This window comes from Bartonella sp. AA86SXKL (assembly GCF_042196885.1).
In genome coordinates this window covers 1-57,671 of record NZ_JBHIRE010000006.1, presented here as the reverse complement: position 1 = coordinate 57,671, position 57,671 = coordinate 1, and the positions used below count along the sequence as shown (strand labels likewise).

Here is a 57,671-nt window from a genome sequence, read left to right as displayed (position 1 = left end):
CCCCAATGTTACAACAATTCTTACATTTGAAAATATTCATTATAAACATTTTTCCTTTTTTATAGAGTTTTCACCCACATGCCAGCCCCACTTGTGACCGAAAAGCAAGTGATTATCATTGATTCAACATAGGGAAAAATTTGAAATGAGAAAATCCTACGATAGACCTTCCATTCAAGGCGCAAAACAACAAATGATCTTTATAAATCAATGTGATGTCGATCTCTATTTTTTTTAAGGAGAATCACATGTCACAATATAAGCCTATAGACAAACCATTGCCTTAAATATTCTCATAAAAAACACCGGAAAACACCGATATGCTTAAATCCTTACATAGATCAACCGCCTTAAACGATGATATTTTACGGTCTAATAGGATTCTCTCTATAGTCAATAAAGATTAAGTGCGATACAAAATGATTCTATTACTGAGCTAACTTATATCAATACCCAAGCTCTTAACGAAGTCATCATAAAAGACACTGATACAAGTAGCCCTTTATAGCCTCTCAAGAAAACAAGAAAATCATCTCCCACAATAGAATCATTTCTCTACAGCACAACTTTATCCCACACATGTTCTCAAGAAAAAGTGAAAAACGCATCTTACCCAATGCATTCATTAATGAAACAAAAGAAGTTCACCACTAGAAAAGAAAGAAAACGCTAAAGTTTTAACCACTAAAACAGAACGTCCACGATACATTCCCTGTTCCACATCGATAGAAGACGATGCAAGAGAACCTCAACATTCATCTTAAAGCGAAAATGCACGCCCCAAGCGTGCATTGATCGATGCAATAAAAGAAGTTCACCTCTGGAAAAGAAAGAAAACGCTAAAGTTTTAACCACTAAAACGGAACGCCCACGATACATTCCCTTTTCTATATCAATAGAGGGCGACGCAAGGGAACCCCAACATTGATCTTAAAGCGAAAATGCACGCCCCAAGCGTGCATTGATCGACGAAATAAAAGAAGTTCACCACTGGAAAAGAAAGAAAACGCTCAGTCTTTAACCACTAAAACGGAACGCCCACGATACATTCCCGTTTTCAAATCAATGTGATGAGGACGACGTAATTCACCAGAATTTTTATCTTCGATATAAGTCGGCGCCTTCAGAGCATCAGCCGAACGGCGCATGCCCCTCTTCGCTGGAGAGGTTTTTCGTTTAGGTACAGCCATAAAAAGACACTCCAAATCCATTAAAACAGAAAAAGCAATGTCAAAAATGACAATGCTTCATTTAAAACACCATAAAATTTGAGGATATTATACACTGATAAAAAAGAAGAGGCAATGTCAAAATGATCCTCCTCTTACCAAAAATGACCTTCCTGTTATCAAAAATGGTGTCACAATAATCAAATGAATATCAAAAACACTGCAAAATTTAAGAATTTTATACACCAATGAAAGCTTTTTTATAAGCCCTTCATTCAATTTTTATTTGGTTTAAAAAGGGATTTGCGCATACAGTAGAGATACGGATAAAAAGAGAAGTTGATTTTTAATAAAAAACGACGCCAATTTATGAAAACAAGAAAAAGCGACAACCTTTCTCTTTAAACTTCATAATTTCATTTTTGTAAAAACAAAGGAAGCAAGAATGCACGAATTTACCACCCTTCTTGCAAAACATAGAGACACCGTTGAAAAACGGCTTGATACCCTGTTAAGTGATCAAATCCAAAATGGTGAAATTTCACGCCCTAAAAACTTAATCAAAGCCATGCGCTATGGTGTGCTGAACGGTGGAAAACGCTTGCGTCCTTTTCTTGTAATTCAAAGTGCTGCACTTTTTGACGTCCCTGTAGAACATTCTCTTGATGTTGCATGTGCCTTAGAATGTATCCATTGTTATTCGCTCATTCATGATGATCTTCCCGCTATGGATAACGATATACTCCGGCGTGGGAAACCCACTGTCCATGTAGCATTTGATGAAGCAACAGCAATTCTAGCAGGCAATGCCCTCTTAACATTTGCCTTTGAAATCATTGCCCATAAAGCTAGTAATCTATCTACAGATATTAGAATCAAGCTGATCACGTCTCTTGCACAATCGGCAGGACTTGGCGGTATGTTAGGTGGACAAATGCTGGACCTTGAAGCTGAAAAAAGACCGCAAGAAAGTACTGACATCATCACTCTACAACACATGAAAACAGCAGCCCTGATAAGCTTTGCTTGCCAAGCAGGTGCCATCATTGGCAATGCATCTAAAGAATTAACCGAAAAGCTTACTGATTTTGGTACCTATCTTGGTTTAGCCTTTCAATTAACCGATGACCTTCTTGATGTCACCGCCAACACGCAAACCCTAGGAAAAACGGCTGGGAAAGATGAAACGGCACAAAAAGCCACTTTTGTTCATCTTTACGGCATTAAAGAAACCCAAAAAAAGCGAGATATACTCATCAGTAAAGCAGAAGCATTCTTACATCCTTTTGGCGCTAAAGCACTCCCCCTCCAACAAGCAGCACACTTTAGTGCAATACGCCAAAATTAAACTTCATCCACCCTATTGTACATAGTGTACACCGTCATATTTATTGAATGCATAATAGACTTTTCCAAGAAACGTTACTATTAATCTCCATTATAGTCCTTATCATGAAATGGGTACGACAAATCTTGAGAGGAATTTCATTAAAACAAGCCGCGTGAATTTATAACACAAATGCATTCTGGGTATCCTATTTTGCATGAAAAATGCCTTCCATTAAAGACTAAAAGAAACAAAATGTGAAAATGCGTAATCACCATGTTTTAAAAGATATTACAGTGGATGCTTTAAAGCCGAATAAAAAACAACCGGAAAGAGGAAAACTCGTTTTCTCCTTTATGTCTTTAATCTTCTAACGATAAGGCAAAAATAAACAGAATAAGTATACAACAAGGCATTTTATAAACCCGCAAAAAACAATAAAAATGCCGATTGGCTTTGTAGCCTTATCAAAGTCATCTGTTGTTTATTGCCAACCCTAGGAGTACAATGCCTTCAATAGAGAGTCGTAATTTTTATGCCTTTCCACGCTATCTTGTTGTAAAAGATCAAATATGGTTACATTCTGTAAATTCAGTCGTGTATTGCTTGCTCTCTAAAAACACTTTTACAAAAATGCTCGTTGTTTAGTTTAAGCATTATTTTTTTGAAGCTCGTATTTAAAATATCAGAAAAAAATGAACATAATGGCTATTTTGATTTTTATGCCACCCTCAAAGAACAAAGTCTTTTAATACAATCTGCTCTGTAAACAGTCTAGTGTCCTACCGAGTAGGTTTCTCTCACTTTCCACACATGCGATTCACTTAAACTAAAGACGCGATAAGCAAGACTTAAGAATATTCACCATGTACTTCTTAAAATACTTAATGTATCAAACAGGATACCTTCACCACCCCTCAAATGACAGTATGTTACGGCATAACAGGATAAATAAAACCACTAATTTCAATAGAACGAAAGACCAAAGCAGTATTATTACCGATCTCTCTTCTCTTAAACTGGAAAGATATAATACATTGATTTATAATGATAATTTGCGGTTGTTCAACTTGAATAAGAACCCTGAATACCGTAAGATTCTCTCATTTCAAATCTGTGTATATTGAATCAATCAAAATCACTTGCTTGCACCTCAAAAACAGAGAGAGCCGCGTAGGGCAAAACATCAAAGAAAAGACTAAAAAAATGCCTCTTATGAACCGTCTTAAAAGCCAAGGGCTGTCGCAACATTAGGGGCTAGCAAAGTGAATGATTGTGTCGGCATGCTCCTTCAAAAGCAGAAACATTTTTATTTACAAAAGTGTGTAATAACTTCAATTTAATAATAATCATGATCACTGTACAACTTTAATTCATCACGCTCTTTATCTCGTTTATTCAATTCATCACACAAAAAGAGAATTGATAAGATTAAACAGAGAATGATCTTTGCAACAGAAAGATAAAAAAGTCCTTATTATTATATATAATAGCGCAATCTAATTTGTGATAAGTCGTTTTTTCAATCCAAGTGCAAATTTCCTCCTTTAAGTGCAATTTTCTTATTAAGATGAAAAGCATCATTGTAAGTGAACCTATGCCTGTTGCCAACGCTGGAAAATATGGCCACCTTTTGAAGCCATAATAAAAAAACAAGCAACATGGCCAAGAAAATGCCGCAATTATCAAGAGTATTATAGCCATTTAATACCCTTCGAGAGAATTTTTCTCATTACCCATTCAATATCATTTGTAAATTCCTCTTGGTTTCATCATATCATATATCGTGTGGAGTTCTCTGCAAAAACGCGCTATTTGTTTAGTATTGTCATCATGACCAGCTCTCATACTAGACACAAGGTCAATAATTTGTGTTGTTGGGCTAATACCATTTCCACTTGAAGAATTAAGAAATTTTTTCGCATAATCAATCATGGGGTCGGTAGAATTCATAGACATATTATAAGCCCAGATAAAATCGCTTTCTCTCCAATTATAGTCATAACGCAAACTGCTTATGACATTGGGTAGCATTGCCCATGACATCTCCTCATTATAATCACTGCGTAATAAATTAACAAAGCGTCCACATAAAACAATAAGTATGTGTCGATGCCATATAATATCAAATTTGGGCGCTATATTTTGATAACCACGGCTATAGACGAAATTTCTTGCTTGTTCCTGCTTTTGAAAATGTTCAAAAGCCTCGTATTTTTCACTTATATATTCTTCGTAAAGTTTATTGTACTGCTCTAAACTATCTACACGCGTACATCCCAACAATACCAATACAGAAAAAAGAGTTATAAATGTTACAACAAACGTTATGGATAACGATTTCATCGCTTTACCTTTATAATAACCATAATTTGTACGGCTTAACAGATTCCTATCAAATATATCAATATGTGCTGGTTTCTTGTGGCTTATTTGTAGCAAATTGTACTCAACAATATTTCTGTACTTGGTTTTATTCCCTCTCAAAGAGGGGGGATGTCATTCAAAGTTTCCATAGATAAGTTTATTATCTGGATCAGAAATTTTCTAACATCAGAAAATACAGAGCTAACGCCACAATCAAAGAGAAAATACTCAAAAATGAGAATGTACAACGTAAAAAATTATCTCAACAAGATAATTGATATTTTAAAGAAAACAGCAATAAAACGCGTTAAATATATCAACAATAAAATCAGTCATGAGGAAAGCCTATTTGAACAGGCTATAAATTGTCCGACTGCTTAAATTAGCTCTAATGAGATAAAGTGTTACCAGTAAGGAACCAATGAAAATGAGAAAACTGCTCCATCACCATTCCTTAATAAGTATATAATCCGGCACAATCATGTTCTTTATCAGCGTCCAATCTTGTCAGCAACCCTTTGTGTAATATTCATGAGCAGCATTTTTATTTCTTTTGTAATGATTGTTATGCCATTTTAATGATTATTATGCCAAGCCCACTTATAACGTACAAGCAGATGACTTTGATTGCTTCAACATACATAGATTTTAAATAAGAATAACTGACACTATTCAGCTTTCTCATTCAACATGCAAAAACAACGATGCGCCTTAATAAATCAAAGCTTTGCCCCACTATGAAACCCTATAAAACACGTATCGTAATAAGTTAATATTTTCACTGAACTTTTTTGAGAGTTCCTTCTAAAAAAAGTACTGCCAACAAGTAAATCAATAAATAAATAGCAAAAATATAAACGAGTGAGAAAAAGCCAAATATATTGACCATATACGCACTCATGTAAAAAAATACCAATAAGCTAAATCTCCCAACGGTTGACAAGAAAGATTCATATGTAGCCCTGAAATGATCACTAATACTATCATGCAAAACAACTTCTACACGAAGATATGTATACTTAATGAGATAAAAAATCATACAAACTAAAATGACAGCCATTTCTTTTCTTGGTTCAAAGAAAGCAACGGTAAAAATTAGTGAAGCCGAAAGAAACAGTAGTAAAATAAAATTCACTCTTTCACTTAGTTTTGTAAAGAGAAAACTAGCCAAGAGCTGAGAGAACAATATCAGTGAAAATGTCACACCAAGATCAAAATAAGTGACATTAATATCATAATCTTTAAATATCCACTGCCAATACTGCGAGAATATATTGAAAAAGATCAATGAAAAATAAAAGCATAAAGAGATATAAGGAACTTTAATAAAAATAGACAATATCTCCTTAGCTTCACAAATGAGAGAATTCGCTTTATTTGGTTTTTTCTCCCCCTTCAAGTCATCAAGAAAAAACAAACCAAATAGTGTCGTCATAAACATTAAAAACGCCGCGATATACCATATATATTGGCTAGAATAATCAGCAAAATATGCGCCGATTAAACTGAATATAAACATGCCGATATAATTATATTGAGAGCTGGAACCAAGCACTTTTTTAGTAGATGTCAATTTTGCTTTTGCATATTGAACAAGTAAAGCATTATAGGCTCCAGCAATTAATGTCAGCGATAAGGCATTAAAAGTTTCTGCCAAAAGAAAACCATAAAAGCTTGTAGAAAATCCCATGAGAAAGAGCCATGTGGCAGCAAAAGCCGCTGCCAAAACGATCGATATTTTATAACTTTTTCGATCAGCAAAATATCCCAGAGGAATATCGGTAACCATCATAATAAAAGCCTGAAACGACTTAATGACACCTATATCAATAAGCGTTAAGCCTTTTTCAAGCATATAAAAGACAATAAAGGCGCCAGTTAAAATCCTTATACCGTTAAATAAAAAGCCAAACGCTAATATACTTGTCATGCACTCCCCCAATAACGCCAAAAAAGGCACCCGTATACATCATTTTATATCAATATAAAAGCTTACATTTTACGACAAATAGGACTATAATCGCTATAAGGATTTCCAATCCTATCAATTTGATACCCCAAAAAATGCTGGGAAAATGCCTGAAAAATCAATAAACAATGTTCTTTCTATAATTTGATATTTGAAGAATCCGTTAAATATTTTACTGTCTCAAGAGCAGCAAAAAAACCAGCAACAACATTTACGGATCTATTAAAGTATTCATATCGTTTTGCTTAATAGTCTTAACACACTCAAACTCATTAATATCTTTCATAAGCTTCTGATTCTAAAACAGGCATATCATCTGGTTTTACCTAAAATAATAAGCAACCAACAACAGTATTGACCATAGCTAAAGCAGCAGCATACAACAGCGCCATCTTCACATTGAAGACAGCTTGTTAAAAAAAAACGACACACCATTTTTACTTCAACCTTATGCGATTTTTACCTCAACCTTGCCCAAAGCGTGTATGAATATAATCACTCAAAAGTGCTTCAAATTCTTCAGCAATGTGATCACCCCGCAAAGTTTTTACCTTTTGTCCCTCAATAAAAACAGGTGCCGCAGGACTTTCCCCCACTCCAGGCAAAGATATTCCAATATCCGCATGCTTTGATTCCCCCGGTCCATTGACGATACATCCCATCACAGCAACCTTCAAACTTTCAACGCCAGGGTATTTTTTACGCCAAACAGGCATATTTTTGTATAAATCTGCTTCAATTTTTTGCGCCAATTGTTGAAAGACCGTTGAGGTTGTGCGCCCACAACCAGGACAAGCCGCAACAACAGGCAAAAATTGCCGAAAACCCATCACTTGCAAAAGTTCTTGCCCCACCTTTACTTCTCGTGTCCGATCACCACCAGGTTTTGGTGTTAAGGAAATTCGTATCGTATCGCCAATCCCTTGCTGTAATAAAATACCCAAAGCCACCGAAGAAGCAACAATGCCCTTTGTTCCCATCCCAGCTTCCGTTAACCCCAAATGAAGAGCATAATCACAACGCGCCGCCAAGGTGGTATAAACAGCAATAAGATCTTGGACATCACTCACTTTAGCAGAAAGAATAATTTTATCACGCCCCAACCCTAACTCTTCTGCTAAAGTAGCCGAAAGCAAAGCCGACTGCACAACTGTTTCCCGCATCACTTCAGCAACCGATAAAGGATTTTCTTGCTGTGCATTTTCATTCATAAGCCGTGTTAACAACGCATTATCAAGAGAGCCCCAATTCACGCCAATGCGAATAGGTTTATGATACCGACAAGCAATCTCAATAATTTCTGCAAATTGACGATCTTTTTTTGCACCAAAACCAACATTTCCAGGATTGATGCGATATTTTGCAAGCGCTTCAGCACACGCAGGATGCTCAAATAAAAGCTTATGACCAATATAATGAAAATCCCCAACCAATGGTACAAAAAATCCTAACCTCTCCAATCGCTCCCGTATTTTTGGTACAGCCGCCGCCGCTTCATCGCGATCAACAGTAATTCGAACCAATTGTGAGCCAGCTTGCCAAAGAGCAGCTACTTGAGAAACAGTTGCATCAACATCAGCGGTATCTGTATTGGTCATCGACTGTACAACTATCGGGCTCTGCCCCCCAATGATCACATCACCAACAGCAACACCAACAGATCGACGACGCTCAAGTGGTTTAGATAAAAAATAGGTCGTACTCATCAAGTCCTCAAATTTTTAAAACCTGCGCTATCAATCATTATTTACATTGATTTCCTCCGCGCTTCAAAGGACGAAAATTACACCGCCCACCAATCTTAACAGATTGCTCTCAAAAGGTTCGACCTACTAACACTGATGCAATACAACTCATAGGTGTATTCATTCTATAGACGTACCGGATAAGTTCTACTACTTCTGTTCAAGTTTATACTTCTACACTTGGTTGCTTCAAAAAGAAACTGAAACAAAACAGAGACAATACTGTATTTTTAAGTTGCATGCCGATACCTGACATCAATGTCATCACAAAACAGTGTTTTACAACACAACAAATAACACCCATCAAAGCGCTATTTTTAAAAATGCATGAAAGACATCACCAAATTAATCCAACATATTGATTTATAATAATCTATTTTTTACAAATTTGAATGGAAAACCCAAATATCATAAGATTTCATCATTTTAAATCTTCTTAATTGAATCAATCAATACCACTCCCTACAGCCACAAGAGAATAGGTAGATAAAAACTCCTTATAAACTATTTCAAGTGCCAAAAGCTATCCCAACACTTTAAACAAACAAAAAAATGAAGACATCGCCCACCATTTTTATGAATGAATCTTACACCATTTTGTAAAAATTTTTACCTTACATCCTTAACAAACACCATCACGAAATGAACTCGAGTACATTAAGAAATGCCTCATTAAACCCAAACTCTTAACTCTCATCTCACCCACGCACGGCATTATCAATGCAACCTTTCAATTTTCAAGCCGTTATAGCAAAACCCCAAACACAATTCCAACTGTCACACAACAATTTAACACATGAAGGAGTCAATAAATGTGTCTATTTTCACCCCATAGAAAAAATGCTAAAATTAAAAAACGTATAGCACAATTAAAAAGAGAGCTGGTCCCCGTAAATCATTGGAGTTTTCAAAATGATAGCTTTGAAAACATTTCTGAGCTGTTTAATACATGGAAACAAAAAGGCCGTCACGCACTTTATCACCTCAACGAACATGCTACAGAATTAAAGAAAAAAGCGAAAGAAAATCCTAAAAAAACCCTCGCATTAGCAGCAGGAGTCGTTTTAGTAAGCTTCTTGCTGATCCGTAAAAATTAATAACACAACCAATAACCTTCCCTTTTAATGCCCGACTCAAAGCGGGCATTTTTTATGGTTTACAAAATATAAACTTTACGTCTTCCTCCTAACTTTATGCCTTCTCCCAAAAGGATAAGTTTCCCACCTATCCGAGCAGTCTATAATCCAGTTTTTTATCTGGCATCCCCCTACCCCCATCTTCCAAACATGCGGTGACACCACACCTCAAAGGACAGTGTTGTGCAAAACCACAGGCAAAGCTTCCAATACTCCATCCCCCTACTGAGTTAGTTCAAAAGAAATGGAAATGAGTAAAGATGCATGCGCTTTAATATTCTAAGGAACATTATTTTACATCATGACATAAAAGTATAAGAAGCCTAAGAGCTTTAAAACATGTAGTATAGCAAACCAAACGAAATCTTCCAACGTAAACAACCACTTGCTATAAGTAAATGACGCAAAAATTAAACTGAAAAAACCCAAAATTTCATCCTCCAGAATCGACTCGCTGCGAAGTATCTACATAGGTAACCACGGACATGCCAGGAATGAGTTTTTCAATCCCTTCCTGCCCAGGATCTAAAGCAATCCGTACTGAAATACGTTGCGCAATTTTGATAAAATTACCAATTGTCGTATCCGTTTTTAACAATGAAAATTCTGAGCCTGTAGCAGGTGCAAAACGAACCACACGCCCTGTTAACTTTTTGTTGTTCAATGCATCAACAGAAAAAACAACCGGTTGTCCCACACGCATCTGAGAAAGTTGCGTTTCCTTATAATTAGCAATAATCCAAATATCATCAGAAATAACAGAGACCAATTGTGTCCCCGGCATAACATATTGCCCTACCCTAGCGCCAACCAATCCAACATAGCCTGTTCTAGGAGATAAAATCTTTGTATGATCGAGATTAAGTTTTGCCAACTCAACACTCACCTTCGCTCCCGAAACTTCTGACTGTAAACTTTGCCGTTCAAGATTTAATTGTTTTTGCAATTGTCGTTTTGTTTCTAGGGCTGCCAAGAGTTGTGAAAGAGGGCGAGAAACAGAAACTGCCGCATCACCAAAGCCTAACTTTTTACTATCAGAAACAACATTAGAGAATGCTCGTGAACGCGCTAATTCCGCTTCTGCAGCATTAACTTCTCCCTGTAAAATCTGAGCTTGCAATTCAATACTTGCCAGTTTTGCATTTTTTGAATCGAGAACAGCCTGTGCCCGTGCAAGCTGCTGACGAAAAAGAGAATCATCAAGCTCAAAGAGCAGCATTCCTTTTTCAACACGTTGATAATCTTGCACATAAATCCGTGCAATCACCCCAGAGATCTGTGAACTCACCAGAGTAACATTACCCTTAATGGAAGCATTATCCGTTATTTGAATGTTATTTACAAAAGGAGGAAGTCTCCAAGCCCACAAAATTAGCAAAACACCCGTAATGCCCGATAGGAATGCAACAATCGTAGCTTTTGACCGTAATGCTTTTATCATTTTTTGCACCCCTCTTCTATAACATCACTCTACTTTTCTAACGCACGCAAAGAGCATGACTTAACAACCATTGTAACAAGAAAAACAACGAATACAGCCATTGAAATATAAAAATAAAGCCGAAAAACGTCATCATAAGCAAAAATATTTGCTGTTAACTTAAATTTCTCTATCAACAGAGAAGTCGCCTGCTCACTTCCAAAGCCATGGGGAACAGAAGCACCATAAGAAGGCGAAAATAAAGTATTTATCTCACCAGAAATAAGCGGATCCGTCACAACAATATTTTGTGTTAAAGACTCAAAGTTCTTATGAGCAAAATAAAACTGTAGAGTGCCAAAAAAAGCCGATCCCATCAATCCCCCTGTCACTTGCGTTAGCAAAAAAACAGCAATAAAACTCAAAACATAACGCGGCCCTCGCTCACCAGCAATCACAAACCCTTTGAAAAGAGCAGGAGGCAAAAAAAGTGCATAACTAAAACTCACCAATCCTTGGCTCAACATCATATCTTGCGGACGCGTTAAATGATTGACACGACTATCTAAATAAGCGCCAAGTGCCAAACAACCCAAAGATAACAAATAAAAATAATCTTCACGCCCCGCCCGTAAAAAAAAGACACAAACAGCCCCCCCTAACAGAATCCCTAATGTCACCGCAAGATACATGGGCGCCATTTCACGATTGAGCAAACCAAAAAGATTAAAAAAACCGACGGGCAAATTGGATCGCTCCAACAAAAAAACATGAAAAATCAATAAAATAAAAACAGATTGTATCATTTCTTTACTGAAAATCCAACGGAGATCAATCAACGGTTTTTCTCTATTAAGCTCAATAATAATAGCAACAGCCAAAGAGAAAATAGCAAGTGCGAGCCCCCAACCAATCCATGGCGCTTCATACCACCAATACAATACACCAACAGACATGATCACAGCATTTAATCCAAGACCAAGAGCAATCAAACCATAGCTTATCCAATCTAATTTTTGAATAACCTTACTACGCACAACAGGAGTAAGAGGTAAAGTATAGATACAGACCAAGCTGATAAGAACCAACCCCATTTCCAGAGCGGAAAGGCTGGAAAAACCACCATTTTCCAGCAAATCAGGAGAAATCAAACGTGATAAAGGTGCTGCTAAAGCTGCATTCATATAATTCAAACTCAGAGCAACAGTAAACTTCTTTGCTGGAGCAAAAGCCTCCATCATATAAAGCAGCGCAAGCGAAGCCAAAGGCGCAGCAGCAATCCCAGCAAAAAAGCGAATAATTAGCGCAGAACGCAAATCCGTAACAAAGAGCTGCAACACACAAACCAAAACAAAGCCAAGGATTGACAGTTCAGCAAAAGCGCGCAGCCCAAATTGATAGCGGATTTTGATCAACATAATCGCTACACTCACATTTGGCGCCATATAAGCCGCTACCAGCCATGTCGTCTCGGCCAAAGTTGCATGAAAATCACCCGTAAGATGGACAATGTTAGACTGAACAATATTAGCCCCTAAACCATAAGCCCATTGCAAAATAAGAGAAGCAAAAATATAAACAAAGCACTTTGGCAAAGGTCCCGCAAAGACACGACCAGGATGAGGAAAAGGTTTTGCACTCCTTTTAGCAGACACAACCGTACTCTTTTTTCCGCTCATGTCATCTTTTCCTGTATACTCTGCTACGCTTCTATCAACACAACACCATCAGCTGACAACTGCTGAAAAAAAGCCTCTATTTTATGATTGTCCTCATCACTTGTCCCTCCTTCTAACGTCGCTTGAATCTGCAAAATCTGCTGTTCTAATACATCAAAAGAAAGATTCTCTACAGCCACAACGTGCTCTACCAATAAAGAGCAACCTGAAAAGGTAATATTTGCAACGCCCCCGCATACAACAAATAATTTTTCACCCAAAGAGGTGCGAACACGAACACTGCCCAACACAATACTTGCCACCAATGGCGCATGATGCGCCATAACTGTCAAATAACCTGAGGCTGAAGGAAGAACAACAGACACTACCTGCTCTGAAAACACAATTTTTTCAGGCGATACAAGCTCAAATAAAAAATGCTCTTCTCTATTGTTTTCCACAAAAGTCTCCACAATACCCGATATAAGGACTCTCCGTTTTCTCCAACGACTCGTCCTTTTTAACGAAAAATACCCATGACAGTTTTCTCTTGAATAAGAAGCTTCTTACTAAGAAGCCTCTGCCATGAGACGCTTTCCTTTTTCAAGTGCTTCATCAATCGAACCAACCATATAAAAAGCAGCTTCTGGCAAATCATCGTAATCGCCAGCACAAAGCCCCTTAAAGCCTTTGATTGTATCTTCCAAAGGAACGAGTTTCCCCGGCGAACCAGTAAAGGCTTCCGCAACATGGAAAGGTTGCGAAAGGAAACGTTCAATTTTACGCGCCCGCCCCACCAGCAATTTGTCATCTTCAGAAAGTTCATCCATTCCAAGAATAGCAATAATATCCTGAAGCGCTCTATAACGTTGTAAAATGGTTTGCACTTGACAAGCAACAGTGTAATGCTCTTCCCCCACAATCAATGGATCCAACATACGCGAGAAAGAGTCAAGCGGATCAACCGCTGGATAAATCCCCTTTTCCGCAATAGAGCGCGAAAGAACAGTTGTTGCATCCAAATGAGCAAAAGATGCTGCCGGCGCCGGATCCGTCAAGTCATCTGCCGGAACATAAATTGCCTGAACGGAAGTAATAGAGCCTGTTTTTGTACTGGTAATACGTTCTTGCAACGCCCCCATATCCGTTGCCAAGGTAGGCTGATACCCAACAGCAGAAGGAATACGCCCTAAAAGAGCAGATACCTCAGCTCCTGCTTGCGTGAAACGGAAAATATTATCCACAAAGAAGAGAACATCTTGTCCTTCATCACGGAAACTTTCCGCAATTGTCAATCCTGAAAGAGCCACACGCGCACGCGCTCCTGGTGGTTCATTCATTTGCCCGTAAACAAGGGCACACTTTGACCCTTCCGTTGAACCATTATTCTCTTTTGGATTCACATTCACGCGGCTTTCGATCATTTCATAATAAAGATCATTTCCTTCACGTGTACGTTCTCCCACACCAGCAAATACAGAATAGCCACCATGTGCCTTTGCAATATTGTTTATAAGCTCCATAATGAGAACGGTTTTTCCAACACCAGCACCACCAAACAAGCCAATTTTACCCCCTTTAGAATAAGGGGCTAACAAATCCACGACTTTAATACCGGTTACGAGAATTTCCGAAACAGTCGATTGCTCAACATATTCAGGTGCCTCTTGGTGAATAGAACGTGTTTTGGTTGAAGCGATTGGTCCCACATTATCCACCGGTTCCCCAATCACATTCATAATACGTCCCAACGTTGCTTCTCCTACAGGAACGCTAATTTGTGTGCCTGTATCCACAACCTTTTGGCCCCGCATCAAACCATCAGTCGTATCCATAGCAATCGTACGCACGGTATTTTCACCCAAATGCTGCGCAACTTCTAATACCAAGCGATTGCCTAAATTCTCTGTTTCCAAAGCGTTGAGAATATTTGGCAATTCACCTTCAAATTGCACATCAACGACAGCACCAATAATCTGCTTGATTTCACCAACAGCGCCTTTTGCATGCTCTTCTTTTTTTGCGGATGTATCTTTTTTTACAGGTGTATCTTTAGCTGCATCACGCGCAGGTACAGAGGAAGCCTTTACATCCACTTGAGATTTCGAAGCGGCTTTTTTCACGCCGGAACGAGCAGCTGGTTTCTTTTTTTCACCTTTTTCTGTTCCTTTGCTTGAGGTTACTGCTTTTACCATCAATCCTTACCTTCTCCATTTAAAGCGCTTCAGCGCCCGCAATAATTTCGATCAATTCTGTCGTAATCTGTGCTTGACGTTGACGATTATAAGCCACCGTCAATTTACTAATCATTTCACCCGCATTGCGCGATGCATTATCCATAGCTGTCATCTTGGCGCCCATTTCACCAGCAACATTTTCTAGCAAAGCCCGAAAGATTTGCACCGAAAGATTACGTGGTACAAGAGCCTCTAAAAGAGACGCAGCATCAGGTTCATATTCATAAACAATCGATTGTGAACCTTTGTTATGATCGGTTTGCTCCACAATATCTATTGCCCCAACAGCTGCTTTTGGAGCGACCATTGGAATCAAATCCAAAGCTGTTGGACGCTGATTAATTACGGAAACAAATTCAGAATAAAACAGCGTACAAACATCAAAAGCACCTTCATTGAATAAATCAACAATCCGTTGACTAATCATCACTGCCTCTGCAAAACCAATTCGCTTTACAGCATGCAAATCGATATGATCAATTATCAAGCCTTTGTAATCACGCGATAAAATATCCGCGCCTTTTTTACCCACAGTGATAATTTTTACTATTTTATCAGCCGCCAACAATGCCTTAATCTGTTCACGTGCACGACGAGCAATTTGCACGTTAAAAGCACCACACAAACCGCGCTCAGCAGTACACACCACCAAAAGATGCACATCATCGCGCCCCGTACCACGCATAAGAGTAGGCACATCAACACCATCTACATCAGCAGCAACACTGGTCAAAATATCAGCCATTCTCTTCGCATAAGGGCGTGCAGACTGCGCTGCCTCTTGAGCACGATGCAACCTTGCCGCTGCAACCATTTGCATAGCTTTGGTAATCTTTTGTGTTGCTTTAACCGAAGCGATACGGTCTCTAAGATCTTTTAGTGAAGCCATTCAAGCATTCCATCAATTCATCACGAGAAATTTTTCGCATAAGTATTAAGAACAGTTATCAACTTATCTTTCAGCTCATCTGTTATTTGCTTTTGCTCAGCAATTGCCTTTAAGAGATCTTGATAATCACTACGCAAAAGCACCAAAAGTCCCTGCTCAAACCGCGCAACATCAGAAACCGCCAAAGCATCAAGATAGCCATTCACACCCGCGAAAATAACCACCACCTGTTCTTCTGTTTTGAGTGGAGAAAATTGCGGCTGCTTCAACAGCTCTGTCAAGCGCGCACCCCGATTTAACAGACGCTGGGTTGACGCATCCAAATCAGAGCCAAACTGCGCAAAAGCTGCCATTTCACGATATTGCGCCAATTCACCTTTAATCGAGCCAGCAACTTGCTTCATCGCTTTAATTTGTGCGGCAGAACCAACACGCGACACAGAAAGACCAACATTTACAGCAGGACGAATTCCTTGATAAAATAAATTAGTCTCTAGAAAAATTTGCCCATCAGTAATCGAAATCACATTTGTAGGAATATAGGCAGAAACATCATTTGCTTGCGTTTCAATAACCGGCAAAGCTGTCAATGACCCAGATCCATTTTCCGCATTCAACTTCGCAGCCCGCTCTAAAAGACGCGAATGAAGATAGAAAACATCTCCCGGATAAGCTTCACGACCTGGAGGACGACGCAATAAAAGAGACATTTGACGATACGCCACCGCCTGTTTTGACAAGTCATCATAACCAATCAAAGCATGTTGCCCATTATCACGGAAATACTCACCCATAGCACACCCAGCAAGAGGTGCAATAAATTGCAGTGGTGCTGGATCAGAAGCGGTCGCTGCAACAATAATAGAATATTCCAGCGCTCCACGTTCTTCTAAAACTTTAACGAATTGTGCCACCGTCGAACGTTTTTGACCGATAGCCACATAAATACAATAAACTTTGTCTTGCTCCCGTCCAGCCCCTTTTTCATGAAAAGGTTTTTGATTTAAAAATGTATCGAGCAAAATTGCTGTTTTTCCTGTTTGGCGATCACCAATCACCAATTCACGCTGCCCCCGTCCAATAGGAATAAGTGCGTCAATCGCTTTCAATCCGGTCGACATCGGTTCATGCACTGACTGACGCGGAATAATCCCTGGCGCCTTAACATCAACACGACGACGCTCCGTTGCTTTAATGGGACCCTTCCCATCGATAGGGTTTCCCAACGCATCAACCACACGTCCCAGCAAAGCGGGGCCCACAGGAACATCGACGATAGCGCCTAACCGCTTTACACAATCACCTTCACGAATATCACGATCTGAGCCAAAAATGACCACACCAACATTATCAACTTCCAAATTGAGTGCCATACCACGCACACCGTTTGGAAAAGCGACCATTTCCCCTGCTTGGACATTATCCAAACCATAAACGCGAGCAATACCATCCCCTACAGAGAGAACCCAACCAATTTCTGAAACCTCAGCCTTTTGGTCAAAGTTTTTGATTTGCTCTTTTAGAATTTTTGAAATTTCAGATGGTCTAATATCCATCAGCTGACCTCTTTTTTCAATGCAAGCTTAAGTGAAGACAATTTTGTGAGAAGAGACGTATCAATTTGAGACGACCCCACACGAACGATTAATCCACCAAGAATTGTTGGATCCACAATGATGTGCAGCAAGACTTTTCCTCCAACAACACCTTCCAAAGCCTCACACAACTCTTGTCTTTGTTGAGAACTTAAGGGGCGCGCAGAAACAATTTGCGCAGTAACCTGCCTACGAGCGCGTGCAACACAATGCTGGAAAGCACGTAAAATACCAAATACAGCACTAAGCCTACGGTTTGTGGCAATAACGCGTAAAAAATTACCAATGACCTGCCCTGCATTTTTATCAGCAAATTTGATGTTTGCACAAACAGATTGCATCACCTTAATTTGCTCTTTAACTGAAAAGAATGGACTAAGCACAAAGCGTTTTAAATCCTTATGCTCCAAAACAAGCAAAAGATCCTCTACTGCCTTTTCAACCTTTTCAACGTTTCCGGCTTCTTGAACGCAATCAAAAAGCGCTTGCGCATAGCGTTGATCTACCAACGGCAGCGGTATGAGAGAAAATGAATCCGACACGAAATACCGCCTCTTTCCCTTGAGCGACTCTCTGATAGTTATCAGATGAAATGAAACAGACATTCTCAATCTTAAGAATCTTTTTCTTAAAACCTAGAACAAAAATCACTTGGTTTCTAGCATAGACATAGCCGACTCGCAACACTACAAATCGCTGCTTTTTAAAAATTTTAATAAAATATTCAAAATATTTTTGAAAAGCATTTTTTTTAGATATACAGGATGGCATCACAGTTTTTTTATGCCTCTTTTTGACATTCTCTGAGCGATTTTTTCACTCTCTTTGATTTTTCTTCAAATGCCCTTGCCACCATAATAAAACACTTCTTCTCTAAAAAACACTCCCTTTATCACCACAAGACCTTTAATGAGATGCAGCTGCGATTGAAAAAGTCTATTATTTCAAACTGATAAGAAAGAAAAAAACAATGAATATCCTCCTAAAAATTAAAGAAAACATTGATCTTTTTTCTTCAAATACCCACTCCTTTTAAAAAATTTCACCAAGTAATATTTTCTTGTAAGCACACTCTTTAAATATACAACACATTGATTTATAATGATAATATATCATTTTTCATACCGGATAAGCTTCAAATATCGACAAATTCTCTCTTTTCAAATTTTTTATCAAAATCACGCCCTTCATTAAGCCCGCGTAGCTTCACTTTATATGGCACTATATTGCACTGATTTTAGAAGAAGCATAGATCAATATTAATTTGAACCCGAATAGAATTGGATACTTTTGGTGTACAGCTAAGCATTTTCAGCCCTTATAAAAAGAATCCGCCTATCAAAAGAATACTGTCCCTAACACAAAAAAGGAGTAAAAGCCGAAATGATAGCGCCCTCAAAGAAGAGAGGCGCTTCTGCTGGTTCTATCACAAAGATATTTTTTCCCGTGGCTCTACTTAATGCAATGTACATATATCATATTTTGCTGCCTGGATGCTTATTCTGAATAATACTAAGAGTTCAAGTAAAGCACCTTAAGCAAAGAGATCTTTACTTTATGCGATACTGGTTTTAGAAAAAACTTTGCGGATCAATATCAATTTGAACCCGAACGGAACTGGGCATTTTGGGTGTACCGCTAAGCATTGCATGTATAAACCCTTGTATATCAAAAGAACGCTGTCCCTGCAACAAAAGCCGAAAACGATAACGCCCCCGAACCAAAGCCAAAGGCGCTTCTGCTGGTCCCATAACCGAGATATTTTTTTCCCGTGGCGCTGCCTGACGCAATGCGCGCGCATAATGTTCTGCTGCTTGGCGCTGTTGTGCAGAAACAATCAAAGAGGCAAGCCGCCCATAGGGGGGCAAATGATAATGCTGACGTGCTGCAATCTCACGTGTGTAAAAATCTTCTGGCTGGCATGCAAGTAAGGCTTTGATGACCGGATGATCTGGTTGATAAGTTTGCAATAATCCTAAACTTTTCAATCCCACACGCCCTGCTCTTCCGGTAACTTGAGAAAGCAGCTGATAGGTACGTTCACTTGCGCGTAAATCGCCATTGGCAAGACCAAGATCAGCATCAATAACACCAACCAGAGAGAGCTTGGGAAAATGATGTCCTTTAGCAACCAACTGTGTTCCAATAATAATGTCCACATCGCCATTGGCAATGGCTTGTAATTCGCTTCGCAACTGCCCAATCCCTCCTTTGAGATCCGTTGAAAGGATCAATGATCGCGCTTGAGGAAAAAGCATTTGTGTTTCTTCTGCAATTCTTTCCACACCCGGTCCACAAGCTACGAGATGATCTAATGTCCCGCATTCAGGACAGGCTTGAGGAAGTGGTTCATGATATCCACAATGATGACATTTCAGTTGCCCTTGCGCACGATGTTCTACCAACCAACTTGAACAATCAGTACAATGAAAACGATGTCCGCAAATTCGGCATAAAGTTAAAGGTGCATAACCACGACGATTAAGAAAAAGAAGAACTTGTTCGCCCTTATCAAGCGTTTGTTTTAAAGCCCTTTCAAGAGCAAAGGAAATAAAGCGCCCCTTTTGCACCCCTCCTTGGCGCATATCAACCACCCGCAACTGTGGAAGTGCTACTTCTTTAAAACGGGAAGGTAAATGTACCTTTTGATAACGCCCTCTTAAAACATTGGCTTGGCTTTCAATCGACGGTGTTGCTGAAGATAAGATAACAGGAAAACGCTCAAAAGAGCCCCGTGCAACAGCCATATCACGCGCATGGTAAAAAATGCGCTCTTCTTGTTTATAAGCGCTATCATGTTCTTCATCGACAACAATCAAGCCAAGCTCATGAAAGGGAAGAAAAAGCGCTGAACGAGCCCCCGCAACGACACGCACCCGCCCTTCTGCAACTTGCCGCCAAACGCGCTCTCTACGACGTGGCGTCAAATCAGAATGCCATTCCGCTGCCGCAGCTCCAAAGCGTGCATAAAAACGATCTAAAAACTGCTGTGTTAAAGCAATTTCCGGCAATAAAATTAAAACCTGCTTGCCCCCTTTGAAGGCTTGAGCGACCGCTTCAAAATAAACCTCTGTCTTTCCTGATCCCGTAACACCATCAAGCAAAAAAACTTGAAACTGAGAAGATAAAACACCTTCCCGCAACATTGTTGCTGCTTCATTTTGCGCTCCCTGCAACTGAGGGGAACAAAAATCAGGATCAGGCATGCCCACAAGATCAGGAGCAGGAACCTTAACATCTTCAAAAATTCCTAGCGCTTTTAAACCTTCAACAACAGAAACCGAAGTTCCAGCCGCATGTGCCAGACCAGAACGTGTCCATATCTTCTCACTGCGCACCAATTCCAAAACCCGTGACCGCGCTGGTGTGAGACGTTCTACATTTCCACCACAATATCGCAAACCCAGCATCTGCGCTTCCGGCTCTAAAGCAGCCGGTACAGACAAAACCAATCGTGCAACAAGACCAAAAGGCGCCATTGTATAGCGACTAACAAAACGCAAAAATGTGATCATTTCTGCCTTTAATGGGGGGCAATCAAAAACATGAAGCAGAGAGCGTAATTTTTCACGCGCCACCAAACCAGACCTTTGCCCATCTGCTGTCTTCTCTCCAACATCCACAACAAAACCGCAAAGCTCACGCCCCATCACCGGAACCCGAACAAAGGAACCAACGTTCACCTCCATAGAAGAGGGAACTTTATAACTATAAGCGTGAGCAACAGGAAGAGGAACCAATACAGATACAATCTCTTCCTCTATCACGTTTGAATGCATCTTTTAAACCAATCTACGACCTCTTGAGCACCAACAGGTCTACACCTTATCTTTAAACACTCTTATAAAATTCATTGCAGGATTCAATCTCTCCCCCCTATCACAACATTTTTCTCACAAAAATTCTTTTTAATACTCATTTCATCACCAAAGTGCCAATAAAAAAACCAATCTCATCGTCTATAATAAAAAACTCTATAGCAAAAAAAACAGCGCCATTCTTCTGTGCAAATAAAGCTCATCACTATAAGCATTCAACATGATATTGTAAGTGCGCTCTTCAACAAAGCTATCCCATAGTGTAACTTCTTCCCAACACACACGTTTATTTTTTTACCGCCTCATATCTCAATTTATCTTCAACAAACTGATTTATAAAGATATAATCATCATTTTACCTATTGTAATAAAACCCTCAATACGATGAATTTTTCTCATTTCAACCCCATCGAGGAACATTTGTAAATCCTTATTAATGAGAGAGTCTCCCATGATTTTAATTACAGGGAGAATAATATCGCAAATGGAACCGTTACAATATTCACCTTGGCTTTGTGCCAAAACGTGGAAACACATGCGTACATCTTTCAGCTTGATTGAGAATCAAGCAACAATACAAGTAGCACAAAAGCGTATTGTTGAAGAATGGGTAACACAGAATAAATCAATGTATTGACCATAAAAAAACACTTCATGTGTAAAATTTACATGCCTTCTTCAATGGTGTTTTACGATAAAATAAATCCATTCGCTTCTATCAAAAATGAGGTTAAATGTCCCCCCCTGAAAAAGGGAGGTATCTTATGATGCTCTCTCAAATATCAAGAGCAATCGCAAATAGGAAATGAGCAAAGTGTTTGATAATGCTAGCTTATTTCCATAAATATAAAAACACCGCTACGCAAAGATGCCAATACGCAAAAATGTTGATACGCAATGAATTCTATGCCTTATCACGAGTAACACTATGAAATGGGTGTGGAAACGATAAATCATATTTCTTTACCGAAAACGGGTACATGATTAACACCATAGCATTCTTGTTCTTTACACAGATATTAATTCTTTCTCTTGCTTTTACAGTCAACAATAGCGCATAACAAAAAATAAGATAAAAGCTAAAAAGAAGAGGTTAGATATGAAGTTTTTTGTGGATAGCGCCAATATCGAAGAAATTCAAGAGTTACAGAATTTAAGCCTTGTTGATGGTGTTACCACCAATCCCTCTCTTATCCTAAAATCAGGACGCAATATTCTTGATGTTACAAAAGAAATTTGTGCTCTCGTTAGCGGACCTGTTTCTGCTGAAGTTGCAGCAACGGAATTTGAAAGCATCATGAAAGAAGCAGCTGTTTTAGCAAAGGTTGCCGACAATATTTGTATCAAGCTTCCTTTAACACTCGATGGATTAAAAGCCTGTAAAGCCCTCACAGCAGCAGGACTAAAAACAAATCTCACACTTTGTTTTTCTGCCAATCAAGCCTTATTAGCCGCCAAAGCAGGTGCAACATTCGTTTCACCTTTTATTGGTAGACTTGATGATTGTGGAAATGATGGAAGTGAACTGCTTCATGAAATTCGCACAATTTATGATAACTATAACTTTAAAACACAAATCTTGGCCGCTTCAATCCGCACCGTTAATCATGTCAAAGAAGCAGCACTCAGAGGTGCTGACGTTGCAACAGTTCCACCAACAATCTTAAAAGCACTGGTCAAACACCCTCTCACCGACAAAGGGTTGCAAATATTCCTCGACGACTGGAAAAAAACAGGACAAAATATTGCTTAATATCTAGAATTTTTATTGGAAAGATCTTTTGAAAGTAACAAAAAGATCTGTTCAGCCAACTCTTCCGCAACACGTTTTTTTGCATCTTCTTCTGCTTGCAGCGTTGCATATTCTTGACGAAGTCGCTCAAAAGATGCATTCATCATTGCTGTTCCTTTTGCAACAAGAGTATTTTTCATATCCTGCAAAGTATAAGAAGCTCTGCTCATAACAGTTCCAACAGAAGGTCGTCCCTTTCTCTTTTTCTCGAAATCAACCTCTATCTGCATCGATTCTCTTGTAAAGACGGATATCTGCAATGCCAATCGATAAGCAGGTAGAGAAGGTTTACCACCATTTCCATACAAAAGAAACAGCAGATGATTGCGCACCATTTGACCAAAACGATCCGAAGGTTCTTCCACAACAATAGAAGCAAGCTTTTGCGCTAACCCCAAAGAAAATTGTTCAGAAGAGTGCCCAGAAGCAGAATTCATTGTCATTGCACTCTGCAACTCTTGACGGTAAAGCGGTTCAACTTTGCATCCACACAACAGTGTAAAGACACAAGCTAAAACAACAAGCAGAAAACTTTTAAAGAACGACATTCACAATCCTTTGTGGAACAATAATGATTTTTTTCACAGGCTTTTCAAGCAGCTGTGCCTTTACAAAATCTAAAGCCAAAACCGCTTCTTTAATCATCACCTCATCAGCAGTTGCTGCAACGCTCACCTCACCACGTTTTTTACCATTAATTTGTACTGGCAAAGTATAGCATTCCGCAACGGTTAACGCACGATCATAAACAGGCCAAGAAAGCGCAGATATTAAATTTTTTCCCCCTAAAGCAGCATGACATTCTTCTGCTAAATGGGGCATCATTGGTGCAATCATAGCAAGAAAAAAATCCATGGCTTGACGTAAAGAAGCTTTCATTTCATCGTCAACACTTTCTATCCTATTTAACAACGGTGCCATAATATTCAAGAATTCATAAAGGCGTGCAATAGCCCGATTAAAAGCGAATTTTTCCAAATCATCTTCTACAGCGCAAAGCGTGCGATGTGCAACCTTTGAGAGTTCCAAAGCTGCTCCCTGATGCCCTGCACAAGGCGCCACATCCTTTAAAATAGAAGCACTCACAGCTACATGGCGCCAAACACGCTGTACAAAGCGATGTGCACCTTCAACACCAGATTCTGTCCAAATGACATCCCGCTCGGGGGGAGAATCTGACAACACAAACCAGCGCACAGTATCAGCGCCATAGGATGCGATAATATCATCAGGATCAACGACATTCTTTTTTGATTTTGACATTTTCTCAATCGAACCAATTGTCACTTCACTTTGATCGGTTAATTTATAAGCACACCGCTTTCCATCTTTTTCAACAATGGAAATATCCGCTGGAGAAACCCACCCTTGATCATCTCGATAGGTTTCATGCACCACCATCCCTTGGGTAAAAAGCCCCTTAAAAGGCTCATCTACCGTCACATGACCGACCAATTTCATAGCACGCATAAAAAAGCGCGCATAAAGAAGATGCAAAATCGCGTGCTCAATTCCACCAATATATTGTTGCACAGGCAACCATTCAGCTGTTGCTTGTTTATCAACAGGTTCCTGCGCAAAAGGAGCCGTAAAGCGTGCATAATACCAAGAAGAGTCAACAAATGTGTCCATGGTATCGGTTTCGCGTTTGGCCGGTTGACCACAGGAAGGACAAGTAACATTTTGCCATGTTTCATGCCGTGCAAGAGGATTTCCTGGTTGATCAAAAGTAACATCATCAGGCAACACAACCGGTAAATTAGCACGTGGAACAGGGACAACCCCACAAGTTGTACAATGGATCATCGGAATGGGGCACCCCCAATAACGTTGACGTGAAATCCCCCAATCACGCAAACGAAATTGCACTGTTTTCTTCCCTTGCGGTTGCCCATTGAGCATTTGTTTTTCAAGCTTTTTAGCAGCTTCTTCAAAAGCTTGTTGGGGTGTTAAACCATCCAAAAAGCTGGAGTTGATCATCACCCCATCACCCGTATAAGGTGTTTCAGTAATAACAAAATCTTCTGCTTGCTCTCCTTTTGGCAAAACCACTGGTTTTATTGGAAGATCATATTTGCGCGCAAAATCGAAATCTCTCTGATCATGAGCCGGACAACCAAAAACAACCCCTGTTCCATAATCCATAAGCACAAAATTCGCGATATAAACAGGAATATGTACTGTTGAATCAAAAGGATGAACTGCCAAAAGGGGCGTGAGAAATCCTTGTTTTTCAGCTGTTTCAAGTGCTGCCGTTGTCGTTCCACCACACCGACAGTTTTCGATAAAAGCACTCAACGCTTTATCTTTCTTTGCCAAAGCTTGTGCAATGGGATGGTCAACAGACAGAGCTAAAAAAGAAGCGCCAAAAAGTGTATCAGGACGTGTTGAATAACAAAAAACCTCATCAAATGTCTCACAAACATCATCAACACCACTTGTTGCCTTTAAAGCCCAACGAATCAGCAAACCTTGTGATTTTCCAATCCAGTTTTTTTGCATGGTGCGAACTTTTTCCGGCCATTGGTTCAGCTCTTCAAGCCCAGCCAAGAGCTCTTCACTAAAGTCGCTAATTTTGAAAAACCACTGCGTCAACTCACGTTGTTCAACCAACGCACCAGAACGCCATCCCCGCCCATCAACAACCTGTTCATTGGCCAAAACGGTGTGGTCAACAGGATCCCAATTCACCTTAGCCACTTTACGCGCAACCAAACCCTTTTGATAGAAATCAAGGAACAACATTTGTTGACGATGGTAATATTCCACATCACAAGTCGCAAATTCACGTGTCCAATCTAGTGAGAGCCCTAATTGCTTTAATTGCCCGCGCATCACAGCAATATTCTGATAGGTCCAAGTTTTAGGATGCACTTTACTTTGCAGAGCAGCATTTTCAGCCGGCATACCAAAAGCATCCCAGCCCATAGGATGAAGCACATTAAAACCCTTTGCCCTTTTATAGCGTGCCACCACATCCCCCATGGCATAATTGCGCACATGCCCCATGTGAATACGGCCAGAAGGATAAGGAAACATTTCTAAAACATAATATTTTTCACGAGCATCTTCTTGAAGAGTCTGAAAAATTTTCTTTTCATCCCAAATTTCTTGCCATTTTTTTTCTCTCGCACGTGGATTATAGCGTTCGCCTATATTATAATGTTCAATCGTCATTCCCATTATACTCTTTTAATAAAACAGAACCAAAAACTTGTTTTATTATGCTTGACCATGGATTAACCTCATCGTCAACATTTTCGTGAAATATTTCCCTAAGTATTTTATAAAACTTTTAAAAAAACGACCAACTCTTGAACAAAAAAGGTAAAGCACAAAAACATGAATACACAAACGCCCCTCGATACCCCTTCCATTGAAGCATGGCAAAACCTTCAAAAAGACATTGCAGCAATATGCCAAGAGTTACAACGCCCTGTAGAAGAAATTGAACTTATCGCTGTTTCAAAAACTGTTTCTGCCGCTGATATACGTCCCCTTTTGCAAGCAGGACAATCTTTGTTTGCAGAAAACCGCGTACAAGAAGCGGCACAAAAATGGACTGCTTTACGTCAACAATTTGAAAATATTAAACTTCATCTCATCGGTCCCCTACAATCAAATAAAGCCGCCGAAGCTATCAAAATTTTTGATGTCATTCAAACGGTTGATCGTGAAAAAATAGCCAAAATTTTATCCGAAGAAATGCAAAAACAAAAAAGGCATCTTCCTTGCTATGTTCAGGTTAACATTGGCTTAGAACCGCAAAAAAGTGGTATCTCACCGCAAGAAGCGACATCTTTTGTCAACCAATGCAAAAACAACTATGGACTTGATATCATCGGTCTTATGGGCATCCCCCCTGTCGATGAAAACCCCGGACCCTATTTCGCGCTCTTAGCAAAATTAGCAAAACAAGCAGGTCTTTCAAAGCTTTCCATGGGCATGTCCAGTGACTTCAAAACCGCTCTACAGTTTGGCTCTAACGTTCTTCGCATTGGCTCTGCTTTATTTGGAAAACGCCCTGTGTAAAGCAATTTCCCCTCATATAAATTCATTCCCCCCTTCATATAAATTCCCATTGAAGATTCTACGAACAAGCCAAAAACAGCAGAAATGAGAAAAAATATTTCCTTCAATATCAATAAAAGAGCAATTCTAGCAAAAAAGATTTCAGTCCCTCTTTCATCCTGTTAGCAAAATAAGCAAAAAAGCTGGTCTTCTCAAAATTCTCACCGGCACATCCACAACACGTACAATAGATTTAAGATAGCATTGCAATTTGGCTCTCATATTCTCGCACATTGGTTCTACTTCACCTCCCCTCTGACCGCCTCTCCAGCAAAAGCAATATAAAAAATAAATCCTTATATAAAGGCAAAATGATAAGAGGGGCGTTGCGCATGAATGAAAAAACTGTCGCGAAATAAATAATTACAAAAGAATATTGAATAAGATCATCGCAATGATTTCCATTAAAAACCACGAATTCTCTTAAACTTCTCCAACACGCGTAAACAATTTCCCCACATGCCAATGGCATAAAGCAGGCAAAAAGAGGCTTATGGCTGCATAATACAGTAACAAAACTCTTTCATGTAAGTCACTTGAGCAAAATAAACATCTCAAATGCCCAATAGAGCACCAAGAACCGCGCTAAACAACATGAATAGCAATCTATAAAGTCCAACGATAGCATAAAGGCTTTCTATGCTCTACAAAGCGTAACATACGATCAATATTCGCCTGAAACATAAAAGAACAAATCCCAAGCATATGCGCATAATACATGCAGGCAAAACAATGGCAATGAGATAGATCCCAATAACGATATTTCTTTATCGTTCTCGTAAACAAAGAGAAAAACTTCAACTTTTCATATACGCAATTTTTCTAAATTTAAAATTTAATTAAGAAAAAATATGGTGTAATTTCTTATATTTTAAAATATTAAAATTAATATTATTATCTTTTTAAGCATAAAAATTTCATATATACATAATTTATATATTATTTATACAGTATTTTTATTGCTATTTTTAAAGTTTATCTTTGACATTTATCTAAAAATACGCGATAGGCATTTGAAATGTATCATTATGATACTACTTTTGATGTAGATAATTAAGGAGAATTAATATGTTTGGTTCATTCAACACATTCGGTCATATGGCGACAAAGCCTTCTTTTGGTCATTCGCACAATTCAAGACCTACTCATGGAAATGCATGCAGTCCTAATGCTTTTCTTTCTCACATGAATGCACAAGGTTTTGACTATGCAGTTGCAGGAGGGATAACCGGAGCAGCATTGGGAGCTGCAACTGGTCCAGGTGCACTTATGGGTGGACTTACTGGTGCCACGACTGGTTTCTTCGGAGGTTTTGGTTTAGGGTTCGTACAGAAAGTTCATGAGTGTTGGTTCTAATTTTTAGAGAGCAACTATAAAGATATCTCTGAAGTTAATAATTTGTAATTTTTTTCGAAAAATATCTAAATTATATTATCTACAATTATTATTGAGACGGACTTCAGAGATATTTATAATTTGTAATTATATTATAATTTGGATTGCGTGATGACAGATCTTATCTCTAAAATTATTGAAACGCTTATAGCAACATTTTTTTTTGGTTTAATATATCTTTTTTATTATAATTTTATTTCTTATAGTTGGAAAGATTCTCTAAAAAAATCATTATTAATAAGCTCAATATTCTTTCTTGTTAGTCTTTTATTTAACTATATTGGTTTATATCAAATTCTGAGAAATATTTTATAATAGACATTTTTAAAATGTCTTAGTGTGTTTATAAAAAGCTCTATACCGCAATAGGTTTTGCTATATTTGAGTATCCTAAAAACATAGAATACCTTCTTTAATATCATCACATCAGATTTAAAAATTGACTATTCTAATCTTTGTCATTTAGTCTAACCTCATAATGAAAAGCTTTTGGGAAAACTCTGCCACAAATATAACCATACAAAAATACAGAGGCAGATTTTTCCAAACAATAAAAAGAGGGAAACATGACTGAAAAAATTTATCCAATATCAGAAGAGATCAAAAAAAATACTTTACTCGATGAGGAAACTTATCAACAATGGTATCGAGAAAGCATTAATGATCCAGAAAGCTTCTGGGCAAAACATGGTCAACGCATTGAATGGTTTAAACCTTTTACAAAAGTAAAAAACACTTCTTTTAACGGAGATGTCTCCATTCAATGGTACGAAGATGGGATAACAAATGTTACCTATAATTGCATTGATCGCCACCTGAAAACCCATGGAGACAAAATCGCGCTCATTTGGGAAGGAGATAATCCTTATCATGATAAAAAAATAACCTATAACGAACTTTATGAACATGTTTGTCGTTTTGCCAATCTTTTGAAAAGTCGTGGCATTAAGAAAGGCGATAAAGTAACCATTTATCTTCCTATGATTCCCGAAGCAGCCTATGCTATGCTCGCCTGCGCCCGCATTGGTGCTGTTCATTCGGTTATTTTTGCTGGCTTTTCTGCTGAGGCAATAGCAGGACGCCTTGTCGATTGTGAATCAACCTTCATTATTACCGCTGATCACGGCTTGCGTGGCAGCAAACGGATCAACTTAAAAGACAATGTTGATCATGCTATTGAGATAGCAGCGCGCCAAAACGTGCATGTGGACCAAGTCATGGTTATACGGCGGACTTGTGGACCCATTCAATGGATAGAGGGACGTGATTTTTGGTACCACGAAGAGATAGCTCATGCCAAAACAGCTTGTCCACCAGAACCAATGAACGCTGAAGATCCGCTTTTTATTCTTTATACTTCAGGCTCCACCGGCAAACCTAAAGGTGTTTTGCATACCACAGCGGGCTATCTTGTTTTTGCCTCGATGACTCACCAATATGTTTTTGATTACCACCCCGATGAAGTTTACTGGTGCACAGCTGATATTGGTTGGATAACCGGTCATTCTTACTTGGTTTATGGACCTTTATGCAATGGTGCGACCACTTTAATGTTTGAAGGCACACCAACCTTTCCTGACAAAGGCAGATTCTGGGAAATTGTCGACAAGCATCAAGTCAATACACTCTATACCGCACCAACAGCTATCCGCGCCTTAATGGGAGCAGGAAATTCGTTTGTTGAACACTCAAACAGGACGTCGTTACGTCTTTTAGGAACGGTAGGCGAACCTATTAACCCAGAAGCATGGGAATGGTTTTATCATACAGTTGGAAATGACCGTTGTCCGATTCTCGATACATGGTGGCAAACAGAAACAGGAGGGCATATGATCACACCCTTGCCTGGTGCAACCCCCCTTAAAGCAGGATCAGCCACACGTCCTTTTTTTGGTGTTCAACCCCAAATTGTTGATGCCCAAGGCAATATTTTAGAAGGTGAAGCAGAAGGCAATCTTTGTATCAGTGATTCATGGCCAGGACAAATGCGCACGCTTTATAAAGATCATGAGCGCTTTATTCAAACTTATTTTTCCTCCTATAAAGGAAGATATTTTACAGGCGATGGTTGTAGGCGCGATAGTGACGGCTATTACTGGATTACAGGGCGGGTTGATGACATTCTCAATGTCTCGGGACACAGGTTAGGAACTGCTGAAATTGAATCAGCCCTTGTTTCTCATCCCGCTGTATCAGAAGCAGCTATTGTGGGTTACCCGCATCCCATTAAAGGACAAGGAATTTATAGTTTTATCACCTTAATGGAAGGGACAGCGCCGAGTGAAGAGTTACAAAAAGAGCTTATTAAACATGTAAGACAAGAAATAGGTTCTATTGCCATATTGGATAAAATTCAATTTGCCCCACAGCTTCCCAAAACGCGATCAGGAAAAATTATGAGACGTATTTTACGAAAAATCGCCGAAAACGATTTTGATACTCTCGGAGATATCTCAACTCTTGCCGAACCACAAGTTGTTGAAGATCTGATTGCTAACCGACAAAATTAAAGAACCCACGAAGAAATATAACATACGGTGGTTTTTGTTTTTTTTTGCTAAAATTATCTCAGCATTATTACGAAAACCACCGAGGAGAATAAAAAACAAAACAATTCATGAAAAGCTCAATCATTCTAACAACAAACGCTTTTCTTCATGAGAGGTAAGAAATAATTTAAGCAAAAACCTCAGGATTGGGATACGAACAAGAATAAGAAAGTAAGATAAAAAGAGCAACATAGCTTTTTAAAATCACCTAATGTCCACTCAATGCAAAAAAAGCCTCTGAGTAAGAAGGAAAAATAGTTCTGATGTTTATGCTAGAATCCCTTTGAAATTCCTGCTAAAATCATAAATAAGGCTAAAAAAAGAAAGTATAAGTGATAATATTCTTGAGCAAAAATATTTATCTATAACGAGGGTGTATAAAAAATATTGAAAACCATGAAATCTAAAATAAACAAGCTTACAACAAAAATCTAAAGCAATGAAAGTAAGAGTTATTAGAATAAATGATGCAATATAAAATCAGGAGTAATAATAAAAAGTGATTCATTTTGAAAATGTCGGCCTACGCTATGGAATGGGCCCTGAGGTCCTTCGTGATATTAGCTTTCATATTCCTCCTGGATCATTTCAATTTCTCACAGGTGCCTCTGGAGCAGGGAAAACGTCGCTGATGCGTCTTATGTTTTTAGCACTCAAACCCACCCGCGGTCATATTGATCTCTTTGGAACAGACACAGCATTACTCAAACGACAAGAGCTCCCTGCGCTGCGACAACGTATCGGGGTGGTTTTTCAAGATTTTCGTTTACTCGACCACATGACCACTTATGAAAATGTTTCCTTACCTTTACGCATTAAAGGACAAGAAGAAGCAACCTATCGCAGTGAAGTGGAAGATCTTCTCTGTTGGGTAGGTCTTGGAGATCATATTCATGTTTTACCACCGGTTCTTTCCGGTGGGGAAAAACAAAGGGTAGCCATTGCACGCGCACTCATTGATCAACCTGAAATTCTACTTGCCGATGAACCCACCGGAAATGTCGATCCGCCCTTGGCAAAACGCCTCCTGCGTTTGTTTATTGAATTAAACCGTTTTGGAACGGCTGTTATCATTGCCACCCATGATATTGCCTTAATGGAACAAGTTGCAGCACGGCGTATGCTTCTCCATAACGGACGGATGACGATTCATGAATAAATTTTTCTCCGTTTTTACCAGCAATAAAAAAAATACAACAGCGATTATTCCCAGTGGTAATATTTCTGGAAAAGCATTGGTTGCCGTGATTGCTATTATGACATTTCTTTCAAGCCTCACCTTAATCGGAGTTGATTTGGTCCAACGTGCCGCCGAAAATTGGAGTAATCAGATTAGCTATGAAGCAACAATACAGATACGCCCCATTGACAATGTTGATATCAACAAAGCACTCCGTGATGCCGTACAATTGGTTAAAACATTTTCTGGTGTACAAGATGCAAAAATTGTTGACCAAAAAGCTACAGAAAAGTTACTGGAGCCATGGCTTGGAACAGGCTTCAATGTCAATGAACTACCCCTTCCCCGCCTCATCATTGTGACCCTGAAGAGAGATGAAAAAATCAATTTTGCAGCCATTAATCACGCCATTAAAACCCAAATTCCAGGAGGTCAATTTGATGATCACCGTGTTTGGGTTCATCGTTTTGCGACCATGGCACACACCACTGTTTTCATTGGTTTTTCAATTTTAGCATTGGTTTTAGGCTCTCTTATCCTCACCATCATTTTTGCCACCCGCAATGCATTGGCAGAAAATACACATATTATCAATGTCTTATATTTCCTTGGTACTGAAACTCTTTTCATTGCTCGCCAATTTGACTGGCATTTTTTTAAAACTGCGCTGCGTGGTGCTTTATATGGTGGTCTCACAAGCATATTTCTATTTTCAGCCTTTTGTCTCTGGACGAATTATAACTTGGGAAGAGTAGAAGCTAGCCAAGTAACAGCTTTGTTTGGACATCTTTCCATAAGTTCCATCCCCTACGGAAAAATCATTTTTCTTATTATTTTCGTTTCTTTTCTTACCACCCTTACAAACCGCATGACTATTTTAGCGCAACTGAAAAAAATTGATCAATGTGAAAACGGTTTATTTTAATTTTATGACTCACAACACTTTCAACTCATTGACGCAAAACAATTTAGAACGTCCTCTTCCAAAACGGCCCCACTATAATAGTTGGTCTCCCTGCTTTTTATTTCGCTATTTTCCACCGACAACCCTTACTCTTTCAATCATTGTTTTAATTTTCTGGGGCGGTTTTATTATTTTTTCTGAAAAAACCGAACGACTTGTCCCCCCAACACCTCTTCCCAAAGCCGATGCTATCATTGTGCTTACAGGTGGAGAACACCGAATAGAGACAGGACTTCATCTCTTACAAAAGGGGCTTGGTTCACGACTCCTCATCAGTGGCGTAAATACCTCAACAAACCTGAAGAGTTTCATGCATAACATGCATATTAACCCACAGCTTATCTCCTGTTGTATTGACATTGGGCATCAAGCGATTAACACCAGAGGAAACGCCGAAGAAAGCGCTGCTTGGATCGAAAAGCATCACTATAAAACCCTTTATATCGTCACCCATGATTACCACATATGGCGCTCGATGCGTGAACTTAAATATCTCATGCCTGATATCCATTTCATTGCTTATCCTGTGAAGAAGAGCAAAGCTGAAAGCACAATACAACAGATCAAGCAAGCCCGTATTCTCATATTCCAATATATTAAAACACTGCAAGTCTATATCAGAACCGCCTTCTGACCTTTCTCCCTGATCTTTATTCTTGTGACTTTAAACCTTGCTACCCTCTGACTGCTTTACCCTTCTCTCCATACCTTTCCACACGAATTACCGCCATAAAAGCCCGCCAGAACTTCCCCCCATACAAAGCACAACGCCCCGATACACGTGTCACTGTCTTGCACATTAACCAAAAAACATCTCTTACATCCCAAACATATCTCACAACACGTGATCTATCTAATGCCATCCCCAATATAGAAGACAGCTCTTGTAAATAAATCTTCCCAGATAGCTATAAGATCAAACTTGTCATAAAAATCTATTTACACCACTGTCTTACCCTTCATAAAAAATGCAAACCGCCCCACCCTATATTTTGCCACCCCCAAGTATTACGATAGCTCTTACGCCACTTGGGATGATTGGTAAGAGAAATGCTTTACGCCTTTCTTAAACACGCACATACCAACCTCATATGACATGCAAAGAAGTAATTTTAATAGATTTAAAATAAGAAAATTTATAATACTTAGATTTCTCATTTAACAGAGAGAACATTAAACTATCATTATAAATCAATATATTAGTAACTACTTCTTCATTCTAAAAAGCATCTTCATAAGAGCATTTTAGATCACAGATAGGAATAAGCTCAAAACGCACACCGCGACAAATACCCTACATTTTTTATCGCAATCTTTTTTGAAATCATTTCGCTCTCTAAGATCACTTTTTGTCTGGTTTCCTCTCCCAAAAAGAACGAAAATTTTTAAACTCTATTGATCTGTAAACAATAATAACTCAGCTTCTTGTCTAACGCGTTCCACCTGCTCACTTCAATATCAGAACACCTCAAAAGACAGATTTCATGAGAATTGTCATTTCCTCTCAACATCTCAAAAGGCGACGATTCTTATTAGCAACGATTTGTAAACAATCCACTTTCTCTGGACAGGTTCCACTCAGCTTCCCCATTTATATGGTTTACTCACATAAAGCTCGACAAGAAAACCCTTCCTGAGAATATTCATCACTACCGCTAAAGCTCATGCGTCATAATTTTAGCGACCTCACTGCCTAAGGTGCTTTATCACATACAATATATTGATTTATAATGAAATTTATTACGCTTCAACTTGAATGAGAGCTCTCAATATCATCAGATTCTCTCATTTCAAATCTGTTCTCTATTGAATCAATCAAAACCATTTTCTTGCACATCACATAGGACTTGCACATCACAAAGGAAGAGAGCCTGCGCAGCGTAAAACTGTACAAGAAAGACATGCCTCTTATGGACGTGTCTCAAGTGCCAAGGGCTGTCGCAATACCCACGAGCTGACAAGGTGTGTGATAGTGCCAGTTTGTTACGACACAGCGCTATTTTACCGCACAATGGATAATTTAACCTTTTCAGTTTCTCTCACTTCCAATTTTGGCAGGTTGCGCACAATTTTCATTGTTTCCAAGCTTACAGTAATAACCCGCTGAAACAATTCCAATGGATAAGCTGGATTACCCACCGTTTCAACAGCATAGCGATTGGCATCATTCACAATCCCACTCGCTTTATCCGTTTTGACAACCTGCCGCTCCATAACCCATTCAAGAGCAGGCCTGCCATTGATCACATACTCATAAGCTTCAAGAGGAATATTCTGCATCGTGATATTCGCATTATAAACCACGGTGCTTTTGTCAATAGCACCACGCTTACCAGCAAATTTCATTGCTTCAACACGATAAAAACTCTTCTCATCAGAAATCACCCAAGTTCTTGGATCACCCTGTTTATAGGTAACGGGATAGGGTTCAACCTCTTCATAATTCATATGCAAATCACCAAGCTTTCGCCCCGCTGTAACAAAAGCCCAAAAATCCTCTACCTTTTTAACTGTTGGAATACGCGGCAATTGTTTAGACAGATTATGCGCATAACGAGCACGATAATCTTCAGAATGCAAAATCCCATAAACATAATAAAACAAATCATCCTTTGTTATCATTTCGCCAGGATAAGCTGCCTTAAAATAAGCCAACCCTTCGTCCGTAAGAGCATCACGCCGCTCTAAACCAGTTTCTTTGCTTTCCTCTGCAAAATTTGCAAACAAATGAACCTGATCCCCCTCCTTATTTTTCAAGGACACAGTATCTTCATAAACATACCGTGGAAAACATTGACCAGTATCCATTGCATGAAGATTAGATAAATTCTTAGTCATCAGAACAGAAAATCCACTGCTTGCTCCAATTCCCGTAACTTGTATCACCTTATTTTCAGCCGCTTGTTCCAGAGGAAAAATACGTGGCATTTGTAAAACTCTATGGTTAAAAACACGATTGTAATAGAGCCACTGTTGTGTAAAAGGACGATAAAGGCTCTGAGTAATATACGTATCTTTAAATTTAAAAGCTTTCCCCCTTATTAATTCTTCTTTAAGGCTACTACTCCAACTAATCTTTCTAGAATCTGTATTGACAAAATCGTTCACAGCATTTGCACGTGCTTTGCGATCAGAATGTAGATACGCAGCATTAAAACGCTCTACTTCACTGTTATAAAAAGCAATCATATTGCTCATATTCTTTGCTAAAGCTTCACGACTTGAGTTATATGTCCAAGCATCACGACTAGTTTGTATACCGCCAGAAAAATTTTCAAAGAGCCTTTTATCACTGCCTTTCTTGTCACCTAAGGCTAGAAATTTTTCAAAATCATTATTGCGCTGATTCAGCCAATCGCCATGCTCATCAGGTGTAATCATCTGCCAGCTGTGTTCACGTGTGATACCACCAATACTCCCCAACCTCTGAAGTTCACGGAGCTTTTCTTTTGCTGTGAGATAATCTCCAATATCACGAAAATATATTTTCCCATGCTGTTGTGCATCCGGATTTTTAACCAAAATGGAAATCGCAATAGGTGCGCGAGACCCAGAACCAAAAATCTTTCCCCCCTCCTTTCGAGAGAGTTCTCCAGAAGTTCGTTGATTCCCCCGCAAATGGAAAATATAAAGGCTGCTAAATTCCTCGATTAAACATTTTCGTAAACCATCCGTAGAGTAACTACTGATAAAACCTGCATTTGTCACAAAACCAATAACACCACAGTCTTTTATACGGTCACTTGCCCAACGAATGGCACGAATATAACTGTCATAAAGTCCATTAACATTGCTTGCTTTAGATTGAGCGGCATAGGTTTCACGAATGCGACGATCCAATTTAGGATAGCCAATATTCTGCGCATTGTCGTTTTCACTTTTTTGTCCAGAAGAATAAGGGGGGTTGCCAACAATAACACGAATATCCAGTTCCTTCTGGTGCGCCCGACGTGTACTGTTATCCACCAGCAAATCACTGATCAGGTCTTTTTCTTGCTCATAAAGCTGGAATGTATCGGTTAAACAAATTCCCTCAAACGGAACATAATCGCCCCCCATCAGACCATGATAGGTCGTCTCAATATTAATGGCTGCAATATAATAGGCTAAAAGCACGATTTCATTGGCATGAATTTCACGACAAAATTTGTGTTTCACTTCTTCTGGCTTTATCAGACCCGATTGTAAAAGCCGCGTGATAAAAGTTCCCGTTCCAGTAAAAGGATCCATGATGTGCACACCCGGTGAGCCAAGCGTTTGCCCAAATTCTTGCTCTAAGACATCATTGACAGAGTGCAAAATAAAATCCACAACCTCGACGGGGGTATAAACAATGCCTAGTTTTTCTACAGTGCGTGGAAAAGCATAACGAAAAAACTTATCATAAAGCTCTACAATCAACCTCTGTTTTGCTTTTGGATCCGTAATGCCACTGGCTCGTAATTTTACACTTGCGTAAAATTTTTCCAGATCTTTGGATTCCTTATCAAGATTTGCCTCATCAAGCACATCAAGCATACGCTGCATAGCACGCGAGACAGGATTCTCACGTGTGAACTGATAGCCTTCAAACAACACCTGAAAGACAGGACGCGTGATAATATGCTGTGCCAACATCTCAATCGCATCAGCTTCTGTAACAGCATCATTTAAGTCATCACGCAGTTCTGCCACAAACCTGTCAAAGGCTTGACGCGCCTCAGTATTTGGCTCTGCCAGAATGCCTGTTAAGCGCGTGATATGATTCTTAGCAATTTCAGCAATATTGCTCGCCCAATCCTCCCAATAATCACGTGTCCCACATTTCTTGACAATCTTTGCCATGATGGCACGAGAAATCTCATCCACAGGGAAAGCAAGCTCCCCTTGTCCATCTGTAAAAAGGACATCACGCTCCGCTGTACCAATGCCCAATCGTGCTGGTTGTGCGCGTAGTGGAAGATTGTCTACAACAGCCGTAATAGCCTTTAATTCAGTGCTCTGCGTGACACCAATAATCTCAATCACATTGCTGATATCTTGCCCGAGGGATGCCTTATTAATCGTCGCATCAAAACGATCATCATGCGCACGCAAAGCATTTAAAATTTGCCAGATAACCCGATATTTATCATTGTTGTTCAAAGCCTGTTCCACTGGAGTATCAGGAGGAATACCAATTGGCAAAATGACATATCCCATCTTTTTACCTTCAGAGCGACGCATCACCCGCCCAACCGCTTGCACAACATCAATCTGGCTTTTGCGTGGATTTAAAAACATGATCGCATCAAGAGCCGGAACATCCACCCCCTCAGACAAACACCGAGCATTGGTCAAAATACGACAAACATCCTCACCACTATCAGCTTTCAACCAGTCAAGTAATGCACCACGATCCTTCGCATTAAAAGTGCCATCAACATGCTCAATTTCACACTTCAGAAAATGCTCATTTTCTGTATCCTCTTTCGTATAATCAAGATATTCTCTAACAACCGTAGAAAACTCATCACGCACAAGTTCAGAACTTTTAATAGTTTTACAAAACGCTAAAGCACGATGCATAGGATATAAATCCGCACCAACATCAGCCTTCATATTTTGTTTTGTCAAAGCCTTATAACAGCCAATAATCTTTGTTGCATCATCAAGAATAAGCTCAGTATCGCTATCACTAAGGCGCTTCTGAACAGCGGAACTGACCAATTTTTCGTCCATTGCTAAGACAATAACCTTATAATCTGTTAAAAGATCATTTTGTACTGCCCATGAAAAACCCCGATAAAAAAGTGTTTTACCAAAAAGCTTTTCATCATCCATAGAAGCAAGAACAGCATTAACTTCATTCGCGCGACTTTTTGCGTTATCACCAAAAATACGTGGTGTCGCTGTCATATAAAGGCGTTTCTTGGCACGAATAACATCATTGGAATGCACCTTAACAAAATTGGATTCATCCTCGCCCACCAGCGTTGCCCCTGTTGTACGGTGCGCTTCATCACAAATGATAAGATCAAATGTTGGCAAACCATAGTTTTTCTGAGCATCAGCAATCACCTGAATAGATTGATAGGTTGCAAACACCACGGTCATCTTATCTGCAACACTCTTCGCCACCTGTTCTGCAAGTTTAGCAGCATCGGTTGTCGCCGGAAAAGCAAGATCAAACACATCAATTTCAGCAACATCATCACTATTTTTACGACGCTTTCCCACTTGTGTATCGGAACAAACAGCAAAGGATCTCAATCCGATTCCTGCATCCGTTGTCCATTCACGGACCGTCTGTGACATCAGTGCCAAGGAAGGAACAAGAAACAAAACAAACTTGCCTTCACCCGCCAAATCCTCAGCAATTTTAAGACTGGTAAATGTCTTACCAGTACCACAAGCCATAATAAGCTTCCCCCGATCTGCTTGAGCAAGCCCAGCACGCACATCACGCAATGCTTCCAATTGATGTGGACGCAACTTCTTTTTATCCTCCAAAACAACTTTGCCCTGGGCTGCAAAAGTTTCCCAACAGATCGGACTTTGTTGTATATCGGAAAGATTAATCCGTATAACAGGAATATCCTGCCCCCGTATCATTGTTTCAGCGTTATCACTCCAAGCACTTTCAGTACTATCTATAATAACACGCCGCTTGAATGGAGCTTTCCCTGATGCCGAAATAAAACTATCAATATCTGCTTTTTTAATTCGATAGGCTGCATCATAAAATTTACATTGGATTGCTGCAAACCCCTCTTCATCACGAAGCTTTGCCACAAGATCAATACCGGTATCCCGACCATCCCAACCATTTTCATGAGCCCAATCTTTAAAGGTTTGAACCTTTTCATAACACCCAAACTGAAGAGGATCATATATTAGATAAGCAAGAGCAAAACGCTCAAAATATGTACCTTTATCTCGTTCGGTACGCGCTTCATCACGATATGTCTGTAAAAGCGATTGCAGCGTCATGCTTCCCCCCAATGAAAAATACCTTCAATTATCGAATCTAAACCAATTCGTCAATGCCTCTTGTTCTACCCAAAAAACTTAAAAAAGCTTAAAATTGCTTGATTTTAAGACATTTCTTCTATGCTTAATTAAATCAACAATAGAGAATCTTTTGATCCTTTTGAGTATCCCCCAAATCATATGATGCATTTATTGATGTCTATATCCCTATGGAAATAAACGGTAAGGCGTGATGATTTTGAAAATATTTTTTGCCTTTTGTTAAGAATACAAAATAAAGTGCGCAATAATTTTAGGATTTAGCTTAGGAATGAGAGGGGGGAAATGGATACGACACCTGCGAACACACAAGACACCAAGGAAGAAACTCCACACACAAAACAGCGCATTTTACGAACGATCATGCATATAATTTCACTATAATACGCAAAATATTAGTCGTGATATTCAAAATATTGATTTTTGAAATATTTCTTTATCTTTTGTTCTTTCGTAGACTAATTATTCGCTTCTTATACTTTATAGCGGGTGGCTTTAGAATTCTTTTTTATCTGTATCGGACTTGTAGCAGGAGGGAGAATACCATACCAACTAGACATACCATTGCTCATCACTAGCGCCATTATGTTCTTTAGCAGCATAACTGCAGCTTGGTATTACGATGTTCTCTTACTTCATCTCATACCTGCTGAATATGAGCTTATTCTTTTTCAATGAATGAAAACCCTTTTCATTCATACATCATTCAAAATAAGAAGCGATCCGCCTCTCAAACTTTTTGTCGTCCTCACCAAACTCATGAAATAAGGCAGAAAAAAGCGATACCTTAAACAAAATATTCTAAAGAAGCTACGTTACTTAAATAAAGGAACAGAAAATGACAGTGTCTTAGGTCACATTTTAAAACTTGAGCAAGATCATAATTTATTTGCATAAACCTAAACACCTATAATTTGCACCACCCTCTGCAAAACCAAAAGTGAGAAATCCACATAACCTCTTTTCCGAAAATCTTAAAAAGACTAAACGAAACCTCTTAAACTGCTCAGCTATCTCGATACCAGTTCATTTTTTTGGAAGAACGGAGGTTTAAGCTGTTTTTGGCATCAACCTTCTTTTTTGTTCTTTTGTTTGTTAGCAGATATACTATTCACTACCCCGCCTCTTTTTAAATTAAATCTTAAGAATCGTCGCGCAATATATTTCATTTGTCCTCCTCTTCATATCTCAGAAGACAAAGATTTTTAACAAAATTCAGTCTGCAAGCAATCTCATTCTAACGGGTTCCATTTAACTTCTCCTTAATAGGATTTACTTCCATAAGACTTGACAAGAAAGATTTAAAAATATTCATCATGCATTCTCAAAACATTTAATGCCTCAAGAAGGCTTATATGCCTACCACATCTCACATGATGTGGTGCGCTATAAGAAACGTTCACCTCTAGTGGTACGCTCCACTTAACGAACAAAGCGTTTTCTAAAATAGAGCAGCAAATAATGCTAAACTTTTCCCATTCATGTTTTGCTTCATAAACGCTTCATCCAAGTGGAAAGCATCACGAACAAACATGCCCAAATTGATAAAGTCTAATCGCGTGAAAGAGCGACAACAGGGTCAAGCCGTGAAGCTTGCCGCGCTGGAGAAAAGCCAAAACATATTCCTATGAGGGTTGAAAAAGTAAGAGACATAATGATCGATTCAATGGTATAGATAAGATGGATAGGTGCCTTAAACAGAAGGAACAAGCCACCGATAGAAAGCCCAAGCAAGATCCCCAAACCACCACCAATGACACAAACCAACACCGCTTCAATGAGAAACTGCTGCAAAATATCACTTTGGCGTGCACCAACTGCCATACGCACACCAATTTCATTGATCCGCTCAGAAACGGTGACCAGCATAATATTCATCACCCCAATACCACCTACAATCAGGGAAATCGCTGCAATTGAAGAAATTAAAAGTGTTAAGATATGTGTACTCTCCATGATACGTTCACGAAAGAATTCTGAATTTCTAATGAAAAAATCTTCTCCACCATGCCGCATAATGAGAAAACGTTTCACCATGTTTTCCGCTAAATGTGAATCGACATCATCAGCAATCCTAACAGTAATTGCACGAACTTCTGTTGTACCAAGAAAACGCGTTTGCACTGTTGTATAGGGCAAATAAAGCTGTAATGTATTTGATGTGTTTCCATTTGCGTGATTTTGCGAATCAACAACACCAATAATACGCGCTGGAACATTACCCACATGCACCACTTTGCCAAGAGGGCTTTCATGGCTATGGGGAAAAAGAACAGACAATGCTTCTTTTTCAATCACGAGATCAACCGCCCGATCATGCACACTTTTTTGATCAAAAAACTGTCCTTTGAAAACTTTAAGCCCCTGTGTCTGAAAGAATTGTTCTCCCACCCCCACAATGATAGCATTGACTTCAACTGCACCAAAACGCACTTTTGAGCTTGTTGAAATCTGAGGTGTTACACCAGAAACATAAGGTAACCCAGACAAGGCTTCTGCATCAGCTTCAACCAAACTGGTTATTTTTTCTGCTTGTGGATCAGAAAAACTTTTGCCAGGAAAAATGGTTAATGTATTAGCACCCAAACTTTTAAAATTTTCCAGAATTTTCTCTCGTGTACCATTCCCTAAAGCCACCATAGCAATAATCGCCCCAATACCGATAATCACCCCAAGCATTGTTAGAAAAGTCCGCATGCGATGTGCATTCATTGCCAACAGAGCCATCACAAACGCCTCACGGAATCGCTCAACAAAAGAACGAAAAAAGCCCAGTTTTTGTTGGCCTTTTAGATTTTGTTGTTCCTGAAGAGATTTTCCACCAACTTTTGTTTTTGCAACCCTTGACCGCTTATCAGCAATAATTTCCCCATCACTGATTTCGATAATACGCTCTGCTCTTTCAGCCACCTGCATATCATGGGTTACAATGATAATAGTACGTCCCTCTTGATGAAGTTCATCCAAAATATGCAATACTTCTTGCCCACTCTTTTTGTCCAATGCACCAGTTGGTTCATCTGCAAGAATGACCTCCGCATTATTCATGAGCGCCCGAGCAATAGAAACACGTTGTTGCTGACCACCGGACAGCTGATTTGGACGATGATTTATCCGATCACCCATGCCCAAACGTGTTAAAAGATCCTGTGCCCGCTTTTTCCTTGCTTCCACGGCACTTCCCGCATAAATAGCCGGAATTTCAACATTACCAAGAGCTGTCAATTCATTCAACAAATGGTAACGCTGAAAAATAAAACCAAAATGATTACGTCGCAAAGCCGACAATTCATCCGCAGAAAGGGAAGCTATTTCTTTACCAGAGATCCAATAACGGCCAGAAGTTGGACGGTCAAGACAGCCTAAAATATTCATCAAGGTAGATTTACCTGAACCGGAAGCACCTACAATTGCCACCATTTCACCACGTTTAATGGTAAGATTGATGTTTTTCAAAACGGTAACAAACGCTTCGCCCGCAGGAAATTTACGCACAATATTTTCCAAGACGAAGACAGCATCTGCTTGATTTGTGCTCATGCTTTAACTCTCGTCTTCGCTATGCATGTTAGAAGACTCGGGCATCACTCCATCAGACGAACTGGTGACGACGACATCACCCTCGTTAAGTCCTGAAATAATCTCTGCCATAACCTTATTATTCAACCCAACGCTCACCTGTTTAGTAACCAACTTATTTTCCCCCACCAAAACAGAAACCCATGCTTTACGCTCTCTTGTCTCATCGCGTAAAGCATTACTTGGAACCAACAAGACATTCTGTGCGCGCCCTAAGATAATATGAACTTGAGCAGTCATATAGGTTCGCAAAAAATTGTCCGCATTATCAACATGTAGAATTCCGTTATAATAAATAGCCGATGAGATTAAAGCACTAGAACCACTCACCATACCAGGATTAATACTCACATCAGCACGAATTGTTTCAGGAGCCGGCTCTACTTTTTCTAAAACGCCTTCATAACGACGCTGTGAATTACCTAGAACTGTAAAATAAAGTGGTTGTCCAGCTCGGACTTTAAGAACATCTGCTTCTGAGATTTGCGCCTTGATCGTCATCTTTGATAAATCACCCAAAATAACAATTGTTGGCGCCGACTGAACCGCATTCACATTCTGCCCTTCTTCCACAACTGTTGCCAAAACCGTTCCCGCTGAAGGGGCAGTGATGCGTGTATAACCTAAATTAACCTCTGCACTCTCCACATCAATTTGTGCTTGCACAATCTGCTGACGAAGTTGTTCAATTTGCGCCTCGCGTATTTTCACCTGTGTCGTAGCCTCATCGAGGTTCGCACGTGAAACCGCACGTGTTTCAATCATTTTTTTCTGACGCTCTAAATTTTTCTGTGCAAGAGAAAGATAGGCTTCTTGTTCTACCAAACTCGCATAATAATGCGATAATGCTGCTTTTTTTCTTTTTAAATCATTTTCCTGATCTGTAGGATCAATTTCTGCTAAGAGATCGCCTTCTTTCACAACACTCCCAGGGGAAACATGCATTGACACCACACGCCCTGTTGCTCGCGCACCAACTGCCACCAACCGGTAAGGACGTACAAGACCAGAAGCTAAAACACTTTCCTCAATATCCCCACGCTTCACCACCGCTGTTATATAAGTTGGAGTAGATGTTCCAAAAAAAACAGAACGCAACCATAAAAACAAGAGAATGAGAAATATAGCAGTTAAAAAGAAGGAAAGTTTTTTGTGTTTTGTAATGAAATTTTTGAGTAAGTTTTTTTTCATTTCCCTACCTTTGCACGCGAACGAGGTGCACCATCAACGACTTCCGGACGTGATACATCAACAACGCCATCCCAGCCCCCCCCCAATGCTTTCATCAACGTGATATATTGTGTAACCAAAGAAACACGGCTATCTTTAAGTGCCATTTGTGCAGAATAATAAGAGCGATCAGCATTTAACAATTCAAGAAAACTGGTATTTCCATTCTCAAAAAGACTCCGTGAAAGTTTTAAGGAATGAAGAGAAGCTTTATTCGCAATGATTAGCTTTTCTAAGCGTTGATGTTCTTTAGTTAATCTTACCAACGCATTTTCTACATCTTCTAAAGCTCCCAAAACAGCAGCCCGATAAGTAATAAAAGCTTGATCACGCTGTGCACGCGCGACAGCAATAGAAGCCTCAACCTGACCTCCATTAAAAAAAGGAAAACGCAGACCAGGTCCAAAAGACCAGCCAATCGTTGAATTTTTCCATAACTGATCTATCGCCGTTGCGGCTGTCGAAATATTACCTGTTAAAGTAAGTGATGGATAGCGATCTGCTTCACGTTGACCAATCCGCGCTGTCGCTTGCGCATATTGACGCTCTGCCCGTCGTAAATCCGGACGTGTTAACAAAATATCAGCTGGAATTCCTGCTGGTATCGGCCAGCGCGGTTGTGGAATCTTTGCATACTTAGCATTTTTTTGTAAAAGAGCCTTCAATGCCGTAGGCACACGACCAATTAAGACAGAAAGGCGATGAACGCTCATTGCTAAATTCGCTTCCATCTGTGATATATCTGCTTCTGTATTTGCCATTTGTGCTTGCGCATTTGAAACATCGAGCTCAGAAACATCACCAGCTGTTAATCTAGCACGCATCAATTCATAGGTTTTACGTTGTGATACAGCAATTTGACGCACAATCAACAATTTCTGTTGCCAACCACGCATTTGTACATAATTTGTTGCCACATCTCCTAACAATGTCACCATGGTAGCACGCATATCTTCCACAGCCGCATCAAGACCATAACGCGCTGCTTCAACCGCTCGTTTATGCCCACCAAAAAAATCAAGCTCCCAGCTTGCATCAAAACCACTACGGTATTGGTTTAACAATGCATCAGACTGTGCAGAATGACTACGGGTTCCTGAAATTGAATTGGACACATTTGGCAAAAGAGTTCCCACAACCTGTCCTAAACTCGCACGCGCCTCACGTACCCGAGCTTTGGCAACAGCAACATTATTATTTCCAGAAATCGCATAATCCATTAATGCATCTAGAACAGGGTCATTCAAACGCCGCCACCATCCGGCAAGCGCAACTGGCTGTCCAGCAGTCTGTGCAGATTTTTCTCCCCAAACTGCTGGAACACGAAAAGATGTTTTCTGGTAATTGGGACCAACCATACATCCTGACAAAAGCAACCACAACAAGACAATAGAAAGTAATCCACGAGAAGCGCCCCTTTTGAGATTTCTGATATACATCTAGTCTCCCGCATTCTTTCAGAATCATTATTTAATATTAATACTTTATTTACCTCTTATTTCAAACTTGACGTGAAAAATCAAATACAGTTTGCACAGGAATATGATCTGAAGGGCGTTCCCATCCGCGCGCATCACGAAAAATCGAAAGATCTACAACAAAAGGTGCTAAATCAGGAGAAGACCAAACATGATCAAGCCGCCGCCCATAATCGGTAAATGCCCAATCGCGTGCACGATAACTCCACCATGTATAAAGCTTGGTAGGAGCAGGAATATGCAACCGCATCAGATCAACCCATCCACCTTGACAACACAAATCCTGTAAACGCTTGGTTTCAATAGGAGTATGGCTTACAACCTTCAACAATTGCTGATGAGACCAAACATCCTCTGCCAAAGGAGCAATATTTAAATCGCCCACCAAAAGAGAAGAAAGACCATCTCCTTGATCCGCACGTATGGAAGACATTTCTTCTAAAAAATCAAGCTTATGACGAAATTTTTCATTCACATCAGCATCTGGAATATCTCCCCCAGCAGGAACATAAAAATTATGAATCCGCAAGCTTCTCCCATGGGCTTCCACAATAACTGAGATATAGCGACAATCTTGGTTTTGGCAAAAAAAACGCTTTTCTACCTTTTTAAAAGGCAAACGAGAAACAATAGCCACCCCGTTATAAGATTTTTGTCCACTCAATGCGATATGCTTATAACCCGCTGCTTCAAAAGCCTCCACTGGAAATAAAGCATCTGGACATTTTGTTTCCTGTAGACACAAAACATCTACGGAAAAGAGATCCAAATACTGAAAAACCTGTGCAAGACGCAAACGAATAGAATTAATATTCCAAGTTGCAATACGAAAGAACATTTGTTTTAATCCCAATGACGTAACACTCTTTCTTCATTTCTTCGAAGGAAGTGTGAACATCCCATTAGCGAACCGGACGTCTGTCCGCACATTCATAATCTGCACAGTAGTTTCCAAATTTTGTTGGTCAACAATTGTCCACTGTCGCAAAGCAGAGCCTTTAGAATCAAAAACCATCCTTATTTGCCCTGCCCCAATCGTTTTATCATGCAGAACAATCGTTACAGCCCCTGGATCTTCGCGAAATGCGAACAAGCGCCCAGAAGATACATCAATTTTATCATCCAACAAAAATTTCATTGGCGTTTGCGAAAGTTGTGAAAAGTTCCAAGTATTCAAAGCCCGATTGTTAATACCTACAAATTGGCCATCTGAAATAATCTGTAAAGGCATTTTTTTGTAAATGAAACGAATTTTCCCTGGGCGCTCTAAATAAAATGTCCCCTGAGACATTTTTCCCTTTGGACTAAACTGAATAAAATCACCTGTCATTGTTTTGATTGCCGCAAAGTGATTCACAACATTTTGCGCCTTTATCACTTTATTAGATGCTTGCGAAAAAACAGGAACAGTTAAACACCAAAAGATAATAATTCCCACCAACCCAAAGACTCTTCTTTGCGGTAAAAAAGACGTTTTCATAAAAAATGCTCCCAAGCAATACTTAATTGACTTTATAATTCATAACTTAAGTGATCAACGACGAATAAATACCCTTCTTTATAAGATAAAGATATTGTTTGAAAAAAATATCAAAAGATTTTTAAAAGTATTCTTCTTCGACAATCTCCAACACTTTTCGCTTACCCATATCATTAGCTGGACTAATGATGCCTTCTTCTTCTATCCTTTCGATCAATGTGGCGGCACGGTTATAACCAATGCCTAAACGACATTGAATATAAAAAGTTGAAGCCTTACGATCACGAAGCATAATAGCAACAGCTTGACAATAGGAATCATCTGCTAAAGAAAAAGCTAAAGAAACATCCTTTTTTATTTTTTGCGGTATCGTTTCCAAATAATCAGTCTGCGTTTAAGTTTCCGAAAGCATCCAAATTTCCTGCTTTTCTAAACGCATAATATATTCTTTTCCACCCCTAATCTATGAAGCAACATAAATTATAGTCAAGACATAATGGATTAAGGACTAAACATATTACTCGCAAACCTGAAAGCTCTTTTAAGTATCAAAAATACTTTTTTGACTTCCTTCTCACCCAAAAGAATAAAAATTTTCACCACAACCGCTCTGTAAACAGTTTGGAGTTTAGCAAATTTCACTTAGCTTCCCACCCCATATAATTCATTTATATTAAGACTCGACAGATCAGCCTTGCCCTAAATATTTAGAGCGCACTTAAAAAGACACTTAAATATCAAGTCTTACATGCTTTTACACCCCTACATTCGCAATAACATTATTTTATACCAAGATATTGATTTATAATAATTTATCTTTTTAACTTAAATCATAACGCCAAATACAATAAGATTCTTTCATCACATACTCTCTCATATTGAATCAACTCAAATCATTTGCTTGCACATTACAAGCAAGGTTGGTGTGTGGATAAAAGTTATATAAGATAAAGAATCCCCTTATAAAGAGTTCCAAGTGCCAAGGAGCTATCGCAAATCGAGAACTGGTGTATGAAAATGCAGACTTTCTACGATACAGTAAACAAACACTTGTTTTATAAGATATTATAAAAAACAACTATAAAGATTTTTCAAAAGCGCTCTTCTTCAGCAGGCACTAAAATTTCTCGTTTCCCTGCGTGATTTGCTGGACTAATGATACCTTCTTCTTCCATCCTCTCAATCAGTGTCGCAGCACGATTATAACCAATGCCTAAACGGCGTTGAATATAAGAAGTCGAAGCCTTACGATCACGAAGCACAATAGCAACAGCTTGACTATAGGGATCATCTTCTGAAGGAGAAGCCAAAGAAACATCAGCACCATCCTCTTCAACTTCTTGCGTAATTGTTTCCAAATAATCAGGTCGTGCTTGCGCTTTGAGATGCGCAACAACCTGCTCCACTTCATCATCCGCAACAAAAGGACCATGCACACGTTGAATACGTCCTCCTCCCATCATAAAGAGCATATCTCCTTGTCCCAATAATTGCTCGGCCCCCTGTTCACCTAAAATTGTTCGGCTATCAATTTTTGAACTCACAGAAAAAGAAATACGTGTAGGAAAATTGGCTTTGATCGTCCCAGTAATAACATCGACGGAAGGACGCTGTGTCGCCATAATCACGTGGATACCGGCAGCACGTGCCATTTGTGCCAAGCGTTGAACCGCGCCTTCAATGTCTTTACCAGCAACCATCATCAAATCAGCCATTTCATCAATAATGACAACAATATAGGGCATAGGACTAAAATCAAGTGTTTCCGTTTCATAAAGAGGCTCACCGGTCTCGCGATCAAATCCAACTTGAATTGTCCGCACCATTGTCTCTCCCTGACTTGCAGCTTCCCTAAGACGTGCATTAAACCCATCAATATTACGAACGCCTAGTTTTGACATTTTACTATAGCGTTCTTCCATTTCACGAACAGCCCACTTTAAAGCAATCACGGCTTTTTTAGGATCTGTCACCACGGGTGTTAATAAATGGGGAATGCCATCATAAACCGAAAGCTCAAGCATTTTCGGGTCCACCATAATGAGACGACATTGTTCAGGTGTCATACGATAAAGCAATGATAAAATCATTGTATTGATAGCAACAGACTTTCCCGATCCTGTTGTACCAGCAACCAAAAGATGGGGCATTTTTGCTAAATCTGCAACAACAGCTTCCCCCCCGATTGTCTTACCCAAAGCAAGTCCTAGCTTGGCTTTGCTGTCAATAAATTCTTGCGCCTGCAACATTTCTCGTAAATAAACCATCTCACGCTTTGCATTAGGCAATTCTATTCCAATAACATTACGTCCTGGAACCACCGCAACACGCGCCGAAATCGCACGCATCGAGCGTGCAATATCATCTGCCAAACCAATGATACGGGAAGACTTAATGCCTGCAGCCGGTTCAAATTCATACAAAGTTACCACCGGTCCAGGACAAGCATCTATAATTTTTCCTTTGACCCCAAAATCTAACAAAACCCCTTCAAGCTCCTGAGAATTTGCTCTTAAAATAGCAGGAGAAAGTTTTGCATCCTTAACAGACGGTGGTGGAACCGAAAGATAATCTACAAGAGGAAGAACAAAACCACCCTTTGAAGAAGCTGTTAAAGACTTTCGATTTTTAACAGGAGAAATATAGGCTTTATTTTGATTTTCCTCACACTTTACTTTTTCACCTAAAAAAGTTGGCTCAATCCGATCAAATGGCTTTCCTTGCCCTTTACTCTGAAAACGCCTTTTGAAACAGAATAAACGAAAAAAACGCGCTTGAAAAAAATAAAAAAGATGCAAAAGAGCGCCACAAGTTGTCGCAAAAAAACCATGATTTTCACGATCCTCCTCTGCGGCATATTCCGTATCTTCTTCCAACTCAAAGACTGGATTAACGATTTCGTCTTTGGGAATGCTTTTTTCTTTTCTTTTCTTTGTTCGACGCCGCCATATCACATTACCAGCAAAAGCAGCGGTGAAAAAACCTAAAAGAATAAAAACAACACTGAAAAACACCGTGTAAGGAGGAGAAAGAAAAAGAGGAAAGACTGAAGAAGCAACACTTAAAACTTTATCTCCTAAAACCCCTCCTAATCCCATTGGCAATGGCCAATAAGTAAAAGAAGCAACAGGTGACATAAGGGCAAAAGCAATTAAAAAACAAATCGTTGATAGCACCCATAAAAAAAAGCGCAAAGTCAAATTGTAGATATTCTTTTGCGCCAACAAGAGAAAAGACCAAAATAACGGTGGCAACAAAACAGAAAGACTTGCCAAGCCAAAAAACTGCATAATAAAATCTGAAAAAATTGCCCCCATCCACCCCATAAGGTTTGTAACCTCATTTGTACTTGCATGGGTTAAAGATGGATCCTCAACATTCCACGTCGCCAAAGCAAACACACAAAAAATAATAAAGCCCAAAAGCCCAAGCCCAATAAATACCCCTATCTGACGTAAAAACATCTCAATAAGACGCGAACCTTGAGAATTTCGCACTTCTAATGAATCATAAGGAGAAGAACTTCGGTGCATCTATCAATTCCAAATACAAAACTTTCATATTTTAAAGAGTTATAACTCCCTCTCTCTCTTAAAAAAGGATGAAGCTTAAAACTCTGTACCGATCTGTAAACAAATAGCCTGTAAACAATCCGACGTCTTATCTAGCGCGTTCTACCTTCTAACCACTTCATATCACTCATATATCACCACCCTAAGAGACTATCCTTCATAAGGCACACAAAAAGCTCTCCCAAGATATTTATCACACGATCAACCAAAAAACACCTCATGTGTTAAAATGTCACATGGGTCCTATAGGCACCTTCCTCAACAAATAATATTTTTTATGCTACATCATGATAACGGCAAAATATGAATACTGTTTTAACCATCACGAATGACAACAATTTTTTATCTATCATACTAACTAAATATCCCCCTTCAGGACAGGCATACTGAAGTAACTCACACAACTTAAAAAATACACGACCATCTTTGTTTATTTTTAGTTTTCTTTTTTATCAACCAAGTGTAAAAAGAATTGAAGAGGAATATTCAAAAAAGCTTATCCGATAAATCTGTAAGATGAATCACATAAATGATTAAGCAGAAAAACTCTGAAAAACCAATCCGTCATCAGATTGGCGCCAAAAAGAAACCTCGTTCTTGTAAAGCAGAGAGAAAAGTAAAAGTTAAGATATTTTAGGCAATGTAAAAAGATATTCTTTTTAAAAGAAAGCAAACTATAAACAATGGAAGAAGTATTGTGTGTTCTAATCGCAATAAAAACGTACAACCCAATAAAAAAATTAAATCTCATAAAACTAAACAATGTGATCTGCTCATTGCAGGGGGGGCAGCTGTCGGTTTAACCCTAGCGACAGCACTCAAGCAAACAGCCCCTAATCTGAAAATAAAAATCGTTGATGCTGCTCCACAAGGAGATACCCCTGCTTCTAACATACGAACCATTGCCCTTGCTGCTGCTTCTATTCGTATGTTAAAACAATTACAATGTTGGGAATCTATAAAACCCTATGCGCAACCCATTCATTCAATGATCATCACAGATACAAGCACAAATGATCCTGTCAAACCTACTCTTTTAACCTTTGAAGGCGACATTAATCCCGGCGAGCCCTTTGCTGCTATGGTAGAGCATAGAGAACTCATCAACACTTTAAAAAAACGTGTCAAAGATCTCAATATCCCTGTTATTACAAACACCCGTGTCATTGATTTTCATCAAGAAGACCAACATACAACCGTTACTTTAAATAATGAAGAGGTTTGGCAAACAAAATTGCTTATTGCAGCTGACGGAGCCCATTCGAAATTACGCCAAAAAGCAGATCTTAAAAACTTTTCTCATCTCTATAAACAAACAGCAATTATCTGCACAGTTGAACATGAAAAACCCCATAATGGTCAAGCAATTCAACATTTTTTACCTGCCGGTCCTTTTGCTCTTCTCCCTCTCAAAGGCAACCGATCCGCCATTGTGTGGAATGAAGATCATAAAACTGCGCAATATTATCTCAAAGCTGATGCACTTATTTTTGAAACAGAACTCGAAAGACGCATTGGCCATCGATTAGGCAAACTCTCTTGGGATGGCGAACGTCAAGCTTTTCCTTTGAGTCTTTCTTTAACACGTCAATGCGTTAAACCACGTTTTGCTCTCGTTGGCGATGCCGCCCATACCATCCACCCCATTGCAGGACAAGGACTCAATTTAGGATTACGCGATAGCGCTGCCCTCGCTGAAGTGATTATTGAAACAGCACGACTAGGTCTTGACATTGGCTCCCTCACGGCTTTAGAGCGCTATCAAAGCTGGAGACGTTTTGAAATTGTCCGTATGGCTTTAAGCAATGATTGGCTTAATAAACTCTTTTCTAATGATAGCCTTCTTTTACGGATGCTCCGCGATACCGGACTTGGAATCATTAATCAAGCACCAAAAATAAAAAAATACTTCATTCAAGAAGCTGCCGGACTCTCTCCAAATGCCCCACGTCTTCTACATGGCTTCCCACTTTAAGCAAAAATTCATACTATTTCACTTTTTTTACAACCTTTGCCTTCCTCCTTCAAAGAACAAAAAATTCCTATCTCATCCAATCTATTTACAAACCGGATTCCTGTCGAGTAATTTTTTTTTGACTTCCTCCTCCCATATTTCACTTAACATAAAACTCGACAAGCAAGCTACATTCTAAGAATATTCACCATGCACTGAAAAAACGTTTAATGTCTCAAAGAGGTTACCTTATATCACCACACCTTAAAAGAAGCCATTTCACGGCATAACAAAATAAACAAGACTTTTTAGCACACAACACTTTATTTACAATAATAAGTTCATTGTTCTCATATTGAGTGAGAAATCTAAAGATCATAAAATACCCTTATTTCAAATCTCTCTCACGTTGAAGCAATCAAAATCATTCGCTTGTACATCACAAGTGAGAGTGTCGTATAAATAAAAACAATTAAACAAAGCAACAAAAAGTCTCCCCCTCTCAAGAACTAAGGACTTTAGCAACATTGTAGGCGAGTAAAGTATATAATGGCGCCGGCTTATACTTTTTATTGAAGTAAAAATGGTGGTGTACAATGGATTTTATATGCTCATAGGGACTTTTACGTTATACTATTCACGAAAAGCGCTATAAAATAAGCTTAGTTGCATTGAAAAATTTTTCTTTTAAAAAAGCGCGTAAATTGGAAACATAAATGTATTCCGTTTGGGGCATTCTGCTTCTCAGACAAACTCTTTAACTTATTGTGGAATACCACACGACTTTAGAAAAAATATTCCAATATATAACAAAGTGTTCCGTACTCTATACCATCACACACAATTGTAAAACTGCATATCATCCCTCTATTTCACACCATAAAAGAAGATAAACTGCAATAGAAATGATCCAATCCTTTTATTTTCAAATACGCTCTTTATTCATTATTCATAAACGCTCATAAATGAGTTTTAATCACAAACGCTCAGAAATATGTCATAAATTCTATAAAACCCATAACAGCCATAGAAATTTTCCATTTTTCTATATACTCACTCATCTCAACTAAACGAACGATAAATAAAGTAAATGCCTCGTATATAATCTTACAGAAAAAAGACCAAACAAAACCTATAACATCAGGCTTGTTCTACAGAACAGTATTTCAAAAATATAAGTATGCTAATTTATTAACATATTAATTGATAAAATTATCATTTTACATATTGAGTTAAAATCCCTATGCAATAAATTATTCTCATTTCGACCATTTTTGTAAATAATCAATAAAACTCTTTATTTACATAGACTAAAAAGAGCACCGTTAATGAAACGATAAAAAGAAGTAAAATATCCCCCTCTCTCAAATGCCAAAAGCAATTACAATATTCCAATCTGGCATCATCATTATGCTTGCCAGATTATAACAACAAGACCTTTTGCATTTAAATAAACTTTTTCACGCTCCCTATCATTGTATTTGGTAACTCAATACTTTAATATATTCGTTCAGTATATTTATACAATTAAATTACCCAAAAGAGCATACTTCTTGCATTTACATTCCTTGGTATTCCCTTATCTTGTAAAGATCGCACACGTGTTACGTTACTTCGAGTTCATCAAGTGTATACCCATTCTCCAACCACTCTTTAATCCACTTAGGTCTACGTCCACGCCCATTCCATAATTCCCATTGGTTATTGGGATTTCTATAATGGCGCTCTTTGCTCACAAGATCAGCGATATCAATTCCATGGGCATTAGCAATTTCAAGAATTTTTCGTCGCGCATTTTGCTTTTCCTTTGCTTGCCGTTTTTTTAATTCCACATCGATTTGTGTACGCATCTCTTGTAGTTCATCAAAATTCATATTTTTGAGATCATTCACCTTAATTACTCCCCTTGCAAAAAAGAATTTCTTTTTGACATATTTTAAACACAATTATAGACAATTTTTGTCCATTTATTATCGAAATTAAAATTACGATACATATATCACTTTGACGGAGATGTGCTTTGAGCCACAAAGAACTGTTTATTGGTATATCAATTACCGCCACTGCATCTTTTTTCAGCTCAATCGCTGGAACTGCTAAATGCAGTGCTCAAACACCATCACACCTCTCTGACTCTCATGAATCAGTAGTCAAAAGTAAATATAAATCGTCACTCTATAAGTTATGGCAATACGCAACAAAGAACAAGCCCTCTCTGTATATTGATGGTGTAGTTCATTATGACAAGAAAACCTCCCCTCATACACAACGGCTTTTTACTTCGTATAAATTTTTTTTGAAAAGATTTTTGCAACTAGAGAATTATATAAAACAAGCAGCTTCAATACAGTATCAAAGATTATTATTTTTTAAAAGCAGCGCCTTTCTTCGTGATTCCAATAATATTAGTTGGCGTAATGTACTATATTTTATTCCACACTTTTATCTTGTTGGTTGGATATTCGCATATATTAGAAATATTCTTAGAAGAGAACAAAGCAATAATCACAAGGAATATTCTAAGCTAAACAATCTCATTCTACAAATTTATAAAATCAAAAGACAACGAGAAAAAGCACAACACAGAATTAGCATTTGTATTAATAAAATTCTTCATAATAAGGTGTATTGCTAATGATTGTTCCAGATTTCACATTTTTTGCTGCTGCATACATATCCAATATGCCTCCCATGACATTTTCAGTTGTTGCCGAACAAGAAACGCGGGACAATGTCTATGTAACAGATGATAAAGATAACTTCTTCTATCAATCATCTCAGCTTAAGGAAACAATCCCAATAACTGAACAGTTTAGCCAGAATAAACATAATTTTAACATAATTTTAGAGCAAATTGATGTTATAAATGTGAAATTGTTTTCTCTTTTTGATGCATTTGATTTTTGCGGAAATTTTACAGCTGTGCAAAGCGCTTTAACTTACTGCTATGAACAAACAACATCAAAGTGCATCTTTGAAAAAGCGACTTTGCAGTCTGTGCTGAATTTTTACAATACAGAAAACTCAAACCACACCTCTATGCAAAAAATTACTTCATATATTGGAGTAAAAGCTGCTGTACGAGGAAATGAAGGCTTGCAGGAGCCTGTAAAGCTTAAAAAAGAAGAACCAGAACAGACAACTAAAGTAGATTCTCTTCCTCTCTCTTCAAAAGGAGAGGAAGATGCATTTACACATAAAGAAAGTAGTGCCCACGATGCTTTTTCAGCTGAAGATTTTCTTCATCGAGAGGCTCGCTAGAGTGATGATTGATATTTTCACGAAAACCCAGAATTTTGATAGGATATTATAATGAAAGGTAGATAAGAAAATGTTAAAGCTCTAATTAGTAAGATTGAAAAAAATCTCTTCTAATTGAGGGCAAAGATAATGAAAATGATAGAACAAAACAGCGTTGATATGGCATTTAGTCAAAAAGCAGCACGTGAGATTACAGTCGTGATGCTTTCAGAAAGGGAATGGTATTTCACGTTTATTTCCGATGATCCAATCACCGGAAAACCAAATAAATATACGTTACTTACACAAAGAGGAAAACTAAGAACTTGGGCTGATCCAAAATATCTTTTTAAGTTTCTTCATGAACGAGGGGTCATTTGTGGGAGTTTTAATCTTAATCAGGATAAAGAACATGAAACAATTAAATATTCTTCACACAACAGCTCGTAATAAAATTGCTGCATTTTCAGCAGCTTTGACCATATTTTTTATGAATAGTTCTGCTCATGCACAAGCCAAAGTAAAAACTTTACAAAATGCAGAGACGGCTCTAAAGGATTTACAGACAGACTTAAAAGTAATTATCCCTATCGCTGCTGCCGTTATACTGTTGTGCTTAGCAATTGGCTATGCAGGACGCTACATCGGAAAAGACACTTTTGTACGTTGGGCAGTAGGTGTTGTCGTCGCAGGTTCTGCAACCCAACTTGTTACTCTGCTATTTAAGCCATAGTGGCGTTAATTATGACTCATAAAATACAATATGTTTATTTATATAAAAATATTATCTAGATTTTAATAAGAGTGAAATATGCAAAAATTAACTAGTATTCAATCGAAAAGTAACAACAAAATCATCGCAATTTC

The 57,671-nt window shown here is 38.9% G+C and carries 37 protein-coding genes and 1 pseudogene; 14 read left to right on the top strand and 24 right to left on the bottom strand.

Annotated elements, in window-relative coordinates:
- Nucleotides 1-1,010 precede the first annotated feature (1,010 nt).
- A complete protein-coding gene (rpmF, locus tag ACFIO5_RS04235) occupies nt 1,011-1,190 on the bottom strand; it encodes a 50S ribosomal protein L32 (protein ID WP_005774555.1) in 180 nt (59 codons plus the stop codon).
- 424 nt (nt 1,191-1,614) lie between these two features.
- On the opposite strand from rpmF, the gene ACFIO5_RS04230 reads away from it, so the two are divergent.
- Nucleotides 1,615-2,517, top strand: a complete 903-nt coding sequence (locus ACFIO5_RS04230) for a polyprenyl synthetase family protein (protein ID WP_375633452.1) — start codon at nt 1,615-1,617, stop codon at nt 2,515-2,517.
- Nucleotides 2,518-4,242: 1,725 nt separating this feature from the next.
- On the opposite strand, the gene ACFIO5_RS04225 is transcribed toward ACFIO5_RS04230, so the two are convergent.
- The 3 genes from ACFIO5_RS04225 to ispG all read right to left on the bottom strand — a co-directional run bounded on the left by ACFIO5_RS04225 (nt 4,243) and on the right by ispG (nt 8,538).
- Nucleotides 4,243-4,842 (bottom strand): hypothetical protein, encoded by a 600-nt coding sequence (locus ACFIO5_RS04225; protein ID WP_375634406.1) that lies wholly within the window; start codon nt 4,840-4,842, stop codon nt 4,243-4,245.
- A 799-nt stretch (nt 4,843-5,641) separates the two neighbouring features.
- The gene (locus tag ACFIO5_RS04220; protein WP_375634442.1) at nt 5,642-6,718 is read right to left on the bottom strand and encodes an MFS transporter; all 1,077 of its coding nucleotides are present in this window, start codon (nt 6,716-6,718) and stop codon (nt 5,642-5,644) included.
- Nucleotides 6,719-7,296: 578 nt separating this feature from the next.
- On the bottom strand, nt 7,297-8,538 hold the full coding sequence (ispG, locus tag ACFIO5_RS04215) for a flavodoxin-dependent (E)-4-hydroxy-3-methylbut-2-enyl-diphosphate synthase (protein WP_375680183.1): 1,242 nt from the start codon (nt 8,536-8,538) through the stop codon (nt 7,297-7,299).
- Nucleotides 8,539-9,389: 851 nt separating this feature from the next.
- Between ispG and ACFIO5_RS04210 the strand changes: the two genes are divergently transcribed.
- On the top strand, nt 9,390-9,674 hold the full coding sequence (locus ACFIO5_RS04210) for a hypothetical protein (protein WP_375611728.1): 285 nt from the start codon (nt 9,390-9,392) through the stop codon (nt 9,672-9,674).
- A 472-nt stretch (nt 9,675-10,146) separates the two neighbouring features.
- Here the strand turns inward: ACFIO5_RS04210 and ACFIO5_RS04205 are convergent, their stop codons facing one another.
- From ACFIO5_RS04205 to ACFIO5_RS04165, 9 genes are all read right to left on the bottom strand, one after another.
- On the bottom strand, nt 10,147-11,154 hold the full coding sequence (locus ACFIO5_RS04205) for an HlyD family secretion protein (protein WP_375617840.1): 1,008 nt from the start codon (nt 11,152-11,154) through the stop codon (nt 10,147-10,149).
- Between the two features lie 29 nt (nt 11,155-11,183).
- Nucleotides 11,184-12,812, bottom strand: a complete 1,629-nt coding sequence (locus ACFIO5_RS04200; protein ID WP_375633455.1) for an MFS transporter — start codon at nt 12,810-12,812, stop codon at nt 11,184-11,186.
- 23 nt (nt 12,813-12,835) lie between these two features.
- A complete protein-coding gene (atpC, locus tag ACFIO5_RS04195) occupies nt 12,836-13,252 on the bottom strand; it encodes an ATP synthase F1 subunit epsilon (protein ID WP_375633456.1) in 417 nt (138 codons plus the stop codon).
- A 108-nt stretch (nt 13,253-13,360) separates the two neighbouring features.
- Nucleotides 13,361-14,986 carry a F0F1 ATP synthase subunit beta gene (atpD, locus tag ACFIO5_RS04190; RefSeq protein ID WP_375633457.1) on the bottom strand — a complete coding sequence of 542 codons (1,626 nt, stop codon included), beginning with the start codon at nt 14,984-14,986 and terminating at the stop codon, nt 13,361-13,363.
- Between the two features lie 19 nt (nt 14,987-15,005).
- Nucleotides 15,006-15,917 carry a F0F1 ATP synthase subunit gamma gene (locus tag ACFIO5_RS04185; RefSeq protein WP_375705116.1) on the bottom strand — a complete coding sequence of 304 codons (912 nt, stop codon included), beginning with the start codon at nt 15,915-15,917 and terminating at the stop codon, nt 15,006-15,008.
- Nucleotides 15,918-15,937: 20 nt separating this feature from the next.
- Nucleotides 15,938-17,473 carry a F0F1 ATP synthase subunit alpha gene (atpA, locus tag ACFIO5_RS04180; protein ID WP_026500438.1) on the bottom strand — a complete coding sequence of 512 codons (1,536 nt, stop codon included), beginning with the start codon at nt 17,471-17,473 and terminating at the stop codon, nt 15,938-15,940.
- Nucleotides 17,473-18,054 (bottom strand): ATP synthase F1 subunit delta, encoded by a 582-nt coding sequence (atpH, locus tag ACFIO5_RS04175; RefSeq protein ID WP_375621019.1) that lies wholly within the window; start codon nt 18,052-18,054, stop codon nt 17,473-17,475. Before atpH ends, atpA begins: the two co-directional genes overlap by 1 nt.
- Nucleotides 18,055-19,083: 1,029 nt before the next feature.
- Nucleotides 19,084-21,291 (bottom strand): primosomal protein N', encoded by a 2,208-nt coding sequence (locus ACFIO5_RS04170; protein WP_375633459.1) that lies wholly within the window; start codon nt 21,289-21,291, stop codon nt 19,084-19,086.
- A gap of 372 nt (nt 21,292-21,663) precedes the next feature.
- Entirely contained in the window at nt 21,664-21,867 is a 204-nt protein-coding gene (locus ACFIO5_RS04165) for a hypothetical protein (RefSeq protein WP_375642912.1), read from the bottom strand.
- Between the two features lie 562 nt (nt 21,868-22,429).
- Between ACFIO5_RS04165 and fsa the strand changes: the two genes are divergently transcribed.
- Nucleotides 22,430-23,083: a fructose-6-phosphate aldolase gene (gene fsa / locus ACFIO5_RS04160; protein ID WP_375633461.1), complete on the top strand. Its 654-nt coding sequence runs from the start codon at nt 22,430-22,432 to the stop codon at nt 23,081-23,083.
- On the opposite strand, the gene lptE is transcribed toward fsa, so the two are convergent.
- Nucleotides 23,080-23,670: an LPS assembly lipoprotein LptE gene (gene lptE, locus ACFIO5_RS04155; RefSeq protein WP_375633462.1), complete on the bottom strand. Its 591-nt coding sequence runs from the start codon at nt 23,668-23,670 to the stop codon at nt 23,080-23,082. The genes fsa and lptE overlap by 4 nt on opposite strands.
- On the bottom strand, nt 23,657-26,299 hold the full coding sequence (gene leuS / locus ACFIO5_RS04150) for a leucine--tRNA ligase (protein ID WP_375705115.1): 2,643 nt from the start codon (nt 26,297-26,299) through the stop codon (nt 23,657-23,659). The genes lptE and leuS overlap by 14 nt, the downstream gene beginning before the upstream one ends.
- Before the next feature lie 165 nt (nt 26,300-26,464).
- On the opposite strand from leuS, the gene ACFIO5_RS04145 reads away from it, so the two are divergent.
- From ACFIO5_RS04145 to ACFIO5_RS04120, 6 genes are all read left to right on the top strand, one after another.
- Entirely contained in the window at nt 26,465-27,154 is a 690-nt protein-coding gene (locus ACFIO5_RS04145; RefSeq protein WP_375633464.1) for a YggS family pyridoxal phosphate-dependent enzyme, read from the top strand.
- A gap of 1,107 nt (nt 27,155-28,261) precedes the next feature.
- The gene (locus ACFIO5_RS04140) at nt 28,262-28,549 is read left to right on the top strand and encodes a hypothetical protein (protein ID WP_375705114.1); all 288 of its coding nucleotides are present in this window, start codon (nt 28,262-28,264) and stop codon (nt 28,547-28,549) included.
- 605 nt (nt 28,550-29,154) lie between these two features.
- Nucleotides 29,155-31,098, top strand: coding sequence for an acetate--CoA ligase (acs, locus tag ACFIO5_RS04135; RefSeq protein WP_375705113.1), 1,944 nt, complete (start codon nt 29,155-29,157; stop codon nt 31,096-31,098).
- 538 nt (nt 31,099-31,636) lie between these two features.
- Complete coding sequence (gene ftsE, locus ACFIO5_RS04130) at nt 31,637-32,296, top strand: cell division ATP-binding protein FtsE (protein WP_273723097.1); 660 nt, start codon at nt 31,637-31,639, stop codon at nt 32,294-32,296.
- Nucleotides 32,289-33,242 (top strand): cell division protein FtsX, encoded by a 954-nt coding sequence (locus ACFIO5_RS04125; protein ID WP_375633467.1) that lies wholly within the window; start codon nt 32,289-32,291, stop codon nt 33,240-33,242. The genes ftsE and ACFIO5_RS04125 overlap by 8 nt, the downstream gene beginning before the upstream one ends.
- Before the next feature lie 4 nt (nt 33,243-33,246).
- On the top strand, nt 33,247-33,915 hold the full coding sequence (locus ACFIO5_RS04120) for a YdcF family protein (RefSeq protein WP_375633468.1): 669 nt from the start codon (nt 33,247-33,249) through the stop codon (nt 33,913-33,915).
- Nucleotides 33,916-35,282: 1,367 nt separating this feature from the next.
- Here the strand turns inward: ACFIO5_RS04120 and ACFIO5_RS04115 are convergent.
- The 8 genes and pseudogenes from ACFIO5_RS04115 to ACFIO5_RS04080 form a co-directional block, all read right to left on the bottom strand.
- A complete protein-coding gene (locus tag ACFIO5_RS04115) occupies nt 35,283-40,232 on the bottom strand; it encodes a DEAD/DEAH box helicase (protein WP_375705112.1) in 4,950 nt (1,649 codons plus the stop codon).
- A 1,590-nt stretch (nt 40,233-41,822) separates the two neighbouring features.
- The gene (locus ACFIO5_RS04110) at nt 41,823-43,811 is read right to left on the bottom strand and encodes a MacB family efflux pump subunit (protein ID WP_375705111.1); all 1,989 of its coding nucleotides are present in this window, start codon (nt 43,809-43,811) and stop codon (nt 41,823-41,825) included.
- A gap of 3 nt (nt 43,812-43,814) precedes the next feature.
- Nucleotides 43,815-45,041: an efflux RND transporter periplasmic adaptor subunit gene (locus tag ACFIO5_RS04105; protein ID WP_375633471.1), complete on the bottom strand. Its 1,227-nt coding sequence runs from the start codon at nt 45,039-45,041 to the stop codon at nt 43,815-43,817.
- Nucleotides 45,038-46,519: an efflux transporter outer membrane subunit gene (locus ACFIO5_RS04100; protein ID WP_375634390.1), complete on the bottom strand. Its 1,482-nt coding sequence runs from the start codon at nt 46,517-46,519 to the stop codon at nt 45,038-45,040. Before ACFIO5_RS04100 ends, ACFIO5_RS04105 begins: the two co-directional genes overlap by 4 nt.
- Nucleotides 46,520-46,580: 61 nt before the next feature.
- Nucleotides 46,581-47,396, bottom strand: coding sequence for an exodeoxyribonuclease III (locus ACFIO5_RS04095; protein ID WP_375676976.1), 816 nt, complete (start codon nt 47,394-47,396; stop codon nt 46,581-46,583).
- A gap of 33 nt (nt 47,397-47,429) precedes the next feature.
- The gene (locus ACFIO5_RS04090; RefSeq protein WP_375633473.1) at nt 47,430-48,038 is read right to left on the bottom strand and encodes a LolA family protein; all 609 of its coding nucleotides are present in this window, start codon (nt 48,036-48,038) and stop codon (nt 47,430-47,432) included.
- Nucleotides 48,039-48,159: 121 nt separating this feature from the next.
- Nucleotides 48,160-48,423, bottom strand: a pseudogene (locus ACFIO5_RS04085) (DNA translocase FtsK); the annotation flags it as partial.
- Nucleotides 48,424-49,129: 706 nt separating this feature from the next.
- Nucleotides 49,130-51,571 (bottom strand): FtsK/SpoIIIE family DNA translocase, encoded by a 2,442-nt coding sequence (locus tag ACFIO5_RS04080; RefSeq protein WP_375633474.1) that lies wholly within the window; start codon nt 51,569-51,571, stop codon nt 49,130-49,132.
- A 736-nt stretch (nt 51,572-52,307) separates the two neighbouring features.
- Here ACFIO5_RS04080 and ACFIO5_RS04075 point away from each other — a divergent pair.
- Nucleotides 52,308-53,585, top strand: coding sequence for a ubiquinone biosynthesis hydroxylase (locus ACFIO5_RS04075; protein WP_375683252.1), 1,278 nt, complete (start codon nt 52,308-52,310; stop codon nt 53,583-53,585).
- Nucleotides 53,586-55,168: 1,583 nt separating this feature from the next.
- On the opposite strand, the gene ACFIO5_RS04070 is transcribed toward ACFIO5_RS04075, so the two are convergent.
- A complete protein-coding gene (locus tag ACFIO5_RS04070) occupies nt 55,169-55,456 on the bottom strand; it encodes an H-NS histone family protein (protein WP_015857007.1) in 288 nt (95 codons plus the stop codon).
- Between the two features lie 128 nt (nt 55,457-55,584).
- On the opposite strand from ACFIO5_RS04070, the gene ACFIO5_RS04065 reads away from it, so the two are divergent.
- The 4 genes from ACFIO5_RS04065 (at nt 55,585) to trwL (ending at nt 57,537) form a co-directional block, all read left to right on the top strand.
- Nucleotides 55,585-56,199, top strand: coding sequence for a hypothetical protein (locus tag ACFIO5_RS04065; RefSeq protein ID WP_375633477.1), 615 nt, complete (start codon nt 55,585-55,587; stop codon nt 56,197-56,199).
- A 56-nt stretch (nt 56,200-56,255) separates the two neighbouring features.
- A complete protein-coding gene (locus tag ACFIO5_RS04060; RefSeq protein ID WP_375683253.1) occupies nt 56,256-56,825 on the top strand; it encodes a lysozyme family protein in 570 nt (189 codons plus the stop codon).
- A gap of 129 nt (nt 56,826-56,954) precedes the next feature.
- Nucleotides 56,955-57,254, top strand: a complete 300-nt coding sequence (korA, locus tag ACFIO5_RS04055) for a KorA family transcriptional regulator (protein WP_375613158.1) — start codon at nt 56,955-56,957, stop codon at nt 57,252-57,254.
- The gene (gene trwL, locus ACFIO5_RS04050) at nt 57,217-57,537 is read left to right on the top strand and encodes a VirB2 family type IV secretion system major pilin TrwL (protein ID WP_375683254.1); all 321 of its coding nucleotides are present in this window, start codon (nt 57,217-57,219) and stop codon (nt 57,535-57,537) included. Before korA ends, trwL begins: the two co-directional genes overlap by 38 nt.
- The last annotated feature ends 134 nt before the right edge of the window (nt 57,538-57,671 follow it).

Excerpts from the sequence above, each read along its gene's own strand:
- ACFIO5_RS04210 (WP_375611728.1), top strand. The coding sequence starts at position 9,390 with ATGTGTCTATTTTCACCCCATAGAAAAAATGCTAAAATTAAAAAACGT.
- ACFIO5_RS04225 (WP_375634406.1), bottom strand. The coding sequence starts at position 4,842 with ATGAAATCGTTATCCATAACGTTTGTTGTAACATTTATAACTCTTTTT.
- korA (WP_375613158.1), top strand. The coding sequence starts at position 56,955 with ATGAAAATGATAGAACAAAACAGCGTTGATATGGCATTTAGTCAAAAA.
- ACFIO5_RS04095 (WP_375676976.1), bottom strand. The coding sequence starts at position 47,396 with ATGTTCTTTCGTATTGCAACTTGGAATATTAATTCTATTCGTTTGCGT.
- ACFIO5_RS04100 (WP_375634390.1), bottom strand. The coding sequence starts at position 46,519 with ATGTATATCAGAAATCTCAAAAGGGGCGCTTCTCGTGGATTACTTTCT.
- leuS (WP_375705115.1), bottom strand. The coding sequence starts at position 26,299 with ATGACGATTGAACATTATAATATAGGCGAACGCTATAATCCACGTGCG.
- atpD (WP_375633457.1), bottom strand. The coding sequence starts at position 14,986 with ATGGTAAAAGCAGTAACCTCAAGCAAAGGAACAGAAAAAGGTGAAAAA.
- ACFIO5_RS04060 (WP_375683253.1), top strand. The coding sequence starts at position 56,256 with ATGACATTTTCAGTTGTTGCCGAACAAGAAACGCGGGACAATGTCTAT.
- ACFIO5_RS04080 (WP_375633474.1), bottom strand. The coding sequence starts at position 51,571 with ATGCACCGAAGTTCTTCTCCTTATGATTCATTAGAAGTGCGAAATTCT.
- ispG (WP_375680183.1), bottom strand. The coding sequence starts at position 8,538 with ATGAGTACGACCTATTTTTTATCTAAACCACTTGAGCGTCGTCGATCT.
- ACFIO5_RS04140 (WP_375705114.1), top strand. The coding sequence starts at position 28,262 with ATGTTTGGTTCATTCAACACATTCGGTCATATGGCGACAAAGCCTTCT.
- ACFIO5_RS04115 (WP_375705112.1), bottom strand. The coding sequence starts at position 40,232 with ATGACGCTGCAATCGCTTTTACAGACATATCGTGATGAAGCGCGTACC.
- ACFIO5_RS04230 (WP_375633452.1), top strand. The coding sequence starts at position 1,615 with ATGCACGAATTTACCACCCTTCTTGCAAAACATAGAGACACCGTTGAA.
- ACFIO5_RS04200 (WP_375633455.1), bottom strand. The coding sequence starts at position 12,812 with ATGAGCGGAAAAAAGAGTACGGTTGTGTCTGCTAAAAGGAGTGCAAAA.
- ACFIO5_RS04090 (WP_375633473.1), bottom strand. The coding sequence starts at position 48,038 with ATGAAAACGTCTTTTTTACCGCAAAGAAGAGTCTTTGGGTTGGTGGGA.
- ACFIO5_RS04145 (WP_375633464.1), top strand. The coding sequence starts at position 26,465 with ATGAATACACAAACGCCCCTCGATACCCCTTCCATTGAAGCATGGCAA.
- ACFIO5_RS04170 (WP_375633459.1), bottom strand. The coding sequence starts at position 21,291 with ATGCATTCAAACGTGATAGAGGAAGAGATTGTATCTGTATTGGTTCCT.
- acs (WP_375705113.1), top strand. The coding sequence starts at position 29,155 with ATGACTGAAAAAATTTATCCAATATCAGAAGAGATCAAAAAAAATACT.
- lptE (WP_375633462.1), bottom strand. The coding sequence starts at position 23,670 with ATGTCGTTCTTTAAAAGTTTTCTGCTTGTTGTTTTAGCTTGTGTCTTT.
- ACFIO5_RS04185 (WP_375705116.1), bottom strand. The coding sequence starts at position 15,917 with ATGGCTTCACTAAAAGATCTTAGAGACCGTATCGCTTCGGTTAAAGCA.
- ACFIO5_RS04125 (WP_375633467.1), top strand. The coding sequence starts at position 32,289 with ATGAATAAATTTTTCTCCGTTTTTACCAGCAATAAAAAAAATACAACA.
- ACFIO5_RS04110 (WP_375705111.1), bottom strand. The coding sequence starts at position 43,811 with ATGAGCACAAATCAAGCAGATGCTGTCTTCGTCTTGGAAAATATTGTG.
- ACFIO5_RS04220 (WP_375634442.1), bottom strand. The coding sequence starts at position 6,718 with ATGCTTGAAAAAGGCTTAACGCTTATTGATATAGGTGTCATTAAGTCG.
- atpA (WP_026500438.1), bottom strand. The coding sequence starts at position 17,473 with ATGGATATTAGACCATCTGAAATTTCAAAAATTCTAAAAGAGCAAATC.
- trwL (WP_375683254.1), top strand. The coding sequence starts at position 57,217 with ATGAAACAATTAAATATTCTTCACACAACAGCTCGTAATAAAATTGCT.
- ACFIO5_RS04120 (WP_375633468.1), top strand. The coding sequence starts at position 33,247 with ATGACTCACAACACTTTCAACTCATTGACGCAAAACAATTTAGAACGT.
- rpmF (WP_005774555.1), bottom strand. The coding sequence starts at position 1,190 with ATGGCTGTACCTAAACGAAAAACCTCTCCAGCGAAGAGGGGCATGCGC.
- ACFIO5_RS04165 (WP_375642912.1), bottom strand. The coding sequence starts at position 21,867 with ATGTGTTTCCACGTTTTGGCACAAAGCCAAGGTGAATATTGTAACGGT.
- fsa (WP_375633461.1), top strand. The coding sequence starts at position 22,430 with ATGAAGTTTTTTGTGGATAGCGCCAATATCGAAGAAATTCAAGAGTTA.
- ACFIO5_RS04105 (WP_375633471.1), bottom strand. The coding sequence starts at position 45,041 with ATGAAAAAAAACTTACTCAAAAATTTCATTACAAAACACAAAAAACTT.
- ACFIO5_RS04205 (WP_375617840.1), bottom strand. The coding sequence starts at position 11,154 with ATGATAAAAGCATTACGGTCAAAAGCTACGATTGTTGCATTCCTATCG.